Origin of the sequence: Massilia cellulosiltytica, from assembly GCF_047325105.1 — a bacterium.
GTDB classification, from domain to species: Bacteria; Pseudomonadota; Gammaproteobacteria; order Burkholderiales; family Burkholderiaceae_D; genus Telluria; species Telluria orientalis.
The window spans coordinates 7,075,891-7,132,247 of the sequence record NZ_CP168562.1 but is presented as its reverse complement, the minus strand read 5'-3'; the positions used below and the strand labels follow the sequence as shown (position 1 = coordinate 7,132,247).

The following is a 56,357-nucleotide window of genomic DNA, read 5'->3' as shown; positions in this document are numbered from 1 at the left end:
CCGCACTCGCCTGCCGCGGTCCAGTCGCCCGGGTCGCTGGCGTCGCTGTCGCGGCCGTTGCCGTCGTTCGCGATGGCGGTGTCGGAAATGAAGTCATAGCCGGCCAGGATCTGGCCCGACAGGTCGGCGTGCGGACGGTAGCCCGTATCGATCACGGCGACGCGGATGCCGGTCCCGATCGACTTGTCCCAGGCGGCCGGCGCGTTCAGGCCGCCGGTCGCTTCGAAGAAATCCCACTGCTGGCTGTACATCGAGTCGTTCGGCGTGAACAGCGGATGCATCATGCGATCCGGCTCGGCGTACTCGACCGAAGCATCGCGCGACTTCAGCTCGGCCGCCAGCTTGGCGGCATCGACCAGCGACACCTTGCGGTCCAGCTTGAAGACGCGGGCGCCGGTGGCGATCGAATGCGACGCCTTCACCAGCATGCCGAACTGCTGGCCGGCGCGGTCGACCACGGCCTTGCGCGAGGCGGACAGCGGCATTGCACGTGCGACCGATACCTGCCCGCCCTTGGAGACGACCGGTGCGCTCTCGTCCTTGTACTTGACGATGATGCGGTCGGTCTGGTCCGAGACGGCCACACGCTGCGCGGCGTGTGTGGCCGGCACGTCCGCGGGCACCCCCGCGCCCGCAACGCCGGCGCCGAGACCGAGGACGGCCGCGGCACACAGTTTCAACACTGCCGGATACTTCGATTGCTGAGACTTCATGTTTATTCCTTTTAGAAAAACACAAAAGTTGATTTTCCGCAGGCGTGATTGCCTGAGATCTAGTTGTCTCGACGCTTTTTAAGCGCCGATTTCCCGTCTGAAAAGCGGGAGTGCCAGATTAGCGCGAAAGAAATAAACGTGTAGAAATTTCACAATTAGATTCGATGTCTATACAACACTTTCACCTATTGACAGCGCTAAAACCTAGATTCTTCGGAAAACTGTGAACTCAGCAGAAGAACATATCGCCTTGGAAGAACCCATGAATTAACAATGTTTCGTGACTGTCAGGCGTTGCGCACATATGCACACTCTCAACATTGAGATATCTCAATCGTCACCAAGGAAGAAAATTCGGGGTCAGAGCACTTTTTGGTGCACGAGCTTTAAAGCAATTCGCGATCGGGGCGCCGCCCGCCTCTCCCAAGCGATATGCCGACTGAGCGTGCGGACTTGAACGATTTGGGATGCGCAAGAAAATTGATCCGAAATGTGCTCTGACCCCGAATTAAAATGTGCTCTGACCCCGAATTAAAAAAGGCCGCGATCGCTCGCGGCCTTCTGTCTGACGACTTCTTTCTACAGCTTAGAAATTGCCTTTGAACTGGACACCGTAGGTGCGCGGCTCGTTGGTGAAGCCCGTCAGGTTGTTGAAGTCGATGGCACCCGAGATGCGGCGCTGGTCGAGGATGTTGCGGCCGAAGGCAGCCACTTCATACTTGCCGTCGGCCCAGATGTAGCCCAGGCGCAGGCCGCCTTCCGTCAGCGGCTTGCCCGTGAACTCTTTCGCTTCGTACAGGAAGAAATTGATCTTCGAACGGTACGACCAGTCGGTGTAGACGTAGAACTCGCCATTGGCGACCGGCATGCTGTAGCGGGCGTTCAAGTTGACGATCCACTTCGGTGCCTGCGGCAGCGGGTTGCCATCGATGAGGACGTTGCCGGCGGCGTTCAGCGGATCGGTGATCGTGCAGGCTGCGCACTTCGTCAGCGACAGACTCGGGTCGCGGATTTCCGTGAAGTTGTACGACGCGCTGGCGCCGACGCGCAGGTCCGGCGTCACGAGGCCTTCCAGGTCGAACTCGGCGCCGCGGCCAGCCGTCTTCTTCGCGTTGATCAGCTTGGTGACGTTGGTGTTGCCGCCGACCACGGTCAGCTGCTGGTTCTTGATCTCGTAGTCGTACAGCGAGAACGCGACGCGGGCACGGCGTTCGAACAAGTCGGCCTTGATGCCGCCTTCGTACGACGTGATCGTCTCGGCGTCGGCGACGGTGATGCCCACCGGTGCGAAGGTCGAGGCCGGCGCGATGCTCGGGGCGCGGAAGCCGGTCGCGACGCGCGCGTACAGGTTCACGTCACGATTCAGCTTGTACGTGCTCGACAGGTCCCAGCTGATCTTGTCCTTGCTTTCGCCGACACTGTTCGGACCCACCGGCGTGAAGCCGATCGCGGTGACGGTGCGGAAGTCCTTCTTGTCGTCCGTGTAGCGGATACCGCCGCGCACCGACAGGGCGTCGTTGATGTTGTACGTCACGGAACCGAACGCGGCCCAGGCCTTGTTGTTCTGCTCGCTGGCCTGGCGCGAGGTGCGGGCGCCGGTGGCGCTGTTGTAGCCGTCGCTGCCGCCCGTCACGTCTTCCTTGAAGTAGTAGACACCGGCCTGCCAGTTCAGCGGGCCCGTGCTCTTCGACTCGACGCGGAATTCCTGCGAGTACTGCTTCAGGTCGTCGATGAAACCGCCCGTCTCGGACTGGAACGGAATGAAGCCCGGACCTTGCGGCGTGCCGCCGTCGATGTCGCCGCGGCTGTAGTAGCTGCCGACCGACTCGTAACCGGTGATCGAGTGGAAGATGACCGGACCCAGGTCCCACGTGATGCGGGCATTGGCGCCGTTCGTCTTGAGGCTCTGGAAGTTCTGGGCGTTCGTCACGATGCTGTCGAGGTCGTAGCCGTCGGCGATATCGTTCGTGCCCTTCTTGATCAGGTTCGCGCGGAACAGACGGGCGCTGCCGTTGGTCGTGCGCTGGTGCACGTTGAACAGGGCGCTGAACGTGGTATCCGGCTTGTACAGGAATTGCACGCGCTCGGCGTGTTCGTTGTAGCCGTCCAGTTCGCCGGTCTTGTTCGTCTTGGCGACGTCGCTGTAGTTGTCGACGAAGTCGTCGCGGTGCTGGCGCAGGGTCGACACGCGCATCGCCCACTTGTCCGACAGCGGCACGTTGATCGCGCCTTCGACGTTGGCCGTGCCGTGGGTGCCGTACGACAGGTTGTAATAACCCTCGGTCTTCTTGAGATTCGGCTTCTCGGATTCGAATTTCACGACACCGGCCGGGGTGTTGCGACCGAACAGCGTGCCCTGCGGGCCGCGCAGCACTTCCACGCCGGCCAGGTCGAAGATCGGGTAGCCCTTCAGGATCGGGTTTTCCTGGACGATGTCGTCATAGATCAGCGACACCGGCTGCGATGCGAAGGTCGAGAAGTCCGTGTTGCCGTAGCCGCGGATGTAGAAACGCGGGAACGTGCGGCCGTTCGAGGACTCAACGTTCAGGCTGGGGGTCTTGCCGGCCAGCAGGCGGATGTCTGCGCCGCCGGACACGAGCACGTCCAGCTTCTCGCCCTTGATGGCGGTGACGGACACCGGCACTTCCTTGATGTTTTCGGTACGGCGTTGTGCGGTCACGGTCACCGTCTGCAGTTCGGTCGCCTGCGCAGTCTGGGCCAGGGCCGCGCCGCCGGGTACGGCTGCGAGCGCCAGCATTGCGCCATGCGCGGCGATGACGCGCTTGTGCATCTTGGACATCTTGATCATTGAGTTTTTCCTAGCTGGGAAGAGTAAAAAAACTGCCGCGTTGTCTCCGCCTGTCTCTCCTGCCTCGGCAAACTCGCACCTGATTGTTGATGTCTAAATATTGCCGGCATGTAAACCGGCAATTGTCGATTATGTGTATATCCTTATGCAAGGAATACGAATCGGCTTACACATCCATACAACAGTTTGTTGTATATGAGAACGTGGTGCGTCACATCCCTGTTCACTTTTTTCTGAAAAACCCTTGCAGGTTTTCGAAGGGATACGCTATGATTCGGGCCTCTTCGGACGTGATGACAAACGTCGGCAAGAAAAACCCTGAAACGGGCGCTTAGCTCAGTTGGTAGAGCGGATCCCTTACAAGGATTAGGTCGGGAGTTCGAGCCTCTCAGCGCCCACCAGTCAGTTTCAGAGATCTTGCGAAGTGAAGAACCGATCAGAGTAAACGGAGCGGTAGTTCAGTTGGTTAGAATACCGGCCTGTCACGCCGGGGGTCGCGGGTTCGAGCCCCGTCCGCTCCGCCAGTATCAAGAGAAAAGGTCCGATTCGTCGGACCTTTTTTCGTTTCAGACCCTGCACTCTATCGATGGTTCATCCCTATACCCGGTTCCGGATCCGCCTTGCCCGCCACGCCGTGGCGCAACTGGCGTCGCGCCTGCGCAGCTCCGCCGAGATCGCCATGCTCGTGCTGGGTCCGATGACACTCGGCCTGCTCGCCTTCGCCGCCCTGCCCGCCATGCTCGCGGCGGCCGAACCGCTGCCGTTCGCGCTGCCCCTGCTGTGCCTGCACGGCGTCGCGATGAGCCTGCCCATCGTGCTGCTGCGGCCCCGGGTCGTGCCCGCGGACGTGGCCGCCTGGTTGCGTCCGTTGCCCGTACCGCCCGCCAGGTTGCTGCGCGCCGCCGCCGCCGTCGCCGCCTTGCTGACCGCACCGCTGGCACTGGCCTATGCGGCATCGCTGGCGATCTGGCTGGTGCAGGATCCCGGCTGGATGGCGCCGCTGCGCGCCGTCGGCGGCACCGTGTTCTCCTTCCTGCTGACGCTGGCCTGCGCCACCGGCCTGCTCGTGCGCGGTGCGGCCCTGCCGCAACGATCGCAGCAGGCGCCGGCGGATACTGCCGCCGCGACCTGTCCACCCATGCCGCGCGCGGGTTGGTTCTACCTGTGGCGTCAATTGTTCTGGCTGCCCCTGTGGCGCGGCGCTACCGCCGGCGCGCGCCAGGGCGCACTGCTGGCTGCCGCCATCGGTGCCGGTGTGTTGTGGATGCTGGGGCCGCAGGCGCTGCCGCGCGTAGCCGGCGCGATCGTGACGAGCATCCTGCTGGTACTGCTCGCGCACGAGGCCGACCAGGCACTGCGGCGCCAGCTCGCGCGCGTGCGCGGGCTCGCGGCCGGCTGGCCGGTCGACGTCGCCGCGCTGGCCTGGCATGCCCGCGCGCTGGTGCTGCTGGGCATCGCGCTCGCGCCCGCCGCCGTCACCGCGACGGGTGCGCTGGCCGGCGCCTGGCATGGTACGGCCGGCCGCTTTTATCTACTACTTGCCTGGAGCGTGCCGCCGCTGCTCGTGCTGACGCCTCCCTTCACGGCACGCGGCCGCATGGCGCTCGTCGCGCTCGCCATCATGCTGCTGTGCGCTACCGGAAGCCAACTATGGAATTGAATCCCGCCGTCGACATCAAGGATCTGGCGTTTCACTTCGCGACACGCAGCGTCTTCTACGGCCTGAACCTGCAACTCGGACCGGGCCTGACGTGGCTGCGCGGCCACAACGGCCGCGGCAAGACGACCTTGCTGAAACTGCTGGGCGGCGCGCTGGCGCCGAGCCGCGGCCACATCCGCCTGGACGGCCTGGACAGCGCAACGGATGCGCTCGCCTACCGCCGCCTGAGCTTTTATTGCGGCGGCGAAGCGCCGGCCCTGGACTGGCTAACGGCGCGCGAATGGCTCGAACTGCATCTCGCGCTCTACCTGGATGCCGACCGCGCCGTGCTGGACCGTCACCTGGACGCGTTCCACGTCGCCGACATCGGCGCGCAGCCGGTCACGGGTCTGTCGCTGGGACAATATAAAAAGCTGCAGCTGGCGTTCGCGCTCGCACTGCCCGCGCGCCTGCTGCTGGTGGACGAACCGTTCAACGGCCTGGACGTCGACGCGGTCGGCGTGCTGGAAGAAGTCCTCGCGCGGCGCGCGCGCGCGGGCACGAGCTGCATCGTGCTGACGAGCCACCTGGACCTGCGCATCGCGCCGACGGTCACGCTCGACCTCGACACGCAACCGGGCGTGCTCTGAACGCCGGCCGTTCAGGCCCGCCTGAGGAGGGGTGCACCGATCTCGACGCGGTTACGGCCACCGGTCTTGGCCGCATACAGGGCGTGATCGGCGCGCGCCAGCGCGGCCGTCAATTCCTCGTTCGGATCGATCATCACGAGGCCGATGCTGACCGTCATGCGATAGGTCGCGGCGCAGGTGAGCGCCGGTGCTTCGGCGACGGCGATGCGCAGGCGTTCGGCCGCATACTGCGCGCCTGCCAGCGACGTACCCGGCATCGCCAGCGCGAACTCTTCTCCGCCCAGCCGGCCAATCACATCGTTCTCGCGCAAGGTGGCGCGCGCCGTGTCGGCAAACAAGCGCAAGGCCTCGTCGCCGCAGGCATGGCCGAAGCCGTCGTTGAGCTGCTTGAAATGATCGAGATCGAGCATCATCAGCGCGATCGGCTTGCGCAGGCGGACCGCCGTCTGCAGGGCGCTCTCGGCACGCTCGAAGAAGGCGCGGCGGTTCAGCATGTCCGTCAGGCCGTCGATCGTGGCCAGGCGCTGCATGCGCTGGTCGTCCTTCAGCTTGCACAGCAACAGGAAGCCGAAGCCATTGACGATCATCAGCAGATAGCTGGCCAGGTAGGCGAAGCCATACACCGGATTCGTATTGAACATGCCCACGCCGCCATTGGCCACCGCCATCCAGATCCAGATCGCGATGGCGAACAAGGCATCGTTGACGCCGATGACACGCTGCAGCAGCGGCGCGTCGGCCTGCGGCCGCAGCAGGATCGCGGCGGCACCGGAAGCGAACAGGGCGACGATGACGGCCACCACTTGCGTCATCTGCTCGCGCGACGCCTGCGCCAGCGCCGCGGCCGCGACGATGATCAGCGCCGCGACGGTGGCCGGTGCGAGAATCCGGCGCCAGTTGCGGAACCCGAAGAACACACAGTACGAGGCCAGTTCCAGCGCGACACCGCCCACCCAGCCGAACGCGGCCAGCTCCTCCGCGATGGGCAGGCCGACATGCGGCGCCACCCAGCAGCAGATCTGTGCCAGACCCGACGATAGCCGCGCCCACATCCAGGTGCGCAGCCCCGGATTGGGTGCCGCACCGCGCATGTAACCCGCCATCAGCAACGCAAACGCTGTGTTGCCGACGCCAAGCGCCAGCATGAAGGTCTGGATATCGATCACTCGGTTCCTCCTGGCAGGACGTGGTGAGATGATGCCATGAATGTAATTAATATTTCCCAAAGGAATTATATTACACGTTTTCCAATTAGGTGCACGCACGATTTGCACCAATGGTCGAGCGGTATGCACGGCGGCTGGAGGTGTTGTGTCGCGTCCAATTAACTGAGCATTCGTTGCTGCGCAAGCACAAATGAATCGTTCATAATTGACAAAGCAGCCACTCGGCTGCATCGTCCTGGAGCTTTCGTGATTTTTGGTTTCCTGAAATCGTCCACGCTGTCCCCTCGCCAGCTTCGGCTGCAGAACACGCCGCTGTTCCGTTCCCTCAAACCGTTGGAAATCAAGTTTGTCGACGGCCTCATGCATGAGCGCCGCTACCTGCCGGACGAGATCGTGTTCGACGAAGGCGAGGAAGGCCAGGCGCTGTATCTCGTGATGAGCGGCCGCGTGCAAATCAGCCGCAGCCACAGTCGGGGCCGCCAGATCGTGGGCGAACTGAGCGCCGGCAGTTTCTTCGGCGACCTCGCCCTGCTGGACAATTCCCCGCGCAGCGCCCAGGTCCGCGCCCTCGACGCATGCGAACTGGCCGTCTTCTTCCGCGACGACTTTCTCGCCCTGATGGAAACGGATGCCGTGATCGGCTACAAGATCTCGCTCGCCCTGGCGCGCCACATCGGCCAGCGCCTGCGCGGCTGGCTCGACGGCAACGCCCAGGTGGAGGCGCTGTGATCCACGGCGCCCTCCGCGACGAGCGCAGCGGTCCCTTCGTCTGGACCGGCATCATCGGCGTGACATGCCTGCTGCTGGTGCTGCTCGAGCACATGCTGTGGCTGGTGCTGCCCTTCATCCTCGGCACCGTCATGTACTACATCCTGCTGGGCCCGATGCAACGCCTGCTGCGCGCCGGTTTCACCCGCAACGTCTCGGCCACGCTCGTCTGCATCGTGTTCTACGGTGCCACCGTCCTGCTGGTGATGGCGGCGATGACCTGGACCAGCACGCCCGGCGATACGGACAGTTGGCACGAGACGGGCGCCCTGTACCTGGACGGCGGCGTCGCCTTCGTGCGCAACACGATGACGCTGCTGGAAGCCAAGTTCCCGATCCTGGCCGAGATGCATTTGACGTCCATCGTCAACAAGCGCTTCAAGGCCTACACGGACAATTTCGCGCAGCGCCACCTGACGACCATCCTGCTGGGCGCCGCGGGCTGGCTGCCGTCGCTGCTGCTGGCCCCGTTCCTCGCCTTCTTCTTCCTGCGCGACGGCCTGCGCTTCAAGAAATTCCTCGCCCGCGCCGTGCCGAACGCCTATTTCGAACGGACGTTATTCCTGCTGCACCAGGTCGACCAGACCGCGCGCCGTTACTTCGAGGGTTTGTTGAAGCTGACCGTGCTGGACACCATCGTGCTCGGCTTCGGCCTGTGGGTGATCGGCGTCTCGTCACCGCTGCTGCTGGGTTTTATTTCGGCGCTGCTGGCGTGGGTGCCGTTCGTCGGGTCGGTCGTGGGCTGCATGATGGTCGTGGTCGTTGCGGCCACGGACGCGCCGAACAATCCCCTGATCGCGTACGGCGCCATCGTCGTGTTCATCCTTGCGCGGCTGCTGGACGACTTCGTGTTCATGCCGCTGACCTTGGGGCGCAGCCTGCATATCCACCCGCTCGTGACGGTGCTGATGATTTTTATCGGCGGGGCGCTGTCGGGCGTGGCCGGGCTGATGCTGGTGCTGCCGCTGTTGGGGGTCGTGATGGTCGTTGGGGAGACCATGGGGCGGCTGATGACCAATCCAAGGCTCAGGGCGCGGCATCGGTATGCGCGCAGGTTGCGCGACAAACAGGCAAGCGCCGACCTGAGCGTCTGAAACCGGGGTCAGATCCCAGTATTTGGCAATGGCTTTTGGGCTATTTCCAAAAAACGGGCTCTGACCCCGGTGTTATTTGCGGCCGGCCTTGGGCTTCGACTTGATGGTCGACAGGATGCCCGCCTTCGCCTTCGGCGGCGGCGCCATGAACGGCGCCGGCTCGCTGCGACGCTCGCCGCCGCGCCCATTACGCCGCGTCGCGACCTCGATCACGCGGCCTTTCGGCGCCTCGCTGCGCGGCGCGACCGGCGGACGGCGCTCGCCACGCTGCGGCGCAACTTCCTGTTCCGACCCGGCCGGCGGCACCAGGTGACGCTCGCCATTGCCGATCAGGTCGCCGCGGCCCATGCGCTTCAGGCCCTCGCGCAGCACCGGCCAGTTTTCCGGGTCGTAGTAGCGCAGGAATGCCTTGTGCAGTTTCCTCGTCTTGCCGCTTTTCGCAGTGAGGACCTCTTCCGAATCCTCGGTGACCTTGTGCAGCGGATTTTTACCGGAGTGGTACATCGTCGTCGCCATGGCCATCGGCGTCGGCGTGAACGTTTGCACCTGGTCGAGGTGGAAATTGTTCTTCTTCAGCCAGAGGGCCAGGTTCAGCATGTCCTCGTCCGTCGAGCCCGGGTGCGCGGCGATGAAGTACGGGATCAGGTATTGCTTCTTGCCCGCTTCGCGCGAGTACTTGTCGAACAGCGCCTTGAACTCGTCATAGGCACCGATGCCCGGCTTCATCATCTTCGAGAGCGTGCCCTCTTCCGTGTGCTCCGGCGCGATCTTGAGCAGGCCGCCGACGTGGTGGGTGACCAGTTCCTTCACGTATTCCGGCGAACGCACGGCCAGGTCGTAGCGCAGGCCCGAGCCGATCAGGATCTTCTTGATGCCCGGGATCGCGCGCGCCTTGCGGTACAGCGAGATCAGCTTGCTGTGGTCCGTGCCCAGGTTGCTGCAGATGGTCGGGTACACGCACGACAGGCGGCGGCACGTTTCCTCGATCTTCTTGTCCTTGCACGCGAGGCGGTACATGTTCGCGGTCGGGCCGCCCAGGTCCGTGATGGTGCCGGCGAAATTCTTCGTCGTGTCGCGGATCAGCTCGATCTCGCGCAGGATCGACGGTTCCGACCGGCTCTGGATGATGCGGCCCTCGTGTTCCGTGATCGAGCAGAACGTGCAGCCGCCGAAACAGCCGCGCATGATGTTCACGGAATAGCGGATCATTTCCCAGGCCGGGATGTGCGCCTTGCCGTAGCTCGGGTGCGGCGCGCGCGCGTACTGCAGGTCGTAGACGCCGTCCATCTCGTTCATCGCGAGCGGCAGCGGCGGCGGGTTCAGCCAGACGTCGCGGTCGCCGTGCTGCTGCACGAGCGCGCGCGCATTGCCCGGGTTCGATTCCAGGTGGAACACGCGCGATGCGTGCGCATACATCACCGGGTCTTCGCTCACGGTCTCGAACGACGGCAGCCGGACGACGGTCTTCTGCGCTTTCTCGCGCGCGGCCGCCTGGCGCTGTTCGCGCGTCATGATGACGATCGGTTTGACTTCCGGTTCCGGCTGCGCATTGTCCAGCGCGCACTGTTTCGGATCTTCCAGCGCCATCGCGTACGGGTTCGGCTGCGCGTCGATGCGGCCCGGCACGTCTACGCGGGTGGAATTGTGCACGGTCCACTCTTCGTCCGGCAGCCAGCCGTGCGGCACGAGGAACGCCGTGCCGCGCAGGTCGCGGATGGACTTGATGTTCTCGCCCGCCGCGATGCGGCGGGTGACGTCGACGAGGGCGCGTTCTGCGTTGCCGAAGATGACGAGGTCGGCCTTCGATTCGAACAGCACCGAGCGGCGCACCTTGTCCGACCAGTAATCGTAGTGCGCGATGCGGCGCAGCGAGGCTTCGATCGAACCAGCGATGACGGGCACGCCTGGGAACGCTTCGCGCGCGCGCTGGCAGTAGACGGTCACGGCGCGGTCCGGACGTTTATTGGGCTCGGCGTTCGGGGTGTAGGCATCGTCCGAGCGGATCTTGCGGTCGGCCGTGTAGCGGTTGACCATCGAATCCATGTTGCCGGCCGTGATGCCCCAGTACAGGTTCGGCTTGCCCAGCGCGCGGAACGGTTCCACGGAGGTCCAATCCGGCTGGCTGATGATGCCGACGCGGTACCCCTGCGCCTCCAGCAAACGGCCGACGAGGGCCATGCCGAAACTCGGATGGTCGATGTAGGCGTCGCCCGTGATCAGGATGATGTCGCACGAATCCCAGCCCAGCTTGTCCATCTCGGCACGGGACATGGGCAGGAACGGGGCCGCAGGGGCGCGACTGGAACGCTTGGCGACGTTCGCGAAAAGATTGGCAGGGGAGTTCATTGGCCGGCATTTTACCGGAAAACGCCTGTTTAAGCTGCGGACCCCTCGAAAAATGGCTTAATTTTCAATGGCTTGTCGTTAAATCCCCATGCTCGCGAGGATATTGCCGAGCTCACGGAGGGCCGGCTCCAGGTGCGGATGGCGGATGGCGAAGCGGGCTGTCAGCTCCTGCGTGCGCGAGGCCAGGCCGTACGTATTCGCGTCCGCATCCTGGGAGCGCTTGTCGAGCACGTGCTTGATGTCGCCGTCGAGCTGGCGCAGCAGCATTTCCAGTTCGTCATCGACTTCGCCGGTTTCCTCGAGGCTGCGGTGCAGCGTCTTGAGGTGCGCTTTCAGGGTATTTTCGTTTTCAGGCAGCATGGCTTTCTCACGTCATGATGTTGTGAGAAGTCTACACCCGATAAGGGCGGCCTGGCGCGCCGCCCTTGTCGTCGGGATTACTCGCCCGTCAGGCCACGGCGCTCCAGCAGCGGCTCGATCTTCGCATCACGGCCGCGGAAGTTGCGGTACATGTCCATCGCATCCATCGTACCGCCGCGCGACAGCAGCATCTGGCGGAAGCGGTCGCCGTTCGCGCGCGTCAGGCCGCCGTGTTCCTTGAACCATTCGACGGTGTCGGCGTCCAGCTTCTCGGCCCACAGGTAGCCGTAGTATCCGGCCGAATAGCCGCCCGAGAACACGTGCGAGAAGTACGTCGTGCGGTAGCGCGGCGGGACGAGCGGGAAGTCGACGCCGGCGTCGTGCAGCGCCGTGGCCTCGAAGCCCAGCACGTCGGTCGGGATCTGCCCGGCGCCCAGTTGATGCCATTTCTGGTCGAGGATAGCTGCGGCCAGGTACTCGGTCGTGCGATAACCCTCGTTGAACTTGGACGAGGCCTGGACTTTATCCAGCAACTCCTTCGGCATGGCCGCGCCCGTCTGGTAGTGCTTCGCATAATTCGCCAGCACTTCCGGCCACGCCATCCACATCTCGTTGACCTGCGACGGGAACTCGACGTAGTCGCGCGGCACGCGGGTGCCGGAGAAGCGCGGGTATTTCACGTTCGAGAACATGCCGTGCAGCGCGTGGCCGAATTCGTGGAACATCGTTCGCACTTCGTCGTACGTCAGCAGGGTCGGCTCGCCCGCGGCCGGCTTCGGGATGTTCAGGTGGTTGGCGATGACCGGATGCGTGCCCAGCAGCTTGTTCTGGCCGACATACGCATTCATCCACGCGCCGCCGCGCTTGTTCGAGCGGGCATACGGGTCGTGCAGGAAGATCGCCAGTTGCTTGCCGTCGGCATCGAACACGTCGAACACGCGCACGTCCGGGTTGTACACCGGCAGGTCGTGACGTTCCTTGAACGTGATGCCGTATTCCTTGGTGGCGGCGAAGAACACACCGTTCACGAGCACGTTGTTGAACTCAAAATAGGGACGCAGCTGGTTTTCGTCGAACGCGTAGCGTGCCTGGCGTACCTTGTCCGTGTAGTAATTCCAGTCGTAGGCGGTCGCCTGGAACTTGCCCCCGTCGGCATCGATGACCTTCTGGATCTCGGCCGCTTCCTTCTTCGCATTGCGCACGGCCGGCTTGGCGAACTCGGCCAGCAGGTTGTTGACGGCGTCCGTCGTCTTGGCGGTCTGGTCTTCCAGCATGTACGCGGCGTGGTTCGGATAGCCCAGCAGCTTCGCGCGCTCGGCGCGTGCCTTGGCCAGGTCCAGCACGACCTGGCGGTTGTCGTAATCGCCGCCGTGGCTGCCGCGGGCCAGCGACAGGGCCAGCAGTTTTTCGCGCGTCGCGCGGTTGGTCAGCACGGACAGCGGCGCCTGCTGCGTCGTGTTCACGACCGGCACCTTGAACTTGCCGTCGAGACCATCCTTCTTCGCCAGCGCGGCGGCGGCGTCGATGGCCTTGTCGGACATGCCGGCGAGTTCTTCGCGCTTGTCGACGACGAGCGCCGACGCATTCGCTTCCTTCAGCACGTTCTGGCTGAACTGGGTCTGCAGGGCGGCGATCTTGCCGTTATAGGCTTTCAGTGTTTCCTTGTCGGCGGCGGACAGTTTCGCGCCAGCACGTACGAAGTCGGTGTGATAACGCTCGAGCAGGTAGGCCGATTCCGGATCGAGGTGCAGCCTGGCGCGCTTGTCGTACAGCGTCTGGATGCGCTTGAACAGCTTGTCGTTCAGGCGGATCTTGTCGCTGTGGGCGGCCAGTTTCGGCGCGAGATCCTTGTCGAGCGCGTCGAGCGTGGGATTGGTATTGGCGCCGACGAGGCTATAGAAGATGGTCGAGACGCGGTTCAGCAGCAGTCCCGAACGCTCCATCGCGACGATCGTGTTGTCGAAGGTCGGCGCTGCCTTGTTGTTGGCGATGGCATCGATCTCCAGCGACTGCTGGCGCATGCCTTCTTCGAACGCCGGCGCGAAGTCCTCGTTCTTGATCTTGTCGAAGGCCGGGTACTGGAACTGCAGGGTGCTCGGCTTGGCGAACGGGTTGGACGCGGGCAGCAGCGAAGCGGGGGCGGCATGGGCCAGGTTGGCGACGGCTGCGGTAACAGCGACGGCCAGGATGTGCGAACGGTTCATTCTTTGGGCTCTCCGGAGGGTTGTCGGATCCGACCGTGCTTGTGCCACGGACCGATCTCTTCTTGCTCGTGCACTCCATAATGGAAACCGCCGGGACGAACCCGGCGGTGAAGTGCGCCCTAAGGATAGCAGGGATATTGCCGTAAGTTACATATTTACGGCCTAAAAAAAGGCTTTGCGGGGGACTCAGCCCCGCTCCGATTGCTCTTCCTGTGCCACTTTTTCCTCGATGCGCCGGTCCGGAATCAGCCACACGATGGCGACGGCGGCATAGACGAGGAACCCGAGCCAGGCACCAAACCACGACAGGGCGACGCCGCAGAGATACAGCACGCACGACAGCTTGCCCTTGCGATCCTTGCCGATCGCCTCGGCCAGCGCCGCGTTCTTCGGATGATTCGCCGTCAACACCTGCACCAGGATCAGATAGGCGACGGAGCACATGAACAGGACGAAGCCGTACGCCGCGGTCGGTCCGCTCTCGAAATGGTTCTCGCCCATCCACGCGGTAACGAACGGGATCAGCGACAGCCAGAACAGCAGGTGCAGATTGGCCCACAGGACGCCGCCGCTGACTTCCTTCACGGCGTGCAGCATGTGGTGGTGGTTGTTCCAGTAGATGCCCACGTAGATGAAACTGAGCACATAGCTCATGAAGACGGGCCACAGCGGCAGCAGCACGTCGAACGTGGCGCCGTGCGGGACTTTGAGTTCCAGCACCATGATGGTGATGATGATGGCGATGACGCCGTCGCTGAAGGCTTCCAGTCGAGTTTTGCCCATCTCTTTTCTCGTGAACGTTATACGTAAGAATGGCGGAGATCGATCTGATCCGCTTTTGCGTCTGCAACCGAAATAAATGGGGCGGACGTAAGGATGAACCGGCGAAAGTCCGGTGTCGCATCCTCCCAGCAGTTACTCGTTCCGAGCGCATCCAGCTCAGCGCTTGGCTGGTACTTGTATGTAAGGCTCAGCTGGCTGATCGCGTCGTCATCCTCGAGCTCTGCTTCAATGAATTGACGCGTGATATCAAGTTCGAAGTATTTTCCGTTTCCCCAGTCGTAGGTTCCCCACTGGTACAGCAACATATCATCGGAACATGCAACACATGCGGCCTGGGCACGAAACTCAAGCATTGCTTCGATACCTTCCCGTGGCGTTGACGCATTCAAATCAATGCCTTTCGATGCAGTGAAGTCCTGGAATGCTTTTAGCGATTCAGCAGGTTTCATACGACGTCCTTGTGGTTGACAGGTAATTGTTGTGGCACTAACAAAAATAAAGAGGAATATTTCTCTCTTCACACCACGCTCGCAATTGCTGGTGCAACGTGTCCCAAAGTTCCAATGCCCATGGTGGCGCAGCTTCATGCCAACACGCCTTGATTGGCAGGTACACGGACGTGACGCCCATCGGCATGTCCAACGTGAATGAACCAAGGGCGCAAGAGCAAAGCAGTTCCTCTTTCCACTGCGGCCTGAATTCGAATTGCACCATCGATACCTCTTCAGTTCACAATGACATCATGATAACCGCCGCCACGGGCGTACCGCTTGAACGCCATTTCCCTGCATAAAAAAATGGCCGCACGCGGCGGCCATGTGTGGAGCGCAGGCGCTTACTTCTCCGCCCGCTTCATGTAGGTGTCAAAGTTCTCGATGAAATCGTCGAGATTCGCTTCCATCATCTTGCGGAACTGGTCGGTGAAATACTCCAGCGCCCGCGCCTTTTCCGAGGTCATGGTCTCGGCGCTGCCGGTCGTTGCCGCGACGATGAAGGCGTTGAAGCGCGCCGAGGCGTACAGCGTCGATGCGCTGACTTCGCTCGGATGGGTCGACGTACACTGGTCGTTCGCCAGGTTGATGAGGGCGTTGGCGCGGTCGAAGAATTCCGGGCTGGGGGCGTTGTCACTCATGAGTCATCGTGGATTGAGGTAAAGGTGCCGCCACTATAACAGTCATTTCCGGAACCGCTTCACCTGGCGGATCAGCGCGCCGTTCAGCGCATCGTACCGGCCGTGGACGCTCAACAGCCAGGCCGTCCCGCTGCGCGCGCGGTGCAGCAGGACCAGGCCGCGTATCTGCAGCACATGCGTGGAGCGGAATTCCGCGTGCGGCGTGCCGTAACCGAAGTCGATGTGGTCGAACGTGAAATGGGCCAGCACGTCCTGCACGGCCAGGTGAATCGCGCTGGTGCCGGCCGACAGGTGCAGGTAATCCTGCCGGCACAGGATTTTATAGACATGCCAGACGGACGCCGAGCGCATGCCGTACACGACGGCGACGTCGTTCTCGCCGCAACGGATCACGTAGGACAGCAGCAGGCCATGGCGCGCCAGGCTCTCCAGGCGCGCCTGCTCGCCGGCACGCCCGGCGGCGCGGGAGGCGTCGGTGGCGATCATGGCGTCCAGCATGGCCCCGACCTGGCCGGGCCGGACGATGCGCAGCACGTGCAACGGACCGGCCGCTTCCGTCAGCAGGCGGACCTGGCGCGACAGGTTGTAGCGCTTCTTGGCGCTGAAATGCTTCAAATAGGCGTCGACGCTGTCCGGCAGCGGCTGCGTATGGCACGCGCGCCAGCCGTTCAGCACGTACGCCGCCACGCCCGCGATGCCTGTCCAGCCGTCTTGCGGCACGGCCTGCAGATACAGCACGTGGCAGTGCGCAAAACGGTCGAGCAGCTGCTGCGCAATGAATTCGGCGAGGCCCGGTTCCGCCGGGTCCAGCAACGGAACGCTGCCGAGGACCTGGCAGGCACGCAATGTCCGCCCGAACAACGGCACGGGGCCGGCATGGAACGCGATCCGGCACGGCAGGGTGCGCACGGGAACGAAGCCGACGATCGCGTAATCGACACTGCGGCGGACGATGAACAATTCGTGGTTCGCGTCCCGCCCTCGATCCATGTCGATCAGGTGGTTGAAGAATTGGGGCGACTGGTACAGCGTTTCCGGACCGGCCGCCGCGGCCAGCATCCGGTGCCACGCCGCAAGGATGTCCGGACGGTCGTGATAGGCGGTCGCAACGTTCAGCTCGAACCTGTCGGGGCAGCGCGCCGCGCGGGGACGCGTGCCCCATGGCGCAGGCAGCGCGAGCGGACTCGTCCCGAGACTCCGTATGGCCATCATGTCAGCCCCCGCCAAAAAAATCACAGATTAGGCAAGGACCGAGGGTGACATCTTGTAAAAATCGATATGGACTGCTGGTGATGCGTCAATAATGCGGCGGCCGCTCGTTGAGCGGGCCCTGCCCCGCGTCACGCAGCGCACGCACGTGGTCGGCCAGCTTGGCCACCATGGCTTCCAGCTGGTCGATGCGGCGTCCCTGCTCGTAGATCGTGCGGTTGAGGGTATCGACGAGGTTTTCCTGGTCGGCCAGCTTGATTTCGATGTCGATGAAACGGTTCTCGTCGCTCACGTGGATGTCCGGTGAAGTAAAAGCTGCATGATACGTGGGCGAAAAAAAGGCCGCCAGTCGCGGCGGCCTCCTGCGTGCGTCGGCGTCAGGCGCCGAAAGGCGTATAGGTAAAGCCGTTCTCGATCGAGCCGATCACCTGCAACTGGTTTTCCGGGCTTTCGCTGAAGAAGGCGAGCAGGTGTTCGCGCGTGGCGATCTTGGTGTCCAGCGCATTCAGCCAGAATGCGTAACCTTCGCCGTCCGGCCCGCGGTGCAGGACGTGGGCATACAGGTTCGTCAGGAAGTCGGCGTTGGACGGGGTCTTGCCATACATCTTGTCCCACTCGGGCTGGTTGGTCATGAACTCCTTCGCCATGTCTTCCAGTTGCAGGCCATGGTCGACCCGATCGATCCAGTAATTGATCTGGGGATCGGGTTCACGGTCGAACGCGGCCTTGTACAGCCGGTAGACCTGACCCGCGGGACCATCGATGTCCAACGCGACATTGACATCGTTGAATTGCAGACGCTCGACGTTGATGAGCGAATCGTGTCCGCCGCTGCCCACCTTGTCCGTGACCCCGTAGCCCCACGTTTCCTTGCCCACCGTGTAATCGGCAAACTTGCCGGCAATAACCGCCGTGTCGCGGCCCGCGCCGCCGTCGATCGCATGACCGCCGTTCGCGGCCGTCACCTTGATCACGTCGTCCTTGGCCGTACCGCCCTGGAAGGCGCTGTTCGCCACCGTGAACGTTGCGCTGTTGAAGCTGGCGGTGGCGTTGCCCGCCTTGTCGGACGAGACGACGTTGACCTGGTAGCCGGCATTGGGCAGCGGCGACGTGGTCACCGACCACGAGCCGTCCAGGCGGACGGTGGTGGTGGCGATGTCGATGTAGTCGTCGACGGTCGCGCCCGCGCGCACCACCTGGATCAGCGTGCCGGCTTCGCCGGTGCCGCTGAACGTGGCGATGTTGTCGCCCGACGCGTATTGCAGACCGAAGGTCGGAATGACGGGCGGGGTGGCGTCGACGTTGAACGTCGCCGTGCCGCTGTGCGTCGAGATATTGCCGGCTGTATCCGTGGCGGTCGCGTAGATCGTGTAGCCGACCCCGTCGGCGAACGGGCTCAGGTTCGTGCTCCACACGCCTTTCGCATCGGCCTGGGCGGTTCCGACCTGCACGTTGTTGGCCGTGTAGATCTTGACGACGGCATTGGCTTCCGCGGTGCCGCTCACGTACGGCTGGCTGCCCTGCGCATAGCCGTCGCCGTTGCGGGTGACCGCCATCACCGGCGCGCCGGGCGGCGTCGTGTCGCTGCTGAGAACCGTGCTGGCACTGACGGCCTTGCTGCTGCCGAACTGGATCAGTTCGATCGAATGCAATGTCGTGGTGCCGGTCTTGTCGACGGCCTGCAAGTCGCCGTTGGCAAGCTTCGTGAATGTGTAATCGATGCGCGCGCCGCTGAATACGGCGGTATCGTTTCCTGCTCCTCCGTCGATCATGTTGTTTCCTCCATTTCCAGCAAGCTTGTCATCGGCGCTCGTTCCGGTGAGGGTGTCCGTACCGCTGGTTCCCATGATGTAGCGCCCGCCACCGGTCGAGTTCATGCCCTGCGCGCCACCGAGGCCATCGTCCCCGTACAGCCAGTGCAATGCGGCGAGGTCGTAGTCGCGATACGCCGCGTACGGGCCGCCATTGGCGTCGTAGGACATCAAGGTATAGGCCGTGTTGTCCTGCGCGTCCGGCAGCACGGCTTTGTTGTCGCCCGTATAGTCCGCTTCGTAGAACGGGTGCTTGAGGCCGAGCGCATGGCCCAGTTCGTGCAGCAGCGTCTCGTAGCCGTCGCCGCCTTTGCTCAGGTTCGCATTCTGCGCGCCCCAGATCGCGTCGTTGTCGAGGTAGACATAGGCGTCCGCGTCGTAACTCACCAGCTGGCCACTCGCATACTTGAAGTACGTGCTGTGCCAGCTGCACAGGCCGGTCACGCTCGAGCCGATCAGGTTGACGTACGACAGGTGGATCTGCGCCGCGTTGCCGTTGGTCGTCTCGGCAAACTTGATGCCCGTGACTTGCGTGAGATAGTCGAGCGCGGCGCGAACAGCCTGCTGCTGCGTGGTCGTGAACGCCTGCTGCGTGCCCGTGAAATTCTGTTGTGCGTCCGCCGGGTCTTCGTTACCGGACGCGACGGAAAACGTATAAGTGAGCGTATAGACGGGTGTTCCCGCGGAGTCCGTCAAATAATTCCAGTCCGGGCCGGTATCGAGCAGGGCATCGATGTAGTTCAACCCAGACACGGGGGTAGTCGTGATGTCAGATACGGTAGCCATGAAATTAACGATGCTTGCTGCTTGAAAATTGATTCATGAAAGTATTTCCCGTGCAACAGTTGAAGTCAAATAAGAATTTCAATCGTGCGCACCCTGGGTCTGAACGTCACACTTTCGGCGTGGCCAGCAACGCCTTCAGGCTGGCAAGACGTTCCTTGGGCGTGAGGATTTCGTTTTCCTTCGGCGGCGCATCGCCCACGTCGAGTGCCATTTCCTTGATGAAGCGCGACGGGTCGCAATGCACGAGCTCGCCTGCCCGCTTGCGCTTCTTGCACCACGTGACGTGCAGGCTGCGCTGGGCGCGCGTGATGCCCACGTACATCAGCCGGCGTTCTTCCTGGATGCGGGCGGCGATCTTTTCGACGGGGTCGTCCGGATCGCCCTTGTGCGGCAGGATGCCCTCCTCGCAACCGACGAGGTAGACGTGCGGGTACTCGAGGCCCTTCGAGGCGTGCAGGGTCGACATGCGGACGGCATCCTGTTCCTCGTCCTGCCCCTCGAGCATGGACATCAGCGCCACCATCTGCGTCAATTCCAGCAGGTTCTTTTCTTCGCCGTCACGGTCGCGCCCGCCGCGGCCCCGCTCCTTCAGCCAGTTCAGGAACTCGAGCACGTTCTGCCATTTGCCCTGCGCCGCCTTGTCGTCGAAGTTCTCGTACAGGTAGTGCTCGTAATTCATTTCCTTCATCATGTCGTCGATCAGCTCGGCGGCATGGTCGCCACTGCCGGACGGCCCCGGACGCGTGGCGCGCGATTCCAGCTCGTTGATCCAGTGGCAGAACTCGCGCAGCGGATACAGCTGGCGCTCCTGCAGCAGCGCTTCGATGCCGCCCTTCAGTGCCGCCTCGAACAGCGAGCAGTTCCATTGCCCGGAAAATTCGCCCAGCTTTTCCAGCGTGGTCATGCCGACCCCGCGCTTGGGCGTGGTGATGGCGCGGATGAAGGCCGGGTCGTCGTCCTGGTTCGCGATCAGGCGCAGGTAGGCGATGATGTCCTTGATCTCGGCCTTGTCGAAGAAGCTCTGGCCGCCCGAGATCGTGTACGGGATGCGCTCCTTGCGCAGCGCCTGCTCGATCACGCGGGCCTGGTGGTTGCCGCGGTACAGGATCGCGAAGTCGGACCATTTGTTCTTGCGCTGGAAATGGTCGGCCGAGATCATGATGGCGATCTGGTCCGCTTCCGTCTCGTCGTTCGGCATGCCGAGAACCTTGATGGGCTCGCCCAGCCCGTGCTCGGACCACAGCGACTTTTCGAACAGTTTCGGGTTGTTGCCGATGACGGCGTTGGCCGCCTGCAGGATGCGCGTCGTGGAGCGGTAGTTCTGCTCCAGCTTGATCACGTTCAGGTCGGGGAAGTCCGTCTGCAGGGTGCGCAGGTTTTCCACCGACGCGCCGCGCCACGCATAGATCGCCTGGTCGTCGTCGCCCACGGCCGTGAACATCGGCTTCTTGCCCAGGCCCGTCACCATCAATTTGACCAGTTCGTACTGGCAGGTGTTGGTGTCCTGGTACTCGTCCATCAGCAGGTAGCGCAGGCGGCGCTGCCAGCGGTCGCGGATCGGCTCGTTATTGCGGAACAATTCCACCGGCAGGCGAATGAGGTCGTCGAAGTCGACGGCCTGGTAGGCCTGCAGGGTCGCGACATAGCTGCGGTAGATGCGGCCGGCCTGGGCTTCGTCCTCGTCGCGTGCGTCCCTGATCGCGTCCTCGGGGTCGACGAGGCCGTTCTTCCACAGCGAGATCGCGTTCTGGATGCGGCGGATTTCCTGCTTGTCGGTGGTGACGGCCAGGTCGGAGACGACTGTGTAGCAGTCGTCGCTGTCCATGATGGAAAACTTGTCCTTCAGGCCAACGCCGGCCGCTTCCTGGCGCAGGATTTTCACGCCCAGCGAGTGGAACGTGGACACCGTCAGCTGCTTGGCCTGCTTGGGTTGCTTGAGCAGCTTGGCGATACGCTCCTGCATCTCGAGCGCGGCCTTGTTCGTGAACGTGAGGGCGGCGATCGTGCGCGGATCGTAGCCGCGGTGCTCGATCATGTAAGCGATCTTTTGCGTAATGACGCGCGTCTTGCCCGATCCGGCGCCGGCCAGCACCAGGCACGGACCGTCGAGATAGAGCACGGCTTCGCTTTGCGGACCGTTCAGGCCGAAATTCGGGGTGTTGGACATTGGAAATATTGGAGAGGACAGCCCAGCATTGTAGCGAAGCTGGAAGCTCGTGCGTAACGTTCGTGTCGAATCCACGACGCCGCTTGAGTAAACCGCAAGCCGCCTCCACATGTGCGTTTTGCATCAGTCCCGCCAAGCATGCGCTAACATGACCGGGCAGCAGCCAACGAGGGATACAACATGAAATTTGAGCACCTGATCGAGATTAACGACCCGCTGAATCCGCTGGCGGACACGATGACACGCGAACAACTGTGGCGCGGCCTCGTGCTGCGCGCGGAAGATCCGAAGATGTTCGTGCCGCACCTGGACGAATGCACGATCAGCGAGCGCGAAAGCGGCAGCTTCATGCGCCGCCTGCGCTATGGCGACCTGGTCATCGACGACAAGGTGGTTCTGCACCCGCTGCACGAAGTCCGCTACGAAGTGCCGGCGCAGGGAGATATTGCCCAGTCGCTGCTGACGATGACCATCGAGGCGCCGTCCCAGGGCGTGATGTGGGTGCGTTTCCTGTACGACGACGGCAATCCGTCGGCGACCGACGAGACGGGCCGCATGTACGAGGATTTCAAGAAGTCGGCCTACCAGGAAGCCGACATCGATACGATCAAGATCGTGCGGCAGCTGGCGTCCGAAGGGAAGCTGGACGCCTCGCTGCTCAACTGATCACGTTCCCGGCTCGACCGAGTCGGGATCGATGTCGCTTTCTCCCTTCGCGAGATTGGCGGCGAGATCGCGCAACGCCGTGCGCACGCCCTCTTCGATCACGGGGTGGTAGAACGGCATCTCCAGCATCTGGTCCACCGTCAGGCGCGACTGCACGGCCCAGGCGAGCAGGTGGCCGATGTGTTCGCCGCGCGGCGCGACCATCTCGGCGCCGAGGAAGCGTCCCGTGCGGTATTCGCCGTACACGCGCAGCATGCCCTTGTTCTGCAACATGACGCGGCTGCGGCCCTGGTTCTCGAACGACACCTGTCCCACCGCGAACTTCGATTTGCCCGGCGCGCACAGCGCCTTGTAGCTGGCGCCCAAGGTGACGATGTTCGGTTCCGTGAACGCGGCCGTCAGCGGCGCGCGGCGCAGGCCGGGGCGGATGTCCGGGAAGCGGCCGGCATTGTCGCCCGCGATCTTGCCGTGGTCGGCCGCTTCCGGCAGCACGGGGCGTTCCTGGTTGGCGTCGCCCGCGATGAAGATGTGGCTGTTCCCGCATTGCATGGTGCGCGGATCGAAGACCGGCACGCCGCTGTCGTCCAGGGCGATGCCCGCGTGTTCCAGGCCCAGGCCGTGCACGTTCGGCGTGCGGCCGGCCGCCTGCAGCACGTATTGAAACCGTTCGGTGATGGCTTCGTCGTGGCGGCCCGTCGTCAGCACGACGTCGTCGCCGTCCTGTTCCGCTTTCAGGATGCGCGACTGGAAGTGGATGTCGAGTTCTTCGCACAGCACGCGCGATGCCGTCTTCAGCACGACCGGATCGGACAACTGCGCCACGCTGCCGCCGCGCGCGTACACGCGCGTGCGCACGCCCAGCCGCGCGAGGGCCTGGCCGAGTTCCAGTCCGATGACGCCCGTGCCGATCACGGCCACCGAGCGCGGCAGGTCGTTCCAGTAAAACACCTCGTCGCTCGTGATCACGCCGGAGCCCACATTTTCCAGCGTCGGCAGGCGCGTGGGGCTCGAACCGGTGGCGATGACGATGCGGCGGGCGTCGATCTCCGTGTGGTCGTCGACCTGCAGCGTGTGCGGATCGACGAAGCGGGCATGGCCGCGCACCTTGTCTTCATCCGGCATCGCGTCGACGCCTTCGACCACGAAGCCGACGAAGCGGTCGCGCTCGCGCCGCACGCGCTCCATCACGGCGACGCCGTCGATGCGGGTCGTCCCCGGATGGACGCCGAACTGGGGCGCAAGCTGCAGCATGTGGGCGGCCTCGGCGGCCGCGATCAGGAGTTTGCTGGGCATGCAGCCCACGCGCGCGCACGTGGTGCCGTACACGCCGCGCTCGATCAGCACCGTCCGCGCACCCTGCGCCTTCGCGGCGCGGTAGGCGACGAGGCCGGCGGTACCGGCGCCGATCACGGCGACATCGACCTTCAGTTTTTTCATCTGACCTCCGGGAAGTTCACGAGCGTGACGATACGCTGTTTTCAAGAACTCGGCTTGGACGTGAGTAATTTCAGATGTCGAGCGGATCCACTTCGAGCGACCACCGCACCCGCGACTTCATCGCCCGCAGCACGTCGACCCACTCGGTCAAGAATGCCTGCAGCGCCGGCCGCGAATTCGATTCGACGAGCAGTTGCGCGCGATCGACGTTGTGCACGCGGGTCATCGTCATCGGGATCGGCTCGTTAATGACGACCGTGTCCGACGGCACCGCGTCGCGCGCCGCCTCGAGGAATTCGATCGCCGTCGCCAGCTCGGGCGCCTCGGCACGCAGCAGCGCCTGGTACATGTAGGGCGGCAGCGCGGCCTGGTGGCGCTCTTCCAGCAGGCTGCCGGCAAAGCGGTCGTAGTCGTGCCGCATCACGGCGCCGTACAGCGGATGCTGGCAGTAGCGCGACTGGATCAGCACTTCCGACTCCAATCCCGCGCGGCCGGCGCGGCCCGCGACCTGCATCAGCTGCGCGAACAGCCGCTCGCTGGCGCGGTAGTCCTGCGAGAACAGCGCCGTGTCGGGATTCAGCACGCCGACGAGCGTCAGCCTTTTGAAATCGTGACCCTTGGCGACCATCTGCGTGCCGATCAAGATGTCGACGTCGCCCCGGTGCACCGTGTCGAACGCCTCCTGCGCGCTGCCCTTGCGGCGCGTGGAGTCGGCGTCGATGCGCAGGATGCGCGCGTCCGGGAACAGCGCCTGCAGACCTTCCTCGACGCGCTGCGTGCCGCGGCCCAGCGGCTGCAAATCGATGTTGCCGCACGTCGGGCACCCATGCGGGATGCGCAGCTCCAGTGAGCAGTGGTGGCATCGGAGCCGCCGCTCCGGCCGGTGCAGGACCATGAACGCGGTGCAGCGCGTGCAGTTGCTGATCCAGCCGCACGCCTCGCAGCACAGCACGGGCGCATAGCCGCGCCGGTTCAGGAACAGCAGCGATTGCTCTCCCCGTTCCATGCGCAGGCGCAGCGCCTGCATCAGCGTCGACGTGAGGCCTTCCTTCGGCTTGTCGCGCTCCATGTCGACCAGCTTCACGCGCGGGAGCACGGCGTCGCGCACGGCGCGCTCGCGCAGTTCGAGCCTGCGGTAGCGGCCCGTCTGCGCGTGGTGCCAGCTTTCCAGCGACGGCGTCGCGGAGCCCAGCACGATGGGGATGCCGAGCTGGCGCGCGCGCCACACGGCCAGGTCGCGCGCCGAATAGCGCAGGCCTTCCTGCTGCTTGTACGACGGATCGTGCTCCTCGTCGATGACGATCATCTTCAGGTTCGGCAGCGACGCGAGGATCGCCAGCCGCGTGCCCAGCACGATGCGCGCGCGGCCCGTATGCGCGGCCAGCCAGTGCAGCATGCGCTCGCCTTCCGAGAGGCTGCTGTGCAGCGTGGCCAGCATCACGCCCGGGAAGCGCGCGCGGATGTTCGCTTCCAGTTGCGGCGTCAGGTTGATCTCGGGGACCAGGATCAGGATCTGCGCATCGGCATCGCGCTGCAGGACTTGCGCGCAGGCCTGCAGGTAGACCTCGGTCTTGCCGCTGCCCGTGACGCCGTACAGCAGCAGCGGACTGAATCCTTGCGCGCCGCCGATCGCATCCGCCGCCTGCTGCTGGGCCGCGTTCAGGACAGGCATATCGGCCGGCGTGGGATCGTGCGCATCCGGCAGCTTGGCCAGTTTTTTCAGCGCCCGGTCCAGCGCCACCGTCGTCGACAGCCGCACATTCTTCGGCAGGCCCGGCATCGCCACCTCGCCCAGCGGCCGGTGGTAATACGCGGCGGCGAAGCGCGCCAGCGCGATCCACCGCGCCGGCAGCGGCGACAACTGGCTGCGCACGGCGAGCGCATCCTTCAGCTTGTCGGCCGGGACGTCCGTCTCGTGCTTGACGGCGACGATCAGCCCGACCGCCTCGCGCCGCCCGAAGTTCACGAGCGCCAGTTGCCCGACTTCCGGCTCGCTGCCGGGTTCGCATGCCCAGCGGTAGTCGAACAGGCTGTCGAGCGGCGTGTCGAGCGCGATTTGCAGGATGCAGTGGGACAATCCGGTACCTTGTCGAGAAGCTGTGGAAAACTGTGGAAAACTTTGTGGAAAATGGAAAAGTTGACCGTGGAGAAGGTTTACGCTAGATCAAAACGTTAGGAAATTCTCTACATAAATGCCGAAATTTTCCGTATAAATTCAATGACTTACGATTTTCGACTTTGAGCGGGTGAAATATCCCATCGCTTGCGCGCTTCTGTGCATAACTGTGCCTTTCCAGTGAAAAACTTCAGCGCAGTGCAGCATAATCTTGATACAACACTTGAAGAAAATCCGTAAACCACGGTAAACCAAGCACTTTTCCGGATTATTCACAGAACCTGTGCATAACTTTGTGAACAATAGGCTGAAAGCTTCGGTGGATAACTGGTCACTCCTCTGGGAGCACCTCGCCAGGCCGCCCTTGGCCCAGCATTAAATCCAATAAAATCAATCACTTACCATATTTTGACGGGCACTGTACATTTCTACAGTCCACGCTGATCGAATCCGATTTTTTGTGAATAAGTGTGATTGCCTGCTGACCGTGCTGCACAAAATGCAGCACGGATGCTGTGGAACGATCAGGCGGCGCGCTGGCGGCGGCTGAAGTCGTGGACCGCGTCGACCATCGCCGTCACGGATTCCGGCGGGGTGAATTGCGAGATGCCGTGGCCCAGGTTGAACACGTGGCCGTGGCCCGCGGACGGCGTGCCGTAGCTGGCCAGCGCCTTTTCCACTTCGGTGCGGATCTGGTCCGGGCCGGCGAACAGGATGGCCGGATCGAGGTTGCCCTGCAGGGCGACGCGGTCGCCCACCTGCGCGCGGGCGCGGCCCAGGTTGACGGTCCAGTCCAGGCCCAGCGCGTCGGCACCGATATCGGCCATGGCGTCCAGCCACAGGCCGCCGCCCTTCGTGAACACGATGGCCGGAATACGCGCGCCGTCCTTTTCACGCTGCAGCTTCGCGACGACCTTCTCCATGTACGCGAGCGAAAACTGTTGATAAGCGCCGTCGGCCAGCGCGCCGCCCCAGGAGTCGAAGATCATGACGGCCTGCGCGCCCGCGTCGATCTGGGCGTTCAGGTATTGCGCGACGGCTTCCGCGTTGATCTCCAGGATGCGGTGCATCAGGTCCGGACGCGAATACAGCATCTTCTTGATCGTGTGGAATTCGCGCGAGCCGCCGCCTTCCACCATATAGCAGGCCAGCGTCCACGGGCTGCCGGAAAAGCCGATCAGCGGCACGCGGCCGTTCAGCGCCGTGCGGATCGACGTCACGGCGTCGAACACGTACTGCAGCGACGCCATGTCGGGCACGCGCAGGGCGGCGACATCGCTTTCCGTGCGCACGGTGCGCTCGAATTTCGGGCCTTCGCCATCCTCGAAATACAGGCCCAGGCCCATTGCGTCCGGCACGGTCAGGATGTCGGAGAACAGGATCGACGCGTCCAGCGGATAGCGGTCGATCGGCTGCAGGGTGACTTCGGTCGCGAAATCCGGATTCTTGGCCAGGCCCAGGAACGAACCGGCTTTCGAACGCGTGGCGCGGTATTCCGGCAGGTAGCGCCCCGCCTGGCGCATCAGCCACACCGGCGTGTAGTCCGTCGGCTGGCGCAGCAGCGCACGCAGGAAGGTGTCGTTCTGGAGCGGGGCAAATTGTGGCATGGCTGACAATCCGTTCGCGGGTTGGGTGGGCAAACCTCTATTATCGCATCCCCGGGCCCCGCGCACCGCATCCACGTGGACATACGCTCGCGCGGCAGAGACTTATAATGCCTCTCTTCCCGCTGCCCGTCCCAGAACCGACCATGACCGACACCACCCGCAAGCAGGCCGCGCCCTGCGGCACCTGGACTTCCCCGATCACCGCCGCCGTCGTCGCGGCCGGCGCCACGCCGCTGTCGCAGGTACTGCTCGACGGCGGCGACGTGTTCTGGCTGGCCGGCCGCGCCAGCGAAGGCGGCCGCAACACGCTGCTGCGCCGCCGCGGCGGCCGGGTCGACGAACTGACGCCGGCCCCGTTCAACGCCCGCACCCGCGTGCACGAGTACGGCGGCGGCGCCACGCTCGTCGCGGACAGCCACATCTGGTTCTCGAACTTCGCCGACAACCGCGTCTACCGCCTCGACCGCGACGGCAGCGGCGAACCCGTTCCCGTCAGCGCGGGCGGCGACGAGCGCTGGGCCGACTTCGTGCTGGACCGCGCGCACCGGCGCCTGATCGGCGTGCGCGAAGATCACTCTGCCGGCGGCACCTACCCGGACAACACATTGAGTGCGCTCGGCGCGGACGGCACGGTCACGGTGCTCGTCGACGGCAACGATTTTTATTCGTCGCCGCGCATTTCCCCGGACGGCACCCACCTCGCGTGGCTGAGCTGGGACCATCCGCGCATGCCGTGGCAAGGCACCGAGCTGTGGCTGGCCGAGATCGGCGAAGACGGCACGCTGCTGGACGGCCGCCTGATCGCGGGCGGGGCAGACGAAGCGATCGTGCAGCCGGAATGGTCGCCGGACGGCACGCTGTACTTCGTGTCCGACCGCAGCGGCTGGTGGAACCTGTACCGCTACGAGCACGGCGTCGTGCATCCCGTGTGCCCGCGCGCGGCGGAATTCGGCGGCCCGCACTGGGTCTTCGGGAACAGCATGTACGGCTTCCGCTCGGCGCAGGAAATCGTCTGCACGTACATCGAGGATGGCGTGAGCCAGCTCGCACGGCTCGACGTGCGGAGCGGTCACCTCACGCCCATCGCCACGCCCTACGAACAGATCAGCGAACTGCGGGTCGAAGGCGACACGGTCGCGCTGCTGGGCGGCGCGCCCACGCTGGCGGCGGAAATCGCGTGCATCGATCTCGCGACCGGGCAGCGCGACGTGCTGGCGCGCTCGATCGAGCAGCTGCCCGACGTGAGCTACCTCTCCGTCCCGCAAAGCATCCGCTACCCGAGCAAGGGCGAGAAAACTGCGGACCGGACCGCGTACGCCTTCTACTACCCGCCCACGAACCGCGATTTCGTGCCGCAGCCGGGCGAGTTGCCGCCGCTGATGGTGATCGGCCACGGCGGCCCGACGAGCATGGCGGCCAGCACCCTGAAACTGGCGACGCAGTTCTGGACGAGCCGCGGCATCGCCGTGCTGGACGTGAACTATGGCGGCAGCACGGGCTTCGGCCGCGCCTACCGCGACCTGCTGAAGGGTCAATGGGGCGTGGTCGACGTCGAGGATTGCGTCGCGGGCGCCCAGTACCTCGTCGACAACGACCTCGTCGACCGCGAGCGCCTCGTGATCCGCGGCGGCAGCGCCGGCGGCCTGACGACGCTGTGCGCCCTCGCCTTCCACGACGTGTTCAAGGCCGGCGCCAGCTACTACGGCGTGTCGGATTTAAAAGGCTTGGACGCGGACTCGCACAAGTTCGAATCCCACTACAACGAATACCTGATCGCGCCGAAGGAAAGCGCCGACCGCGTCTACGCCGAGCGCTCGCCCATCAACCACACCGACAAGCTGCACCGGCCGATGATCTTCTTCCAGGGTCTCGACGACAAGGTCGTGCCGCCGCCGCAATCGGAAGTGATGGTGTCCGCGCTGCGCGCGCGCGGCGTGCCCGTCGCCTACATCACGCTGGCCGGCGAAGGCCACGGCTTCCGCAAGGCGGACAGCATCGTGCGCACGCTGGAAGCGGAGCTGTATTTCTACCTGCGCGTGTTCGGCATCCCCGTGCCCGAAAGCCTGCCGCCCATCGATATCGAGAACCTTGCCGCATGAGCGATGAGGTGTTGCATGCGGTCGTGGAAGCCTGCGACGAGCGCCGCAAGCTGATCCTGGCCTTGCTCGCGCTGGCCGGCGAGCCGATGGGACGGCGGCGCATCCACGACCATCTGGCGCCGCTGGAAGCGAGCAGCAACGAGGAAGACCTGGCCGAGCCGTTGGAGCGGTTGCGCGCCGATGGCCTGATCGGCGAGCTGCCGTCGCGCGGCTACACGATCGCCGCCGATGTCGCCTGGCCCGCCATCCAGTGGGCGCTGCGTGCGCGCCGGCTCAACGAGCTGCGCGAGGTCTACCAGCAGGTGACGCCGCTGCGCGTCGACTGGCAGGGCACGCCCATGCTGCGCAGCTACCGCCAGGGTGTCGCGCTGCTACGTTTCGCGCTGCTCGCCGGCGAAGGCCCGAAAGCCATCGCGCCGCTGCTGGCCGCGTGCCTGCGCTGCCACGAAGCGGCCTATCTGCATCCGCTCGTCGACATCTGCGCGCGCCCGTTCGAGCCCGACCTGATGGAGCGCATCAACGGGCTCGTACGCGACGACGTGCTCGCGGTGCTCGTCAACCACGTGCAGCGCGAGCCGGCCAGCGCGCCGGCGATCCGCGCGTATGCGGAAGAACACGTGGCACAGGGCGGCGCATCGATGGCGCTGCGCACGGCGCTGGCGGAACACCTGATCCTGTGCGGCCGCCTCGATGCGGCGGCCGACCTGCTCGTCGACCTCGACGAATCGGCGACACTCCATTACCGCAGCGTGCTGCAACTGCTGCGCGGCGACACGGAGCCAGCGCTGGCCGGCTTCGACAAGGCGTTGAAAGCGCTGCGGCGCGAGACGGGCAAGAGAAAAGCCGTCTTCGAAGGGATCGGCGGCCACCTGTACGTGACGGCGCTGCTGAGGAGCGCCGACCCGAAACATGCGAAGGCCGTGGAGTCCTACCTGGACAGCGCCACGCGCGCCGTGCAAAGCCACGATACGGCCGTATACCAGCAACTGTCGATGCTGCGCCAGATCCGCGGCGGCACGGTCGACGCGGAGGTGCTCCCGTCGCGCAACTGGGAGACGAGCCTGCAGCCCGTGATGTTCCGCGCCCTGCTGCACTGGTGGCTCGGCATGCCGCAGCTGGCGGACAAGCGCGCCATGCTGGAGCAGCAGTTCGACGTCGCGCGGGAAGCCGGGTTCGACTTCATCGCGGCGCAGATCGCCTCGGTGCTGGGGCAGCTGGGCATGGTCGGCATCGACCAGCAGGCGATCGCGCTGCGCCAGCAGCACCGCTTCGTCGACCTCGCGCTGTGGTTCGAGCGCGAGCAGCCGTGGGAACGCCAGCTGAACGCGCTCATCAACCTGCAGCCCGCCGTGAACGTGGAGGTGGTCAAGGAATCGCGTCTCGCGTGGCTCGTGAGCTGGGACGCGCACCTCGGCATCCGCGCCATCGAACCGAGGGAACAGAAGCGCGACGTGCAGGGCGGCTGGACGCGCGGCCGTCCGCTGGGCCTCAAGCGCCTCGCGGAAGAGGCGGCGGAGCTGGACTTCCTGACCGCGCAGGACGTGCAGGTCGCAAGCAGCATCGGCGCCTACCGCTACTACAGCGGCACCGGCACGCGCTACGAATTCGACCTGGACAAGGCCGTCGCCGCGCTGGCCGGCCATCCGCTGCTGTTCTGGATGGATGCGCCGGGCACGCGCGTCGAACTGCTGCCGGGCGAGCCGCAACTCGTCGTGCGCGCCGGTGGCGGCAAGGTCATGATCACGCTGGTGCCGCCCCTGCGCGAGCAGCAGGGCGAAGTCGTCGTCACGAAGGAGACGCCGACGCGATTGCGCATCGTGCGGGTAAAAGACGAGCACCGGCGCATCGGCGCCATCGTCGGCGACGGGCTCGACGTGCCGCTCGAAGCGGAGAAGCGCGTGCTGCAGGCGATCAGCGCCATCTCGTCCATCGTCACCGTGCAGTCGGACATCGGCGGCAGCGCGGCGGACATCGAGCAAGTGACGGCCGATCCGCGCCTCCACATCAACCTGCTGCCTTACCAGCAGGGCCTGCGCATCCAGGTGATGGTGCGGCCGTTGCCGGATGCGGGCCCTTACTTCCGCCCGGGCGACGGCACGGAAAGCGTGATCGCGGACGTGGGCGGCGTGCGTACGGAAGCGCGCCGCGACCTGAATGCGGAACGCGAGGCCGAGCGCCAGCTGCTGGCCGACCTGCCGGCGCTGGAGCACGCGGAAGACGAACATGGCGAATGGCTGCTCGCGGCGCCGATCCACTGCCTGGAACTCGTCGTGCAGCTGCAGGACCTGGATGCGGCGAAGGTCGTCGTCGCGTGGCCGGAAGGCGAATCGTTCCGCGTATCGAAGAAGATCACGTCGAAGTCCGTGCGCCTGCAGATCCGGCGCGACAAGGACTGGTTCGCCGCGAACGGCGAAGTGCAGGTCGACGAGAACAAGGTGATGGACTTGCGCGAACTGCTCGCGCGCGTGCGCGAAGACCGCTTCATCGCGCTCGGCGACAACCAGTTTTTGGCACTGACGCACGAGCTGCACCGCCGCCTGATGGACCTCTCCGCCTACAGCGATGCGGACCAGGAAGCGCTGCGCTTCCACCCGCTCGCCAGCTTCGCGCTGGAAGAGATGGCGCTGGAAGCGGGCGGCGTCGATGCCGATAAGGCGTGGCGCGCGCACCTGAAGCACATGCAGGCGAATGCGGAGTACCGGCCGCAGTTGCCGAACACCCTGCAGGCGGAGCTGCGCGATTACCAGGTCGAGGGCTTCGAATGGCTGTCCCGCCTCGCGCACTGGGGCGTCGGCGCCTGCCTCGCGGACGACATGGGACTCGGCAAGACCTTGCAGGCGCTCGCGCTGATCCTGTCGCGCGCACCGGGCGGGCCGACGCTCGTCGTGGCGCCGACGTCCGTCGCGACCAACTGGCTGGCGGAAGCGGAACGCTTCGCGCCCACGCTCAACGTGAAGCTGTTCGGGCCCGGCGACCGCGCCGCGATGCTGAAGGACGCGGGACCGTTCGACGTGATCGTTGCCAGCTACGGCCTGCTGCAGCTGGAGTCCGCGCTGTTCGACGGCATCCGCTGGCACACCATCGTGCTGGACGAGGCGCAGGCCATCAAGAATGCGTACACGCGCCGCTCGGCCGCCGTGATGGCGCTGACGGGCGATTTCAAAATGGTGGCCACCGGCACGCCGCTGGAAAATCACCTGGGCGAGTTGTGGAACCTGTTCCGCTTCATCAATCCGGGGCTGCTTGGCACTGCCGACCAGTTCCAATTGCGCTTCGCGGGACCGATCGAAAAGGCCTCCGACAAACGCGCGGAACTGGCGGCGCGCACGCGCCTGCGCCGCCTCACGCAGCCGTTCATCCTGCGCCGCACGAAAGCGCAGGTGCTGTCCGAACTGCCGCCGCGCACGGAGATCGTGCTGCCGGTGCAGCTGTCGGAAGAAGAGATGGCGCTGTACGAATCGCTGCGGCGCGAAGCGCTGGAACGCATCGCGGCGCTGGAGGCACCGCAGTCGCAAAAACAGATCCAGATCCTCGCGGAGATGATGAAGCTGCGCCGCGCGTGCTGCAATCCCGCCCTCGTCGCGCCGGAGAGCGGCATCCGCAGCAGCAAGCTGGAGACGTTCGCGCGCCTCGCGGATGAACTGCTGGAGAACCGCCACAAGGCGCTCGTGTTCAGCCAGTTCGTCGATCACCTCACCTTGATCCGCAAGCATCTCGACGAACGCGGCATCCGCTACCAGTACCTCGACGGATCGACGCCCATGCAGGAGCGGAAGCGCCGCGTGGACGCGTTCCAGGCGGGCGACGGCGACCTGTTCCTGATCTCGCTGAAGGCGGGCGGCGTCGGCATCAACCTGACGGCGGCCGACTACGTGATCCACATGGACCCGTGGTGGAATCCGGCCGTGGAAGACCAGGCCAGCGACCGCGCCCACCGCATGGGCCAGCAGCGGCCCGTCACGATCTACCGGCTCGTTGCGCGCCACACGATCGAAGAAGGCATCGTCGACCTGCACCGCCACAAGCGCGACCTCGCCGACAGCCTGCTGGAAGGGACGGACGTCGCCGCGCGCCTGTCGCCGGCGGACATGCTGGCCATGCTGCAGGCGGGGCTCGCCGGGTCGTCGGGCGCGCGTCCGGCGTCCGTCGAAGAGTGGCAAACCGGGTGAGGATGCATGCCGTTGCGGGCGCGTTGGCGGCGGATCACGTCACGACGCGTGCGTGACGTATTGTTTCAGATGCCCGCAAAAGCGCCAAATGATGCTAATCTGGCGCCCCCCATCTGGCCCATCCATAAACCAGGCAGATAGAACATGATGAAATCGAAAATCGCACTGGCCGTCCTGCTGACCAGTGTCGCACTGGCGCCGGCGAGTGCGCGTCCCAAGACGCATCACAAGGCGGCCAGCACGGCCAAAGCCAAGAGCAAACCGAAGGCCAAGGCCGCCGCCAAGCCGGTACAGAAGGCCGCCGCGCACGTCGCCGCCGCCACGCCGCAGAACCGCAACGACCGCTACATGGACTCGCTGTCCATGCAATTCGTGACCGCGCTGTGGCGCATCGATCCGGAAGACGGCATCTACGTCGGCAAGTTCGACGCCGCCGCGAAGCTGACGATTCCCGACGCCGCCACGCGCGCGAAAAAGCTCGCGTTCATCGACGAGTGGCTCGACAAGTTCGGCAAGCTGAACGCCGACAAACTGTCGCCGAACCAGCGCACCGACCTCGCCGTCCTCCTCAACAAGCTGAAATACGAGCGCTGGCAGCTGACCACGTTCCGCGAGTTCGAATGGAACCCGGCCGAGTACAACGTCGCGCAGACGTTCGACCTGATCCTGACGACGGAATACGCCGCGAAGGCCCAGCGCCTGCGCACGATCCTGAAACGCCTGGCCGACGTGCCGGCGTACTACCAGGCCGCGCAAGCGTCCATCGTCAACCCGACGCACGAACACACGCAGCTCGCGATCCAGCAGGCGCCGGGCACGCTCGTCGTGCTGGCGGACCTCGGCAAGGCCGCGCAGGAATCGATCCTGACGCCGCAGGAGAAGGCGATCTTCGCGCAGCGCATCGCGAACGCCGGCACGGCGGTGGTGGCGTGGGTCGACTTCCTGACGGACCTCGACAAGTCGCAGTCGCAGATGCAGCGCGCGCGCTCGTTCCGCATCGGTAAGGACCTGTACGAGCAAAAATTCGCGTTCGAGATCCAGTCCGCCAGCACGGGCGAGCAGACCTACCGCAAAGCCCTGGCCGCGCGCGACGAACTCCTCACGCGCATGGACGGCCTCGCCGACCAGCTGTGGGACAAGACGATGGGCGCCGCTGCCAAGCCGGCGGACCGTTATCAAAAAATCGGCATGGTGATCGACAAGCTCTCGCTGCAGCACACGACGGCCGCCGATTTCCTGCCCGAGATCCGCCGCCAGATCCCGCAGCTGCAGGACTACGTCATCAAGAACAACCTCGTGACGATCGATCCGAGCAAGCCGCTCGTCGTGCGCGAGACGCCGCTGTACCAGCGCGGCGTGGCCGGCGCCAGCATCGACGCGCCGGGGCCGTACCGTCCGAAGGATAAAACCTATTACAACGTGACGCCGCTGGATGGCCTCACGCCCGAGCAGGCCGAAAGCAGCCTGCGCGAGTACAACAACTGGATGCTGCAAATCCTGAACATCCACGAGGCGATCCCCGGCCACTACACGCAGCTGATGAACGCGAACCGTTCGCCGTCGCTGGTGAAGGCGTTGTTCGGCAACGGCGCGATGGTCGAAGGCTGGGCCGTGTACGGCGAGCGCATGATGCTGGAATCGGGCTATGGCGACAACGCGCCGGAGCTGTGGCTGATGTGGTGCAAGTGGAATTTGCGCAGCGTCTCCAACACGATCCTCGACTACAGCGTGCACGTGCTGGGCATGACGCGCGAACAGGCGATCGACCTGCTCGTGCGCCAGGCGTTCCAGACCCCGCAGGAAGCGGCCGAGAAGTGGAAACGCGCGCAGCTGTCGTCCGTGCAGCTCTCCAGTTATTTCAGCGGCTACAGCGACATCATGGAACTGCGCGAGCGCCGCAAGGAACAGCTGGGCGAGCGCTTCAACCTCAAGCAATTCCACGACCAGTTCCTCGGTTACGGAAATGCGCCGGTGAAGATCATCGGCCAGCTGATGCAGTAACGCGTGAAGCGCATCACGATCGTCGCGGCGCTCGCGGGCGCCGCCGTGCTGGCTGGCGGCGCGGCCCTGTACGTCTTCAACGCGCGCCAGGACGCGACGCCGGGACGCGCGTTCTGGCGTCCCGCCGACGCGCCGACCAGACCTGCATGGTCCGCACGCGTGACGCCGCTGCCGGACCGCTTCGGCGATCCGTTCGGGACCGTCGTCGATGGCCACGGCAACGTGTTCGTCGCGGACGGCGGCGACTGCAGCTGCATCCGCCGCATCGCACCCGACGGACAGGTGACCATCTTCGCCGGTGGGCACGCGGGCTACGCGGACGGTGTCGGCGCCGCCGCGGCTTTCGACACGCCGTCGGCGCTGGCGATCGACCGCCTCGGCAATCTGTACGTCGCCGACACGCACAACAACGCGATCCGCAAGGTGGCGCCCGACGGCAGCGTGAGCACGCTGGCGGGCAGCGCCGCCGGCTTCGATGGGCCGGTCGGCGTGGCCGTCGACCGCGACGGCAACGTGTATGTCGCCGACACCTACAACGACCGCATCGGCCGCATCGGCAAGGACGGCGCGGTGACGACGGTGGCCGGCAGCGGCACGCCCGATTACCTCGACGGCACCGGCACCGCGGCCGCCTTCGATACGCCGAGCGCCCTCGCCGTCGACAAGCACGGCGTGCTGTTCGTCGCCGACACGGGCAACAACGCGATCCGGCGCATCGACAGGAATGGCGCAGTGACGACGCTCGCGCGCGCGCCCGAGGACGAGCGGCGTCCGCTGCTGCGCCGTCCCGTCGCGCTGGCGCTGACGCATGACGGCTACCTGTACGCGAGCGGCGCGGGTGGGCGCATCCTCCAGTTCGACCCGAGCGGGCAGTATCACGCCCTGCCGGACGCCGACCACCCCGAAGGCGCGAGCTATGCCAGCGACGGCAGCGTGCGGCTGTATGCGCCGCGCGGCATCGCCGTGAAACGCGACGGTGCGCTGGTGGTGGCCGATGGCCAGGCGCAGCAGATGTTCGTGCTGGCCCCACCCCGACCCGGCACGCCGCCCCCGCAGGCGCGGCCGCAGGTACTGCCCGCGGTGGCATCGATGCCCTGGCCCGTGGGCCCGCAAACGGAACCGCACGAAGTCGTCGGCGTGCTGGGCGAAGTGCGCGGCAGCTACGATGGCGAAAACCGCGACCACTTCCATGCGGGCCTGGACATCCGCGCCGACGTCGGCGCGCGCGTGCTGGCGGTGCTGCCGGCAACGGTGAGCGATCCGTATCCCAACTGGACGTTCGGCCAGCTGGGCGAAGGCATGAGCATCGGGCCGCTGTCGTACATCCACATGCGCGTGGGCCGCGACGCCTCGGGCAAGCCGCTCGATCCGCGCTTCCAGGTACTGGCCGGCCCGAACGGCAAGCCGGCACGCGTGCGCGTGCGGCGCGGCACGCGGTTCGCCGTCGGCGACCCGCTCGGCACCATCAATCCGATGGCGCACGTGCACATGGAATACTACCCCGGCGGCGTCGCCGTCAACGCGCTGGCCCTGCCGTTCACGGGCCTGCGCGACACGGTGCCGCCCCGCATCCAGAGCATCGCGCTGTACGACGCGAGCGGCCAACGCCTCCCGCGCAAGAAGGGCCAGCGCCTGCACGTGGCGCGCACGCTCGGCGCGTTGACGATCGTCGCCGCCGCCTACGACCAGATGGACGACAACCTGGCGCGCCGCCGCCTCGGCCTGTACAAGCTGGGCTACCAGCTGCTCCATGCGGACGGCAGCCCCGTCGCCGGATTCGAGACGCCGCGCATCACGCAGGTCTACAACCGCCTGCCGCGCGAGCGCGAAGCGGTGAAGCTGCTGTATGCGGAAAACAGCGGCATCACGGTCTACGGCAGCAAGGCCACGGTGTTCGCCTATGCCGTCAATAACACGCTGCACGATGGCGTCGCGCTGCCCGGCACGTGGAACGTCGATGGACTCGCGCCGGGCGATTACGTGCTGCGGATCTACGCGGCGGATTTCGCCGGACAGGTGGCGCTGGAGGGGCGCGACCTGCCGATCACGGTGGAATAAGCGCTTATTCGAACGCGACGCGCGCCAGGAAGTCGTTGTCGACGACGGTGCGCTCGATCTTCGTATCGGGCCCGATATAGACGTCGAAACGGCTGAACGGCTGCCTGATCTCCACGCCGTCGCGGCTGGCGAGCGGCAGGCTCACGTCGATGAAGTAGTTGGCATGGAGACGGCGCGCGGTACGGAACTCGATGCTTGCGCCCGGCGCCAGGTGATCCTTGACGATGTCGTTGTCTTCGTTAAAAAAGTAGGTCACGGGCGCGACGGCGTCGGCGGAGTAATGCAGGAAGACGACCGGTGACGTAACGGCATTCACGAGGAGCGCAAGCCACGACATTACGATCGCCCCGCCGATGGCCAGCAGTTTCTTGCGCATCGATTTGATATCACGGGACGGCGAACCACGACGATATTCGCGCTTGGTCATGACGAAAACGGCGCCTCGCGGGCGCCGTTTGTTCGGATCAGGACTGTTCCTGCGGCGCCTGCGTCGCCTTGACGAAGATCGGCGCCATCAGCAGCCCGAGCTCGAACAGCAGGCACATCGGAATGGCCAGCGCCAGCTGGCTGACGGCGTCCGGCGGCGTGACGATGGCGGCGATGACGAACGCTCCGACGATGGCGTACGGACGGATCGAACGCAGCTTCTCGACGCTGACGATGCCCATCCGGACGAGGATCACGACGACGACCGGCACCTCGAACGTGGCGCCGAACGCGAGGCACATGGACATCACGAAATCAAGGTAGTTCTCGATGTCCGGCATCACGGCGATGGACGTGGGCGAGAAGTTGCCGATGAAGTGGAACACGCGGCCGAACACGAAGAAGTAGCAGAACGCGACGCCGGCGATGAACAGGAACGACGACGAGATCACGAGCGGCAGCACGAGCCGCTTTTCGTGCGCGTACAGGCCCGGCGCGACGAACGCCCATACCTGATAAAAGACCCACGGCAGCGCGAGGATGAAGGCGATCAGGAGGGTCACCTTCATCGGCACGAGGAACGGCGAAACGACGCCGGTGGCGATCATCTTGGAGCCGGCCGGCAGCGCGGCCAGCATCGGGGCGGCGAGGAAATCGTAGATCTGTGCCGGGCCCGGCCACAGCATCAGCACGATGCACGCGAGGACGATGCCGTACGTTGCCTTGATCAGGCGGTCGCGCAGCTCGACCAGGTGGGAGATGAAGGTTTCTTCGCCCGCGGTTTCTTCAGTCATCTGGCGCTAGGAGGCGGCGCCCAACGGCGGCCGTCATCAGAAAAATTTGGTGTTGGAAGTGGCGCCGGGACGGAACTTGCGCACGCGGGCGGCGCCGGACAGCACATGCTGGCGCGTGCCCTGGCGGTTCTTGTACCAGGCCGGCATGCTCGACGTCTTCGCCAGCTTCTTGCGGCGGAAGTCGCGCGCCTTGCGCTCGATGTCGTCCGTCGAGGCCGTCGTGGGCATCACGGCCGTGTCGCCGCGCCAGGCGGACTCGACCTCGTCCATGTGGGTCGAGACGGTGTTCTCGACCTCGGACTTGAACGTCTCGACCTCGGACTTGAAGCTTTGCGCGCTGTCCTGGATATCCTTGTGCAGATTGCGCAATTCTTCCATTTCGATCTCGCGCGAAACCTCCGACTTCACGTCGTGCAGGTAGCGCTGGGCGCGGCCGTACAGGGTGCCGGCCATGCGCGCCACCTTAGGCAGTTTCTCGGGGCCAATCACGACCAGCGCCACCGCGCCGATGATGGCGAGTTTGGTAAGACCGAGATCGATCATGCGGGATCAAGCACCGGTTTAATGGCGGGTCTTTTCGCGCGCGTCGACGTCGATGGTCGACTTGTCGGCCACCTGTTGCGCGGTCTGTTGCGCCGTCTGGCTGGCGGGCGTCTTGCCGTCTTCATCGCCCTTCATGCCATCCTTGAAACCCTTGACGGCCTTGCCCAGGTCCGAGCCCGCATTGCGCAGCTTGCCCGTACCGAACACCACCACCACCACGACCAGCACGATCAACCAGTGCCAGAGACTCATCGAACCCATTGTTTTCTCCTTGCCGGGCGATAACCCGATCAGCGTAAGCTAAAGCTACGCCAGTATAAGCGGTTTAGGGCCGGAATGCCCTTTTTCCTTAGGGAATTACGTTCCCAGGCCACGCCACGGACGCGGGCCGCCGTACACGTGCAGGTGCAGGTGATACACCTCCTGCCCGCCGTCCGGACCGACATTGAACAGCGTCTTGTAGCCGCCGCTGCGTTCGCCGTCCGGGCCGGTCTTGACCGCGATGCCGTGTTCGGCCGCCAGCTTCGGCGCCAGCGCCAGCATCTTGCCCAGCACGGGCGCGTGCGCATCGGTGCAGTCGGACAGGCTGGCCACGTGCTGCTTCGGGATCACCAGCAGGTGGACGGGCGCGGCCGGGTTGATGTCCTTGAACGCGAGCAGCTCGTCGTCCTCGTACACCACGCTGGCCGGGATCTGCTTGGCGATGATCTTGCAAAAGATGCAGTTGTCCATGTTGTCTCACATTCTACGGATACGGGATGACGCCGGCGTGACAGCCGGGCTCAGTCTTTCGGACGCGACGCTTTTTCCTCGATGCCGGAAATGCCTTCGCGCCGTGCCAGTTCGTCCAGCACCTGCTGCGGCGTGAGGCCGAACTGCGCCAGCAGGACGATCGAATGGAACCACAGGTCGGCCGTCTCGTACAGCAGCTTCGACACATCCGCGCCGGCGCGCACGTCCTTCGCGGCCATCACGGTCTCGACGGCTTCCTCGCCGATCTTTTTCAGGATGGCGTCGTCGCCCTTGGCGAACAGCTTCGCGACGTACGAGGCCGTCGGGTCGCCGCCGTTGGCCGGCTTGCGGGATTCGATGACGGCCGCGAGGCGTTCCAGTTGCGTGCTCATTATTTCTTCTTTGCGTTGGTATAGATGGTGTCCGGATCCTGCAGCACGGGCTCGACGCTGTTCCAGTCGCCGTCCTCGAACTTCTGGAAGAAGCAGGAATGGCGGCCGGTATGGCAGGCGATGCCGCCGGCCTGCTCGACCTTCAGCAGCACCACGTCTTCGTCGCAGTCGAGGCGGATTTCCAGCACTTTCTGCACGTGGCCGGACTCTTCGCCCTTGTGCCACAGTTTCTTGCGCGAGCGGCTCCAGTACACGGCTTCGCCAAGCTCCACGGTCTTGGCCAGGGCTTCGCGGTTCATCCAGGCGAACATCAGGATGTCGCCGGTGGCGGCTTCCTGGGCGATCACCGGCACGAGGCCGTGCTCGTCCCATTGGACTTTCTTGAGCCAGGGCTGGGCCGGGATCGTCGGGGGTGGGCGGGGTCACCATGGTCGTCGGTTCCATCAATCAGTCGAGGCGCATCGGGATGCCGCGGTCCGCCATGAAGCGCTTCGCTTCGCCGACCGTGTGCTGCCCGTAGTGGAAGATGCTCGCGGCCAGCACGGCGTCGGCATGCCCTTCCTGCACGCCATCGGCGAGGTCCTTCAGGCCGCCCACGCCGCCCGAGGCGATCACGGGGATGCCGACGGCGTCCGACACGGCGCGCGTCAGGCCCAGGTCGAAGCCGGACTTGGTGCCGTCGCGGTCCATGCTGGTCAGCAACAGTTCACCGGCGCCCAGGCTTTCCATCTTGCGGGCCCATTCGACGGCATCGATGCCGGTCGCGTTGCGGCCGCCGTGGGTAAAGACTTCCCACTTGCCGGGCGCGACCTGCTTGGCGTCGATGGCGACGACGATGCACTGGGCGCCGTGTTTCTGCGACGCGTCGTACACGAGTTGCGGGTTGGTGACGGCCGAGGTGTTCATCGACACCTTGTCCGCGCCGGCGTTCAGCAGGCGGCGCACGTCCTCGACCTTGCGCACGCCGCCGCCCACGGTCAGCGGAATGAACACGGACGACGCGACCGCTTCGATGATCGGCAGGATCAGGTCGCGGCCGTCGCTCGAGGCGGTGATGTCGAGGAAGGTGATCTCGTCGGCGCCCTGCTCGTTGTAGCGGCGCGCGATCTCGACCGGGTCGCCGGCATCGCGCAGTTCGGTGAAGTTGACGCCCTTGACGACGCGGCCGCCGGTGACGTCCAGGCAGGGGATGATGCGTTTTGCGAGCATAAAATCTTTGCGTTAGCGTTCGTACGTCATCCCCGCGCAGGCGGGGATCCATGCTGACGTAGCGTTATCGCACTCGGCATGGGTTCCCGCTTTCGCGGGAACGACGGGTTGAGGGGCGAATTACGCCTGCGCGCCCTCGGTGAGTTCATCCGCGCGCTCCTGCGCGCTGGTCAGGTCGAGCGTGCCTTCGTAGATCGAGCGGCCGCAGATCACGCCTTCGATGCCCTCGTCCTGCACGGCGCACAGGGCTTCCACGTCGGCCAGGTTGTGCAGGCCGCCCGAGGCGATGATCGGGATCTTGACGGCCTGCGCCAGGCGCACGGTCGCTTCGATGTTCACGCCGCCCATCATGCCGTCGCGGCCGATGTCGGTGTAGATGATCGATTCCACGCCGTAGCCTTCGAATTTCTGGGCCAGGTCGATGACTTCGTGGCCGGACATCTTGCTCCAGCCGTCGGTCGCGACCTTGCCGTCCTTGGCGTCCAGGCCGACGATGATGCTGCCCGGGAAGGCGCCGCAGGCGTCGTGCAGGAAGCCCGGGTTCTTGACGGCGGCAGTGCCCACGATGATGTAGGTGATGCCGTCGTCCAGGTAGCGCTCGATGGTGTCCAGGTCGCGGATGCCGCCACCCAGCTGGACCGGGATCTCGTCCAGGTCGTTGTCTTCGGCGTACTCCTGCACGACTTGCAGGATCGATTTGATCGCCTCTTCGTTCTTCGGTTTGCCCGCGAACGCACCGTTCAGGTCGACCAGGTGCAGACGGCGCGCACCCTTCTTGAGCCAGTGCAGCGCCATCTCGGCGGGATCTTCGGAGAACACGGTGGCGAGGTCCATGTCGCCCTGTTTCAGGCGAACGCAGTGACCGTCTTTCAGGTCGATGGCGGGGATCAGCAGCATGGTCGTAGTCGGTTGATTAGGTAACTCAGGGATTCCAGTGGACGAAATTGCGATACAGGCGCAGGCCGGCGGCCGCGCTTTTCTCGGGGTGGAACTGGGTGGCGACGATGTTGTCGCGCGCGACCGCGCAGCAGAATTGTCCGCCGTAGTCGGTCTCGCCGATGGCGTCCTGCGCCTCGGCGGGCTTCGCGTAATAGCTGTGCACGAAATAGAAATAGCTGTCCGGGGCGACGCCTTCCCACAGCGGGTGGGCGCGCTTCTGGTGCACGCGGTTCCAGCCCATCTGCGGCACCTTGAAGCGCGAGCCGTCGGCCTGCAGCTTGCCATCGAGTTCGAAGCGCACGACTTTACCGGGCAGCAGGCCCAGGCCGGGCACGCCGCCGTTCTCGTCGCTCGAATCGAACAGCATCTGCTCGCCCACGCACACGCCCATCATCGGCCGGGTTTTCGCCGCGCGCAGCAGGGCGTCCTCGACGCCGGATTCGCGCAGGCTGCGCATGCAGTCGCGCATGGCGCCCTGGCCGGGCAGGACGATGCGGTCGGCCGCGTCGATGGCGGCCGCGTCGCCGGAAATCTGGACGTCGGCTTCGGGCGCGACGGCGCGCAGGGCCTGCGCAACCGAACGCAGGTTGCCCATGCCGTAGTCGACAACAACAATCTTGTTCATGATTCTCTTTACAGGCTGCCCTTGGTGGACGGGATCGTGCCCGCGGCGCGGTCATCCAGCTCGGACGCCATGCGCAGCGCGCGGCCGAACGCTTTGAAGACGGTCTCGCACTGGTGGTGCGCGTTCACGCCGCGCAGGTTATCCACGTGCAGCGTCACGCCGGCGTGGTTGACGAAGCCGCGGAAGAACTCGATGGTCAGATCGACGTCGAAGCGGCCGATGGTCGCGCGGGTGAACGGCACGTGCCATTCCAGGCCCGGACGGCCGGAAAAGTCGATCACGACGCGCGACAGCGCCTCGTCCAGCGGCACGTAGGCATGGCCGTAGCGCCGGATACCTTTTTTATCGCCGATGGCCTTGGCGACCGCCATGCCCAGCGTGATGCCCGTGTCCTCGACGGTGTGGTGGTCGTCGATGTGCAGGTCGCCGACGGCCTCGACTTCCAGGTCGATCAGGCCGTGGCGCGCGATCTGGTCCAGCATGTGGTCGAGGAACGGCACCCCGGTATTGAGTTTCTGGCGGCCGGTGCCGTCCAGGTTGAGCGCGACGCGGATCTGCGTTTCGCTCGTGTTGCGCGTGATTTCTGCGGTGCGGGTCATTGCTAGGTGCTCGGCGGTGTTCAGGCTTGCAGCGAAGCCTTCAGGGCATTCAGGAATACGGAGTTTTCTTCCGGGGTGCTGACCGTAACACGGATGCAATTGGCCAGCAATTCATGCATTCTACTCAAATTTTTAATCAGTACCCGTTCTGCGAACAGTTTAGCGCAGGTCTTTTCTGCGTCCGGCACGCGCAAGGTGATGAAATTGGCGCTCGACGGGAACACCGTCACGCCCGGCAGCGCGGCCATGGCGGCGGCCAGTTCCGTGCGCGCCTCGTTCAAACGGGCGGCCTGCTCGTCCAGCACCTCGACGTGGTCGAGCGCGAATTCGGCCACCACCTGCGTCAATACGTTGACGTTGTACGGCGGCCGCACCTTGTCGAACTGTTCCAGCAGCGCCGGTGCGGCAGCGAGGTAGCCCAGGCGGATGCCGGCCAGGCCCAGCTTCGACAGCGTGCGCATCACGACGAGGTTCGGATACTGCGGCAGCTTGTCCATGAAGCTCGTGCGGGCGAACGGGTGATACGCCTCGTCGGCCACGACGATGCCATTCTCGCCCAGCGCTTCGATGATGGCGACCATGTCGGCCTCGTCGTACAGGTTGCCGGTCGGGTTGTTCGGGTAGGCGAGGAACACGAGGCTCGGCTTGTGCTCGACGATCGCGGCCAGCATGGCGGCGCGGTCCAGCGAGAAGTCGGCCTTCAGCGGCACGCCGACGAAGTCCATGCCCGCGAACTGGGCGGAGCGCTGGAACATCACGAACGCGGGGATCGGGGCCAGCACGACCGCGCGTTTGTCTTGACGCGCGGTGGCGGTGCACAGGATCGAGATGATCTCGTCGGAGCCGTTGCCGAGGATGACGTCGAACCCGGCCGGCACGCCCAGCTTGGCACGGATGCGTTCCTTGATGCCGGCATACGACGGCACCGGATAGCGGTTCAGGACGGCGTCCGCCAGGCGCTGGGCCAGCTCGGCACGCAGCGCATCCGGCAGCTGGTACGGGTTTTCCATCGCGTCCAGCTTGATGTAGCCGCTCGAATCCGGCACGTTGTAGATATGGCCGGCACGGACGTCCTCGCGGATCGTGTTGGCGATGAGCTTGTCGATGCTGGTCATGCTTGGTCTACTCCTTCGGTGGCGGCGTCCACGCGGACGCCCTTGCGTTTCTTGGTGGCCGGCTGCGCGGGAGCGGACAAGCGTTCCGCGATGGTCGCGCAGTAGGCGGGGTTCAGCTCGAAACCGGTGAAATGCCGGCCGAGGCGTTTTGCAGCCAGAGCCGTCGTGCCGCTGCCCATGAACGGGTCGAGCACGACGCCGCCCGGCGGGCACGACGCCTTGACCATGCGCTCGATGATCTCGAGCGGCTTCTGGGTCGGATGGTCGACCCGTTCCGCATGTTCGCGATGCAGGCGCGACACGCTCCACAGGTCCTTCGGGTTGTAACCCACTTCCAGCCACTTGGCGCCCACGAAGATCGAGCGCGATCGCGCCTTCTTCGTCTCGGCGTCGTACGGGATACGCACGGAGTCCAAGTCGAAATAATAATCCTTGCGCTTCACGAAGAAGCCGATGGTGTCGTGCACCGAGGAAAAGCTCCTGGTGCTGCCCCCCATCGAGGGGACGCGGCGGTCCCAGATGATCTCGTTCATCATCGTCATGCGCCGCTTGAGCATGACGAAGATCTCGGGCGCGAAGCGCCACGTGAGAAAGATGTACAGGCTGCCGTTGTCCTTCAGTTTCGGCAGCGCACAATCAATCCAGCGCTCGGTCCACGCGAGGTAATCCTCCACGCTCTGCTGGTCCGAGCCGTTGCCGTAATCCTTGCCGAGATTGTACGGCGGGTCCGTCAGGATCAGGTCGATGCTGCGATCGGGAATGCGCGCCATGCCTTCGAGCGCATCCTCGCAGAAGACCTGATCGAGCCAGGCCGTCATGATCCCGATTCGATCCGTAATTCTGCGCTGCGCGCGTGCGCCTGCAGGCCCTCGCCGTATGCGAGTTCGGCCGCGACCTTGCCCAGCGTTTGCGCGCCGGCCTGCGACACGAACAGGATCGACGAGCGCTTCTGGAAATCGTACACGCCCAGCGGCGACGAGAAGCGCGCCGTGCGCGACGTCGGCAGCACGTGGTTCGGGCCGCAGCAATAGTCGCCCAGCGATTCGGACGAGAAGCGACCCAGGAACATCGCGCCCGCGTGACGGATTTTATCGGCCCACTGCTGCGGCTCCTCGGCGGAGATCTCCAGGTGCTCGGCCGCGATGGCGTTCGCGATGGCGCACGCTTCATCCATGTCGCGCACGCGGATCAATGCGCCGCGGTCCGTCATCGACGTGGCGATGGTGTCCTTGCGCGGCATCGTCGGCAGCAGCTTGTGGATGCTCGCTTCCACTTTGGCGATGTAGTCCGCGTCGGGGCACAGCAGGATCGCCTGCGCCAGCTCGTCGTGCTCGGCCTGCGAGAACAGGTCCATCGCGACCCAGTCCGGATCCGTGGTGCCGTCGCACAGCACGAGGATTTCCGACGGGCCCGCGATCATGTCGATGCCCACCGTGCCGAACACGCGGCGCTTCGCGGCGGCGACATAGGCATTGCCGGGGCCGACGATTTTATCGACCGGCGGGATGGTCGCCGTGCCGTACGCGAGCGCGCCGACGGCCTGTGCGCCGCCGATCGTGATCACGCGCGTGACGCCGGCGATCGCCGCGGCGGCCAGCACCATGCGGTTCTTGACGCCGTCCGGCGTCGGCACGACCATCACGATTTCCTTCACGCCCGCGACCCTGGCAGGGATCGCGTTCATCAGCACGGACGACGGATACGCGGCCTTGCCGCCCGGGACGTAGATGCCCACGCGGTCCAGCGGCGTGACGCGCTGGCCCAGCACCGTGCCGTCCGGCTCCGTGTACGTAAAGCCGTTCAGTTCCTGCTTCTGGCGCTCGTGGAAGACGCGGATGCGCTCTGCCGCCGTGCGCAACGCGGCGCGTTGCGACTCCGGCAGCGCATTCAACGCTTCCTGCAGCTCTTCCTGCGTGACGTCGAGCGCGGCCATGCTGGTGGCGCCGCCGTTCGGGAGCCGGTCGAACTTGTTCGTGTATTCCAGCACGGCGGCATCGCCGCGCGCCTTCACGTCGGCGAGGATGTTCGCCACGGCGGTTTCGATGGCGTCGTCGGTCTCCGCTTCGAACGCGAGCAGCGTGTTCAGGGTCTGCTGGAAATCGGCGGCGGTGGAATCGAGTTTGCGGATCGTGATGGACATGGTCGTTAGCATTGCTGCTGCTTGGACGCGCGTTCGAACGCGTCGATGATCGGTTGCAGGCGCTCGCGCTTGAGTTTCAGCGCGGCCTGGTTGACGACGAGGCGCGACGAGATCTCCATGATCTTCTCCACTTCGACCAGGTTGTTGGCGCGCAGCGTGCCGCCCGTCGACACGACGTCGACGATGGCGTCGGACAGGCCGACCAGCGGCGCCAGCTCCATCGAGCCATACAGTTTGATCAGGTCGACGTGCACGCCCTTCTTGGCGAAGTGCTCGCGCGCCGTGTGCACGAACTTGGTGGCCACGCGCAGGCGCGCGCCCTGGCGCACGGCGTTGTCGTAGTCGAAGCCGGCGTTGGCGGCCACGGACATGCGGCAGCAGGCAATGCGCAGGTCGATCGGTTGATACAGCCCTTCGCCGCCATGCTCGAGCAGCACGTCCTTGCCGGCCACGCCGAAGTCGGCGGCGCCATGCTGGACATAGGTCGGCACGTCGCTGGCGCGCACGATCAGCACACGGATGCCGGGATCGTTGGTGGCGAGGATCAGCTTGCGCGAGGTTTCCGGATTTTCCAGTACCTCGATGCCGGCCGCGGACAGCAGCGGCAGCGTATCTTCGAAGATGCGGCCCTTCGAGAGGGCGAGGATCAGCTGCGAGCTGTCCCGAGTGGTGTCGTTCATGTGACTAGTTTTGGTTTGTGCCGTCGTTCCCGCGAAAGCGGGAACCCATACTGAAGCTCCGGCAGCTGATTCGGTAAATCTTCGTTGGCTTCCATCGGAAGCTCAGCATGGATTCCCGCCTGCGCGGGAATGACGCTTTGTCTTTATTTGATCCGTACGATATCCGCGCCCACCGCCGACAACTTCGCCTCCATCCGGTCATACCCGCGATCGAGGTGATAGATGCGGTCGACGAGGGTCGTGCCCTCGGCGGCCAGGCCGGCGATCACGAGGGATGCCGATGCGCGCAGGTCGGTCGCCATCACGGGCGCGCCGACGAGGCGGTCGACGCCCTTGATGAAGGCCATGTTGCCCTCGGTGGAGATCTGCGCGCCCAGGCGGTTCATTTCCTGCACGTGCATGAAGCGGTTTTCGAAGATGGTTTCGGTGACACGGCTCGAGCCGTTCGCGATCGTGTTCACGGCCATGAACTGGGCCTGCATGTCGGTCGGGAAGCCCGGGTATTCCGTGGTACGGAACGACACCGGCTGCGGACGGCCGTCCATGCGCGCGCGGATGCTGTCGCCTTCCACGGTCAGCTGGACACCCATCTCGCGCAGTTTGTCGATGGCCACGTCGAAGATGTCGGTACGGGTGCGGGTGATGCGGATGTCGCCGCCCGTCGCCGCGACGGCGCACAGGAACGTGGCCGCTTCGATGCGGTCGGAAATGACGCCATGTTCGGTGCCGTGCAGGCTGTCGACGCCCTGGATCACGAGGCGGTCGGTGCCGATGCCGTCGATCTTCGCGCCCATCGCCACGAGCATGTTCGCGAGGTCCGTCACTTCCGGTTCGCGCGCGGCGTTTTCCAGGATCGTCTCGCCGTCGGCCAGCGTGGCGGCCATCAGCAGGTTCTCGGTGCCCGTCACGGTGATCATGTCCGTGTGGATGCGGGCGCCCTTCAGGCGCGATGCCTTCGCGTGGATGTAGCCGCCCTCGATCGTGATGTCGGCGCCCATCTGGCGCAGGCCCTTGATGTGCTGGTCGACGGGACGCGAACCGATCGCGCAACCGCCCGGCAGCGACACCTTGGCTTCGCCGAAGCGCGCCAGCATCGGGCCCAGCACGAGGATAGCTGCGCGCATCGTCTTCACCAGCTCGTACGGTGCGACGAGGGTGTTGATGGCGGAACCGTTCAGCACGACGTTCTCGTCGTCCTGCGTGACCTTCAGGCCGGTCTGTTCGAGCAGGCGCAGCATCGTGCGCACGTCGTGCAGGCGCGGCACGTTCGACAGGGCGAGGTCGCCGGCCGTCAGCAGGCCCGCGCACAGGATCGGGAGCGCCGCGTTCTTGGCGCCCGAGATGGGGATGTCACCGTTCAGGCGCTTGCCGCCGACGATCTGGAGCTTGTCCATTGATTATCCTTGATACTCGTCCGGGGTCAGCGTCTTCATCGACAGCGCGTGGATTTCCTCACGCATGCGGTCGCCCAGGGCGGCATAGACGATCTGGTGGCGCTGGATGCGGCTCTTGCCGGCGAATGCAGGCGAGACGATGACGGCGCTGAAATGCTGGCCATCGCCCTCCACTTCCAGGTGGGTGCATTCCAGGCCCTTTTGGATGTAGCCGTGGATGAGTTCGGGTGTAGTAACCATGTTTTTTCAGTGACGCAGCTTGTAGCCGCGGCGAAGCAGATTGATTGCGATAGCGGCCAGGGCCACGAAGAAGACGGCGACGATTGCCAGGCTGGTCCACGGCGACACGTCGGACTGGCCAAAGAAACCATAGCGGAACCCGTCAATCATATAAAAGAACGGGTTGAAATGCGAGACTGCGAGCCAGAACGGCGGAAGTTTCTTAATGGAATAGAACACACCGGCCAAAAATGTTGCAGGCGTGATCAAAAAGTTCTGGAAAGCGGCCAGCTGGTCGAATTTTTCCGCCCAGATGCCGGCGATGACGCCCAGCGTGCCCAGGATGCCGGCGCCCAGCAGCGCGAACACGATGATCCACAGCGGCGCCACGAACGACAGGTGCGCGAACCACGCCGTGATGACGAACACGCCCAGGCCGACGGCCAGCCCGCGCACGACGGACGCCGTCACGTATGCGGACAGGATCTCCACGTGCGACAGCGGCGGCAGCAGGATGAACACGAGGTTGCCCGTGATTTTCGACTGGATCAGCGACGACGAGGAGTTGGCGAACGCGTTCTGCAGCACGCTCATCATCACGAGGCCGGGCACGAGGAACGACGTGTAGCTGACGCCATCGAGCATCTCGACGCGGCCGTCGAGCACGTGGCCGAAGATCAGCAGATACAGCATCGCGCTGACGACGGGCGCGGCGATGGTTTGCGTGGCAACCTTCCAGAAGCGCAGGATTTCTTTATAAAACAGGGTGCGGAAACCCACGGAAAACGCGTTCATCGTACCGGGCTCCCTTCCATGATCTGGATAAAAATGTCTTCCAGGTCGGCCTGCTGCAACTGCATCTCGTCGATCTCGGCACCCGCTTCGCGCAGGCGCGCGAGGATGCCTTCCACCTCGCTGTACTCGTTGACGCGCAGGGTGTAGGTGTTGCCGCCATTGTGTTCGTCGTGCGCGACGAGGTGGCGCAGGCCTTCCGGCAAGGCGCCGTGCTTCAGGTGCACGACGAGCGACGAGCCGGACACGCGGCGCAGCAGCTGCGCCATGGTGTCCAGCGCGACGACGTTGCCCGTCTTGAGCATGGCCACGCGCTGGCACATGGCCTGCGCTTCTTCGAGGTAGTGCGTCGTCAGGACGACCGTATGCCCCTCGCGGTTCAGGCGCGCGATGAACTTCCACAGCGTCTGGCGCAGTTCGACGTCGACGCCGGCCGTCGGTTCGTCCAGCACGATCACGGGCGGTTTATGGACGAGGGCCTGGGCGACGAGCACGCGGCGCTTCATGCCGCCGGACAGCGCGCGCATGTTGACGTCCGCCTTGGGCGTGAGGTCGAGGTTTTCCATGACCTCGTCGATCCACGGATCGTTGTTCTTCAGGCCGAAATAGCCCGATTGCAGGCGCAAGGTCTCGCGCACGGTGAAGAACGGGTCGAACACGAGTTCCTGCGGCACGACGCCCAGCTTCATGCGCGCCTCGCGGAAATCCTTCACGACGTCGTGGCCATGGATGCGCACGCTGCCGACGTCCGGACGAATGAGGCCGGCGATGGTCGAAATCAGGGTCGTCTTGCCGGCGCCGTTCGGGCCGAGGAGGCCGAAGAATTCGCCTTGTTCGATGTTCAGTGAAACGCCCTTGAGGGCCTTGAAGCCCTTGTAGCTTTTCTCGACGCTGTCGATCTGGATGGCTGCTGTCATGCGTTGGGGATCCGAAGGACCGGAACCGTGCGGGTGAAACGAGCCATTATAGAAGAAAACGCCACGGCGTTCCGGGCCGTGGCGTTTTCGAGAATGCGGTTACGCGCGGCCCAACAACCCGTCGACGCCGTATAACTTTGCCAACGCATCGACGTTGGCCGGCACATTGATGAATTTCAGACTGCGCCCCTGTCCCTGCGCGCGGCGCTGCCAGGCCAGCATCAGGGCCAGGGCCGAGGAGTCGGCGGCCTTGACGCCGCCGAGGTCGAACTCGGTTTCGCCGGCGGACACGGCCGCGCAGCCCTGCGCCAACGCCGCTTGCGCGTTGTCGAACGTCAGGGCTTCCAGCGAGAGCATGGGGTTCGCTTCCGCCATGCTTACTTCTGCGCGGACTTGGCCAGCGGCTTGTTGGCCAGCTGCTCGTTGCGGTCGTGCAGCTTCTTGATCAGGCCGTCGATGCCGTTCTTGCCGATTTCCGACGCGAAGGTGCTCTTGTAGGTTTCCACCAGCCACGCGCCCAGCACGTTCAGGTCGAAGATCTTCCAGCCCTGCGGGCCCTTGGCCAGGCGGTAGTTCAGGGTGATCGGCTCGCCGCGGGTCAGGTTGACCTGCGATTTCACCTCGACTTCCGTGTCGGCCGGGTCGGCGCGGAACGGCTTGAATTCGATCGTTTCGTTCTTGATCTGCGACAGCGCACCGGCATAGGTGTACACGAGCAGCGTGCGGAACTCGGCCGCCAGCTGCTTTTGCTGCTCCGGCGTCGCCTGGCGCCAGAAGCGGCCGGCGGCCTGGGCCGTCATCTTGTCGGAATCGACGTACGGCAGGATCTTGCTGTTGACCAGGTCCATGATTTTCCTGCTGTTGCCGGCCTGGATGTCCTTGTCGGCCTTGACGCTATCGATGACGTCGGTGGAGACGCGTTTCACGAGGGCATCCGGTGCCTCGACGGCGGCACGGGCCGGCGCGACGAGAACGGCGGTGGACATGGCCACGGCGGCGGCGGTCACGATCAGTTTTGCGATGGGCTTCATACGCTTCCTTTAATTTGGTTGGGTCTGGCCAAGCGGTCCCGCGTGCTGCGCGGACGGCCTGGCTGTACCGTCGTTAACTATTTGCTGGCCGGTTCGGATGACACGGGCGCCGCTGCGGGCTCTTCCGCGCCATCTTCGGGCACCGGTTTCGGGCCCAGTTTCACGCCCAGCTTCGATTCGACCTTTTCCTGGACCTTTTCCAGTTTTTCGTGGACCTTGTCGGCGCGTTCCTGCGCCTTGTCCGTGTCGAGCACCTTGCTGTTGCGACGCTGCATGTAGCCGTCACGGATGAATTCGTAACGGTCGAGGGCGGCGTCTTCCAGCAGGTTCGACGCGTCCAGCACGCTGGCACGCTGGTCGACCGCGCGCAGGACGATGCCACTGGTGCGCCACGGCACATCGTTCACGTGGGTCCACGCATCGCCCCACCAGTCGGCGGGCAAGGTCGCGGTGTCACGGATCGTAGATGGGCCCAGCAGCGGCAACATCAAGTAGGGACCGCTCGGCACGCCCCAATAGCCGAGGGTCTGGCCGAAGTCCTCGTTATGCTTGCGCATGCCGGCCGGGGTGGCAATGTCCAGCACGCCGGCGAGACCCAGCGTGGAGTTCACGGCAAAACGCATGAAATCGTTCAAGCCGTCTTGCCCTTTCAGCTGGGCAAAATTGTTCAGCGAGCTCCACAAATCGGTCAAGTTACCGAAGAAATTGTTCACGCCCGTTTGCACGAAGGTCGGCGTGACGTTCTTGTAGGCAGTTGCGGCCGGCTTCAGGGCGACGCGGTCGACCGTGTCGTTGAAGCTGAACATGGCCCGGTTGAACTTCTCGAACGGGTCTTTCGGGTTGGCGGTCGTCGCACAGCCACTCAGCAATACGGCTGCACCGAGTGTCAGCGCCAGGCCAGTGCGGGTACGCGGCGAGGCGGAGTCATTGCGGTTCGTCATTTGCTACTGTCCTTTCCTTCGGCTGCCTTGCTATAGATAAATTGATTAATCAAGTCTTCGAGCACTGCGGCCGATTGCGTACGGGTGATGCGGTCGCCTTCGACGAGATTGTTCATGTCGCCACCGGCCTCGATGCCGATGTATTGCTCACCGAGCAGGCCCGAAGTCAGGATCTTCAGAGAGCTGTCCTTCGGGAACTTGTAAGCAGGATTCAGATCGAGGCGGACGATCGCCTGGAAACTTTTGTCGTCGAACGCAATGTCGCCCACGCGGCCCACGACCACGCCCGCGCTCTTGACGGCCGACTGCGGCTTCAGGCCGCCGATGTTGTCGAACTTGCCCGTGATCGAATAGGTCTTGCTGAACGAGATCGTGCTCATGTTACCGGCCTTGAGGGCCAGGAAAAGGAGCGATAACGCACCCAACAGGACAAAAAGGCCGACCCAGACGTCAATGGATTTACGATGCATAAGTTTTTCCCAACTCTTCAGATTACTTGTTGAACATCAAGGCAGTCATGACGAAGTCCAGCGCCAGCACCATCAGCGACGCGATCACGACGGTGCGCGTGGTGGCGCGCGACACGCCTTCCGGCGTCGGCTGCGCTTCATAGCCCTGGAACAGGGCCGTGAACGTCACGGCCATGCCGAATACAAAGCTCTTGATGACACCATTCATGATGTCGCGGCGCACGTCGATGTTCGCCTGCATCTGCGACCAGAACGCGCCTTCGTCCACGCCGATCAGCTGCACGCCGACCAGATAGCCGCCGACCACGCCGATGGCGGAGAACACGGCCGCCAGCACCGGCATGGCGATCAGGCCCGCCCAGAACCGGGGCGCCAGCACACGCTGGATCGGGTTGACGGCCATCATTTCCATCGCGGTCAGCTGCTCGCCGGCCTTCATGAGGCCGATTTCCGCCGTGAGGGACGTACCGGCACGGCCCGCGAACAGCAGCGCCGTCACGACCGGGCCCAGCTCGCGCAGCAGCGACAGCGCCACCAGCTGGCCCAACTTTTCCTCGGCGCCGAACTGGCTCAGCGTGTAATAGCCCTGCAGGCCCAGCACCATGCCGACGAACAGGCCGGACACGGTGATGATCAGCAGCGAATAATTGCCGATGAAGTGGACCTGTTCCGAGATCAGGGTCGGACGGCGCAGCGCGCCCGGTGCCTTGCCGAGCAGGCCGCCGAACGAGCGGGTGACGAAGCCGACGCGGGCGAAGGTGTCGAGGACGAAGCCGCCAAGGAGTGCGAGAGGATTGGTCATCGCTTGCCTCCCAGGCCCAGGTCCTCGGCCAGCGATTTGCCGGGATAGTGGAACGGCACGGGGCCGTCCGGCTCGGCGTTCACGAATTGTTTGACGTACGGATCGGTCGAGCGGCGCATCTCGTCCGGCGTGCCCGAGGCGACGATCCGGCCCGCGGACAGGAAATACACGTAATCGGCGATCAAGAAGGTTTCGTTCACGTCGTGCGAGACGAGGATCGACGTCGAGCCGAGCGCATCGTTCAGGTTGCGGATCAGGTTGGCGGTCACGCCCATCGAGATCGGATCGAGGCCGGCGAACGGTTCGTCGTACATGATCAGCGCCGGGTCGAGCGCGACGGCGCGGGCGAGCGCCACGCGACGCGCCATGCCGCCCGAGATCTCGTTCGGCTTCAGGTCCGCGGCATTGCGCAGGCCGACGGCATTCAGGCGCATCAGCACCAGGTCGCGAATGAGTTCTTCCGGCAGTTCCGTGTGCTCGCGCAGCGGAAAGGCCACGTTCTCGAACACGGTCAGGTCGGTGAACAGCGCGCCGAACTGGAACAGCATGCCCATCTTGCGCCGCAACCTGTACAGGCCTTCGGTGTCGAGCTGGCTCACCACCTCGCCATTCACGGCGACGGTGCCGCGCTGCGGCTTGATCTGGCCGCCGATCAGGCGCAGGACCGTCGTCTTGCCCGAGCCGGAGCCGCCCATCACGGCAATCAGCTTGCCGCGCGGGAAGTCCATGCTCAGGTTCTGCAGGATCGGGCGATCGCCATACGAAAAATGCAGATCGCGAATTTCGACGAGGTTGGACACAGTGGATATTGGTATTTGGAGAATCTCGTATTGTAGTGCAGAAACGGCAAGGCCTGCAGGACACGGCCCAATTCCTGGCATGTTATCGACGTGATATTACAACATTACTAAATCACGAGTCAGCTATTTTTGAACCTAAGTGCTTGTTTTTAATAACTTATGCATACAACACATTGTTTCACATCAGTAAACAATCTTTACAAATGCCTGAAGGAAACCCTTTTATGAGGGCCTGCTGAAGATCCGCGACATCGCGATTCGGCGTCCTGTCCCGGACGTCGGGAACGGGCGAATACCGGACTTTCGGTCACTTCCCAATTTAACAATCGGATGCCGAATCTTTGCCCCTGCCAGACGGTCTAACGATCATGACAAAAGCCCTGGTCCACATCGACAGCGGCGCGGCGACGATGGAAGGCATGCTCGAGCTGCCCGACACTCCCTCCGGCGTCGTGCTGTTCGCGCACGGCAGCGGAAGCAGCCGTTTGAGCCCGCGCAACAACCACGTCGCGCACGTGCTGCGCGACGCCGGCATCGGTACGCTGTTGCTGGACCTGCTCACGCCGCACGAAGACCGTCAATACCATAACCGATTCGACATTTCCCTGCTGACGGGCCGCCTGCGCGCGGCTACAACGTGGCTGGGCGCGCAGGACGCAACGGCCCCGTTGCCGCTCGGCCTGTTCGGCGCCAGCACGGGCGCGGCCGCCGCGTTGCAGTTGGCGGCCGATCCGGCGGTGCCCGTCGCGGCCGTCGTGGCGCGCGGCGGGCGCCCGGACCTTGCCGGCGACGACGCCTTGCGCGCCGTCGAGGCGCCGACACTCCTCATCGTGGGTGGCGCCGACGAACCCGTCATCACCCTGAACCTGCAAGCCTATGCCGAGCTGGGTTGCGTAAAACGGTTGGCGATCGTGCCCGGTGCAACGCATTTGTTCGAGGAACCTGGCACATTGGAAGAGGTGGCGCGGCTGGCGTCCGAATGGTTCACGACTTGGTTCACCCATGAG

General features: G+C 64.5%; 52 protein-coding genes and 2 tRNA genes (3 of these 54 cut by a window edge). 13 read left to right on the top strand and 41 right to left on the bottom strand.

Annotated features, from left to right (window positions below):
- Both ACEN9H_RS31410 and ACEN9H_RS31405 read right to left on the bottom strand, forming a co-directional pair.
- Window positions 1–713, bottom strand: partial view of a S8 family peptidase gene (locus ACEN9H_RS31410; RefSeq protein WP_413673267.1) — the beginning only. It extends 1,123 nt beyond the left edge of the window; the window shows 713 of its 1,836 coding nt (coding positions 1–713); its start codon is at window positions 711–713; its stop codon lies beyond the left edge, outside the window.
- Window positions 714–1,299: 586 nt separating this feature from the next.
- Window positions 1,300–3,522: a TonB-dependent receptor gene (locus ACEN9H_RS31405; protein ID WP_413673266.1), complete on the bottom strand. Its 2,223-nt coding sequence runs from the start codon at window positions 3,520–3,522 to the stop codon at window positions 1,300–1,302.
- Window positions 3,523–3,847: 325 nt separating this feature from the next.
- On the opposite strand from ACEN9H_RS31405, the gene ACEN9H_RS31400 reads away from it, so the two are divergent.
- The 4 genes from ACEN9H_RS31400 (at window position 3,848) to ACEN9H_RS31385 (ending at window position 5,811) form a co-directional block, all read left to right on the top strand.
- Window positions 3,848–3,923 (top strand) — tRNA-Val (locus ACEN9H_RS31400).
- Between the two features lie 46 nt (window positions 3,924–3,969).
- A tRNA-Asp gene (locus ACEN9H_RS31395) sits at window positions 3,970–4,046 on the top strand.
- A gap of 62 nt (window positions 4,047–4,108) precedes the next feature.
- The gene (locus ACEN9H_RS31390) at window positions 4,109–5,182 is read left to right on the top strand and encodes a hypothetical protein (RefSeq protein WP_413673265.1); all 1,074 of its coding nucleotides are present in this window, start codon (window positions 4,109–4,111) and stop codon (window positions 5,180–5,182) included.
- Entirely contained in the window at window positions 5,173–5,811 is a 639-nt protein-coding gene (locus ACEN9H_RS31385; protein WP_413673264.1) for an ATP-binding cassette domain-containing protein, read from the top strand. The genes ACEN9H_RS31390 and ACEN9H_RS31385 overlap by 10 nt, the downstream gene beginning before the upstream one ends.
- A gap of 11 nt (window positions 5,812–5,822) precedes the next feature.
- On the opposite strand, the gene ACEN9H_RS31380 is transcribed toward ACEN9H_RS31385, so the two are convergent.
- The gene (locus tag ACEN9H_RS31380) at window positions 5,823–6,977 is read right to left on the bottom strand and encodes a sensor domain-containing diguanylate cyclase (RefSeq protein ID WP_056126191.1); all 1,155 of its coding nucleotides are present in this window, start codon (window positions 6,975–6,977) and stop codon (window positions 5,823–5,825) included.
- 246 nt (window positions 6,978–7,223) lie between these two features.
- Here ACEN9H_RS31380 and ACEN9H_RS31375 point away from each other — a divergent pair, with 246 nt between their 5' ends.
- Complete coding sequence (locus ACEN9H_RS31375; RefSeq protein WP_056126189.1) at window positions 7,224–7,706, top strand: cyclic nucleotide-binding domain-containing protein; 483 nt, start codon at window positions 7,224–7,226, stop codon at window positions 7,704–7,706.
- Window positions 7,703–8,839, top strand: coding sequence for an AI-2E family transporter (locus ACEN9H_RS31370; protein WP_229412236.1), 1,137 nt, complete (start codon window positions 7,703–7,705; stop codon window positions 8,837–8,839). Before ACEN9H_RS31375 ends, ACEN9H_RS31370 begins: the two co-directional genes overlap by 4 nt.
- Window positions 8,840–8,911: 72 nt before the next feature.
- Here ACEN9H_RS31370 and ACEN9H_RS31365 read toward each other — a convergent pair whose 3' ends face one another.
- The 10 genes from ACEN9H_RS31365 to ACEN9H_RS31320 form a co-directional block, all read right to left on the bottom strand.
- Window positions 8,912–11,110, bottom strand: a complete 2,199-nt coding sequence (locus ACEN9H_RS31365) for a YgiQ family radical SAM protein (protein WP_413673263.1) — start codon at window positions 11,108–11,110, stop codon at window positions 8,912–8,914.
- 153 nt (window positions 11,111–11,263) lie between these two features.
- Window positions 11,264–11,545 (bottom strand): DUF4404 family protein, encoded by a 282-nt coding sequence (locus ACEN9H_RS31360; protein ID WP_371761900.1) that lies wholly within the window; start codon window positions 11,543–11,545, stop codon window positions 11,264–11,266.
- A 77-nt stretch (window positions 11,546–11,622) separates the two neighbouring features.
- Window positions 11,623–13,749, bottom strand: coding sequence for a M3 family metallopeptidase (locus tag ACEN9H_RS31355; RefSeq protein ID WP_413673262.1), 2,127 nt, complete (start codon window positions 13,747–13,749; stop codon window positions 11,623–11,625).
- Window positions 13,750–13,935: 186 nt separating this feature from the next.
- Window positions 13,936–14,532: a TMEM175 family protein gene (locus ACEN9H_RS31350; RefSeq protein ID WP_371763203.1), complete on the bottom strand. Its 597-nt coding sequence runs from the start codon at window positions 14,530–14,532 to the stop codon at window positions 13,936–13,938.
- A 17-nt stretch (window positions 14,533–14,549) separates the two neighbouring features.
- Window positions 14,550–15,119 carry a hypothetical protein gene (locus ACEN9H_RS31345; protein WP_413673261.1) on the bottom strand — a complete coding sequence of 190 codons (570 nt, stop codon included), beginning with the start codon at window positions 15,117–15,119 and terminating at the stop codon, window positions 14,550–14,552.
- Window positions 15,120–15,367: 248 nt separating this feature from the next.
- Entirely contained in the window at window positions 15,368–15,664 is a 297-nt protein-coding gene (locus ACEN9H_RS31340; RefSeq protein ID WP_056126179.1) for a DUF3144 domain-containing protein, read from the bottom strand.
- 42 nt (window positions 15,665–15,706) lie between these two features.
- Window positions 15,707–16,876: a GNAT family N-acetyltransferase gene (locus ACEN9H_RS31335; RefSeq protein WP_413673260.1), complete on the bottom strand. Its 1,170-nt coding sequence runs from the start codon at window positions 16,874–16,876 to the stop codon at window positions 15,707–15,709.
- Window positions 16,877–16,961: 85 nt separating this feature from the next.
- A complete protein-coding gene (locus ACEN9H_RS31330) occupies window positions 16,962–17,165 on the bottom strand; it encodes a SlyX family protein (RefSeq protein ID WP_056126175.1) in 204 nt (67 codons plus the stop codon).
- Between the two features lie 85 nt (window positions 17,166–17,250).
- Window positions 17,251–19,470 (bottom strand): DUF4214 domain-containing protein, encoded by a 2,220-nt coding sequence (locus tag ACEN9H_RS31325; RefSeq protein WP_413673259.1) that lies wholly within the window; start codon window positions 19,468–19,470, stop codon window positions 17,251–17,253.
- A gap of 106 nt (window positions 19,471–19,576) precedes the next feature.
- Window positions 19,577–21,637, bottom strand: a complete 2,061-nt coding sequence (locus ACEN9H_RS31320; protein ID WP_056126171.1) for a UvrD-helicase domain-containing protein — start codon at window positions 21,635–21,637, stop codon at window positions 19,577–19,579.
- A gap of 180 nt (window positions 21,638–21,817) precedes the next feature.
- Between ACEN9H_RS31320 and ACEN9H_RS31315 the strand changes: the two genes are divergently transcribed.
- On the top strand, window positions 21,818–22,303 hold the full coding sequence (locus tag ACEN9H_RS31315; protein ID WP_413673258.1) for an SRPBCC family protein: 486 nt from the start codon (window positions 21,818–21,820) through the stop codon (window positions 22,301–22,303).
- On the opposite strand, the gene ACEN9H_RS31310 is transcribed toward ACEN9H_RS31315, so the two are convergent.
- From ACEN9H_RS31310 to hemE, 3 genes are all read right to left on the bottom strand, one after another.
- The gene (locus tag ACEN9H_RS31310; RefSeq protein WP_413673257.1) at window positions 22,304–23,740 is read right to left on the bottom strand and encodes a dihydrolipoyl dehydrogenase; all 1,437 of its coding nucleotides are present in this window, start codon (window positions 23,738–23,740) and stop codon (window positions 22,304–22,306) included. It abuts the gene before it with no gap.
- A 70-nt stretch (window positions 23,741–23,810) separates the two neighbouring features.
- Window positions 23,811–25,817, bottom strand: coding sequence for a primosomal protein N' (locus ACEN9H_RS31305; RefSeq protein WP_413673256.1), 2,007 nt, complete (start codon window positions 25,815–25,817; stop codon window positions 23,811–23,813).
- 563 nt (window positions 25,818–26,380) lie between these two features.
- On the bottom strand, window positions 26,381–27,463 hold the full coding sequence (gene hemE / locus ACEN9H_RS31300; protein WP_413673255.1) for a uroporphyrinogen decarboxylase: 1,083 nt from the start codon (window positions 27,461–27,463) through the stop codon (window positions 26,381–26,383).
- A 143-nt stretch (window positions 27,464–27,606) separates the two neighbouring features.
- Between hemE and ACEN9H_RS31295 the strand changes: the two genes are divergently transcribed.
- The 4 genes from ACEN9H_RS31295 (at window position 27,607) to ACEN9H_RS31280 (ending at window position 37,790) form a co-directional block, all read left to right on the top strand.
- Entirely contained in the window at window positions 27,607–29,562 is a 1,956-nt protein-coding gene (locus ACEN9H_RS31295) for a prolyl oligopeptidase family serine peptidase (RefSeq protein WP_413673254.1), read from the top strand.
- Window positions 29,559–33,731, top strand: coding sequence for an SNF2-related protein (locus ACEN9H_RS31290; RefSeq protein WP_413673253.1), 4,173 nt, complete (start codon window positions 29,559–29,561; stop codon window positions 33,729–33,731). Before ACEN9H_RS31295 ends, ACEN9H_RS31290 begins: the two co-directional genes overlap by 4 nt.
- 144 nt (window positions 33,732–33,875) lie before the next feature.
- Window positions 33,876–35,732 carry a DUF885 domain-containing protein gene (locus ACEN9H_RS31285; RefSeq protein WP_413673252.1) on the top strand — a complete coding sequence of 619 codons (1,857 nt, stop codon included), beginning with the start codon at window positions 33,876–33,878 and terminating at the stop codon, window positions 35,730–35,732.
- Between the two features lie 3 nt (window positions 35,733–35,735).
- Entirely contained in the window at window positions 35,736–37,790 is a 2,055-nt protein-coding gene (locus ACEN9H_RS31280; RefSeq protein WP_413673251.1) for a gluconolaconase, read from the top strand.
- Between the two features lie 4 nt (window positions 37,791–37,794).
- Here ACEN9H_RS31280 and ACEN9H_RS31275 read toward each other — a convergent pair whose 3' ends face one another.
- The 25 genes from ACEN9H_RS31275 to ACEN9H_RS31155 all read right to left on the bottom strand — a co-directional run bounded on the left by ACEN9H_RS31275 (window position 37,795) and on the right by ACEN9H_RS31155 (window position 55,350).
- Window positions 37,795–38,217 (bottom strand): hypothetical protein, encoded by a 423-nt coding sequence (locus ACEN9H_RS31275; RefSeq protein WP_413673250.1) that lies wholly within the window; start codon window positions 38,215–38,217, stop codon window positions 37,795–37,797.
- Between the two features lie 37 nt (window positions 38,218–38,254).
- Entirely contained in the window at window positions 38,255–39,010 is a 756-nt protein-coding gene (tatC, locus tag ACEN9H_RS31270; protein WP_371763190.1) for a twin-arginine translocase subunit TatC, read from the bottom strand.
- 36 nt (window positions 39,011–39,046) lie between these two features.
- On the bottom strand, window positions 39,047–39,553 hold the full coding sequence (gene tatB, locus ACEN9H_RS31265; protein ID WP_056126151.1) for a Sec-independent protein translocase protein TatB: 507 nt from the start codon (window positions 39,551–39,553) through the stop codon (window positions 39,047–39,049).
- A gap of 18 nt (window positions 39,554–39,571) precedes the next feature.
- Complete coding sequence (tatA, locus tag ACEN9H_RS31260; protein WP_056126149.1) at window positions 39,572–39,814, bottom strand: Sec-independent protein translocase subunit TatA; 243 nt, start codon at window positions 39,812–39,814, stop codon at window positions 39,572–39,574.
- 96 nt (window positions 39,815–39,910) lie between these two features.
- Window positions 39,911–40,285: a histidine triad nucleotide-binding protein gene (locus ACEN9H_RS31255; RefSeq protein ID WP_056126146.1), complete on the bottom strand. Its 375-nt coding sequence runs from the start codon at window positions 40,283–40,285 to the stop codon at window positions 39,911–39,913.
- 50 nt (window positions 40,286–40,335) lie between these two features.
- Entirely contained in the window at window positions 40,336–40,677 is a 342-nt protein-coding gene (locus ACEN9H_RS31250) for a phosphoribosyl-ATP diphosphatase (protein ID WP_056126145.1), read from the bottom strand.
- Window positions 40,677–41,081, bottom strand: a complete 405-nt coding sequence (gene hisI / locus ACEN9H_RS31245) for a phosphoribosyl-AMP cyclohydrolase (RefSeq protein WP_413675653.1) — start codon at window positions 41,079–41,081, stop codon at window positions 40,677–40,679. The genes ACEN9H_RS31250 and hisI overlap by 1 nt, the downstream gene beginning before the upstream one ends.
- A 43-nt stretch (window positions 41,082–41,124) precedes the next feature.
- Complete coding sequence (gene hisF / locus ACEN9H_RS31240) at window positions 41,125–41,886, bottom strand: imidazole glycerol phosphate synthase subunit HisF (RefSeq protein WP_371770707.1); 762 nt, start codon at window positions 41,884–41,886, stop codon at window positions 41,125–41,127.
- A gap of 120 nt (window positions 41,887–42,006) precedes the next feature.
- Window positions 42,007–42,783: a 1-(5-phosphoribosyl)-5-[(5-phosphoribosylamino)methylideneamino]imidazole-4-carboxamide isomerase gene (gene hisA / locus ACEN9H_RS31235; protein WP_056126140.1), complete on the bottom strand. Its 777-nt coding sequence runs from the start codon at window positions 42,781–42,783 to the stop codon at window positions 42,007–42,009.
- 25 nt (window positions 42,784–42,808) lie between these two features.
- Complete coding sequence (gene hisH / locus ACEN9H_RS31230) at window positions 42,809–43,450, bottom strand: imidazole glycerol phosphate synthase subunit HisH (protein ID WP_082577525.1); 642 nt, start codon at window positions 43,448–43,450, stop codon at window positions 42,809–42,811.
- 8 nt (window positions 43,451–43,458) lie between these two features.
- Window positions 43,459–44,049: an imidazoleglycerol-phosphate dehydratase HisB gene (gene hisB, locus ACEN9H_RS31225; protein ID WP_160407275.1), complete on the bottom strand. Its 591-nt coding sequence runs from the start codon at window positions 44,047–44,049 to the stop codon at window positions 43,459–43,461.
- A 20-nt stretch (window positions 44,050–44,069) separates the two neighbouring features.
- The gene (gene hisC / locus ACEN9H_RS31220) at window positions 44,070–45,164 is read right to left on the bottom strand and encodes a histidinol-phosphate transaminase (protein ID WP_413673249.1); all 1,095 of its coding nucleotides are present in this window, start codon (window positions 45,162–45,164) and stop codon (window positions 44,070–44,072) included.
- Window positions 45,161–45,982: a DNA-methyltransferase gene (locus ACEN9H_RS31215; RefSeq protein WP_056126133.1), complete on the bottom strand. Its 822-nt coding sequence runs from the start codon at window positions 45,980–45,982 to the stop codon at window positions 45,161–45,163. Before ACEN9H_RS31215 ends, hisC begins: the two co-directional genes overlap by 4 nt.
- The gene (gene hisD / locus ACEN9H_RS31210) at window positions 45,979–47,304 is read right to left on the bottom strand and encodes a histidinol dehydrogenase (protein WP_413673248.1); all 1,326 of its coding nucleotides are present in this window, start codon (window positions 47,302–47,304) and stop codon (window positions 45,979–45,981) included. The genes ACEN9H_RS31215 and hisD overlap by 4 nt, the downstream gene beginning before the upstream one ends.
- A gap of 5 nt (window positions 47,305–47,309) precedes the next feature.
- Window positions 47,310–47,984, bottom strand: a complete 675-nt coding sequence (gene hisG / locus ACEN9H_RS31205; RefSeq protein ID WP_056126129.1) for an ATP phosphoribosyltransferase — start codon at window positions 47,982–47,984, stop codon at window positions 47,310–47,312.
- 143 nt (window positions 47,985–48,127) lie between these two features.
- Window positions 48,128–49,378, bottom strand: coding sequence for a UDP-N-acetylglucosamine 1-carboxyvinyltransferase (gene murA / locus ACEN9H_RS31200; protein WP_413673247.1), 1,251 nt, complete (start codon window positions 49,376–49,378; stop codon window positions 48,128–48,130).
- A gap of 3 nt (window positions 49,379–49,381) precedes the next feature.
- Window positions 49,382–49,618, bottom strand: coding sequence for a BolA family protein (locus ACEN9H_RS31195; RefSeq protein WP_056126126.1), 237 nt, complete (start codon window positions 49,616–49,618; stop codon window positions 49,382–49,384).
- Window positions 49,619–49,624: 6 nt separating this feature from the next.
- Window positions 49,625–50,392 (bottom strand): ABC transporter permease, encoded by a 768-nt coding sequence (locus tag ACEN9H_RS31190; protein WP_056126124.1) that lies wholly within the window; start codon window positions 50,390–50,392, stop codon window positions 49,625–49,627.
- Window positions 50,389–51,306 carry an ABC transporter ATP-binding protein gene (locus tag ACEN9H_RS31185; protein ID WP_413673246.1) on the bottom strand — a complete coding sequence of 306 codons (918 nt, stop codon included), beginning with the start codon at window positions 51,304–51,306 and terminating at the stop codon, window positions 50,389–50,391. The genes ACEN9H_RS31190 and ACEN9H_RS31185 overlap by 4 nt, the downstream gene beginning before the upstream one ends.
- A 99-nt stretch (window positions 51,307–51,405) precedes the next feature.
- Window positions 51,406–51,681 (bottom strand): lipid asymmetry maintenance protein MlaB, encoded by a 276-nt coding sequence (locus tag ACEN9H_RS31180; RefSeq protein ID WP_371760708.1) that lies wholly within the window; start codon window positions 51,679–51,681, stop codon window positions 51,406–51,408.
- A gap of 2 nt (window positions 51,682–51,683) precedes the next feature.
- Window positions 51,684–52,337 (bottom strand): phospholipid-binding protein MlaC, encoded by a 654-nt coding sequence (locus tag ACEN9H_RS31175; RefSeq protein WP_371770711.1) that lies wholly within the window; start codon window positions 52,335–52,337, stop codon window positions 51,684–51,686.
- 77 nt (window positions 52,338–52,414) lie between these two features.
- Window positions 52,415–53,278 (bottom strand): VacJ family lipoprotein, encoded by an 864-nt coding sequence (locus ACEN9H_RS31170; protein ID WP_082577524.1) that lies wholly within the window; start codon window positions 53,276–53,278, stop codon window positions 52,415–52,417.
- A complete protein-coding gene (mlaD, locus tag ACEN9H_RS31165) occupies window positions 53,275–53,748 on the bottom strand; it encodes an outer membrane lipid asymmetry maintenance protein MlaD (RefSeq protein ID WP_371763179.1) in 474 nt (157 codons plus the stop codon). The genes ACEN9H_RS31170 and mlaD overlap by 4 nt, the downstream gene beginning before the upstream one ends.
- A 22-nt stretch (window positions 53,749–53,770) precedes the next feature.
- Entirely contained in the window at window positions 53,771–54,550 is a 780-nt protein-coding gene (gene mlaE / locus ACEN9H_RS31160; protein WP_371763178.1) for a lipid asymmetry maintenance ABC transporter permease subunit MlaE, read from the bottom strand.
- Window positions 54,547–55,350: an ABC transporter ATP-binding protein gene (locus ACEN9H_RS31155; protein WP_371770713.1), complete on the bottom strand. Its 804-nt coding sequence runs from the start codon at window positions 55,348–55,350 to the stop codon at window positions 54,547–54,549. Before ACEN9H_RS31155 ends, mlaE begins: the two co-directional genes overlap by 4 nt.
- 368 nt (window positions 55,351–55,718) lie before the next feature.
- Between ACEN9H_RS31155 and ACEN9H_RS31150 the strand changes: the two genes are divergently transcribed.
- Window positions 55,719–56,357, top strand: the 5' portion of a protein-coding gene (locus ACEN9H_RS31150) for a dienelactone hydrolase family protein (protein WP_413673245.1). Its footprint extends 6 nt past the window's final position; only the first 639 of its 645 coding nucleotides appear in the window; the start codon lies at window positions 55,719–55,721; its stop codon lies off the right edge, out of view.
- Window positions 56,353–56,357 carry the 5' end (the start) of a CapA family protein gene (locus ACEN9H_RS31145; RefSeq protein ID WP_413673244.1) on the top strand. 1,003 nt of this gene lie beyond the right edge of the window, so 5 of the gene's 1,008 nt are visible here — the first part of the coding sequence; the start codon lies at window positions 56,353–56,355; the stop codon falls past the right edge of the window. The genes ACEN9H_RS31150 and ACEN9H_RS31145 overlap by 11 nt, the downstream gene beginning before the upstream one ends.

What these genes read in the sequence shown, in the direction of transcription:
- ACEN9H_RS31215 (WP_056126133.1), bottom strand. Translation starts at nt 45,982, where the DNA reads ATGACGGCCTGGCTCGATCAGGTCTTCTGCGAGGATGCGCTCGAAGGC.
- hisB (WP_160407275.1), bottom strand. Translation starts at nt 44,049, where the DNA reads ATGACCCGCACCGCAGAAATCACGCGCAACACGAGCGAAACGCAGATC.
- ACEN9H_RS31290 (WP_413673253.1), top strand. Translation starts at nt 29,559, where the DNA reads ATGAGCGATGAGGTGTTGCATGCGGTCGTGGAAGCCTGCGACGAGCGC.
- hisC (WP_413673249.1), bottom strand. Translation starts at nt 45,164, where the DNA reads ATGACCAGCATCGACAAGCTCATCGCCAACACGATCCGCGAGGACGTC.
- ACEN9H_RS31350 (WP_371763203.1), bottom strand. Translation starts at nt 14,532, where the DNA reads ATGGGCAAAACTCGACTGGAAGCCTTCAGCGACGGCGTCATCGCCATC.
- mlaE (WP_371763178.1), bottom strand. Translation starts at nt 54,550, where the DNA reads ATGACCAATCCTCTCGCACTCCTTGGCGGCTTCGTCCTCGACACCTTC.
- ACEN9H_RS31365 (WP_413673263.1), bottom strand. Translation starts at nt 11,110, where the DNA reads ATGTCCCGTGCCGAGATGGACAAGCTGGGCTGGGATTCGTGCGACATC.
- ACEN9H_RS31345 (WP_413673261.1), bottom strand. Translation starts at nt 15,119, where the DNA reads ATGAAGCTGCGCCACCATGGGCATTGGAACTTTGGGACACGTTGCACC.
- ACEN9H_RS31170 (WP_082577524.1), bottom strand. Translation starts at nt 53,278, where the DNA reads ATGACGAACCGCAATGACTCCGCCTCGCCGCGTACCCGCACTGGCCTG.
- ACEN9H_RS31295 (WP_413673254.1), top strand. Translation starts at nt 27,607, where the DNA reads ATGACCGACACCACCCGCAAGCAGGCCGCGCCCTGCGGCACCTGGACT.
- ACEN9H_RS31325 (WP_413673259.1), bottom strand. Translation starts at nt 19,470, where the DNA reads ATGGCTACCGTATCTGACATCACGACTACCCCCGTGTCTGGGTTGAAC.
- ACEN9H_RS31320 (WP_056126171.1), bottom strand. Translation starts at nt 21,637, where the DNA reads ATGTCCAACACCCCGAATTTCGGCCTGAACGGTCCGCAAAGCGAAGCC.
- ACEN9H_RS31285 (WP_413673252.1), top strand. Translation starts at nt 33,876, where the DNA reads ATGATGAAATCGAAAATCGCACTGGCCGTCCTGCTGACCAGTGTCGCA.
- ACEN9H_RS31190 (WP_056126124.1), bottom strand. Translation starts at nt 50,392, where the DNA reads ATGAACGCGTTTTCCGTGGGTTTCCGCACCCTGTTTTATAAAGAAATC.
- ACEN9H_RS31390 (WP_413673265.1), top strand. Translation starts at nt 4,109, where the DNA reads ATGGTTCATCCCTATACCCGGTTCCGGATCCGCCTTGCCCGCCACGCC.
- ACEN9H_RS31385 (WP_413673264.1), top strand. Translation starts at nt 5,173, where the DNA reads ATGGAATTGAATCCCGCCGTCGACATCAAGGATCTGGCGTTTCACTTC.
- hisD (WP_413673248.1), bottom strand. Translation starts at nt 47,304, where the DNA reads ATGTCCATCACGATCCGCAAACTCGATTCCACCGCCGCCGATTTCCAG.
- tatB (WP_056126151.1), bottom strand. Translation starts at nt 39,553, where the DNA reads ATGATCGATCTCGGTCTTACCAAACTCGCCATCATCGGCGCGGTGGCG.
- ACEN9H_RS31250 (WP_056126145.1), bottom strand. Translation starts at nt 40,677, where the DNA reads ATGAGCACGCAACTGGAACGCCTCGCGGCCGTCATCGAATCCCGCAAG.
- mlaD (WP_371763179.1), bottom strand. Translation starts at nt 53,748, where the DNA reads ATGCATCGTAAATCCATTGACGTCTGGGTCGGCCTTTTTGTCCTGTTG.
- ACEN9H_RS31195 (WP_056126126.1), bottom strand. Translation starts at nt 49,618, where the DNA reads ATGGTTACTACACCCGAACTCATCCACGGCTACATCCAAAAGGGCCTG.
- ACEN9H_RS31180 (WP_371760708.1), bottom strand. Translation starts at nt 51,681, where the DNA reads ATGGCGGAAGCGAACCCCATGCTCTCGCTGGAAGCCCTGACGTTCGAC.
- ACEN9H_RS31310 (WP_413673257.1), bottom strand. Translation starts at nt 23,740, where the DNA reads ATGAAAAAACTGAAGGTCGATGTCGCCGTGATCGGCGCCGGTACCGCC.
- hisA (WP_056126140.1), bottom strand. Translation starts at nt 42,783, where the DNA reads ATGCTGCTGATCCCCGCCATCGACCTGAAAGACGGTCACTGCGTTCGC.
- ACEN9H_RS31175 (WP_371770711.1), bottom strand. Translation starts at nt 52,337, where the DNA reads ATGAAGCCCATCGCAAAACTGATCGTGACCGCCGCCGCCGTGGCCATG.
- ACEN9H_RS31355 (WP_413673262.1), bottom strand. Translation starts at nt 13,749, where the DNA reads ATGAACCGTTCGCACATCCTGGCCGTCGCTGTTACCGCAGCCGTCGCC.
- hisF (WP_371770707.1), bottom strand. Translation starts at nt 41,886, where the DNA reads ATGCTCGCAAAACGCATCATCCCCTGCCTGGACGTCACCGGCGGCCGC.
- ACEN9H_RS31275 (WP_413673250.1), bottom strand. Translation starts at nt 38,217, where the DNA reads ATGACCAAGCGCGAATATCGTCGTGGTTCGCCGTCCCGTGATATCAAA.
- ACEN9H_RS31185 (WP_413673246.1), bottom strand. Translation starts at nt 51,306, where the DNA reads ATGACAGCAGCCATCCAGATCGACAGCGTCGAGAAAAGCTACAAGGGC.
- ACEN9H_RS31405 (WP_413673266.1), bottom strand. Translation starts at nt 3,522, where the DNA reads ATGATCAAGATGTCCAAGATGCACAAGCGCGTCATCGCCGCGCATGGC.
- hisG (WP_056126129.1), bottom strand. Translation starts at nt 47,984, where the DNA reads ATGAACGACACCACTCGGGACAGCTCGCAGCTGATCCTCGCCCTCTCG.
- ACEN9H_RS31360 (WP_371761900.1), bottom strand. Translation starts at nt 11,545, where the DNA reads ATGCTGCCTGAAAACGAAAATACCCTGAAAGCGCACCTCAAGACGCTG.
- murA (WP_413673247.1), bottom strand. Translation starts at nt 49,378, where the DNA reads ATGGACAAGCTCCAGATCGTCGGCGGCAAGCGCCTGAACGGTGACATC.
- ACEN9H_RS31315 (WP_413673258.1), top strand. Translation starts at nt 21,818, where the DNA reads ATGAAATTTGAGCACCTGATCGAGATTAACGACCCGCTGAATCCGCTG.
- hisH (WP_082577525.1), bottom strand. Translation starts at nt 43,450, where the DNA reads ATGAACAAGATTGTTGTTGTCGACTACGGCATGGGCAACCTGCGTTCG.
- ACEN9H_RS31335 (WP_413673260.1), bottom strand. Translation starts at nt 16,876, where the DNA reads ATGATGGCCATACGGAGTCTCGGGACGAGTCCGCTCGCGCTGCCTGCG.
- hemE (WP_413673255.1), bottom strand. Translation starts at nt 27,463, where the DNA reads ATGCCACAATTTGCCCCGCTCCAGAACGACACCTTCCTGCGTGCGCTG.
- tatC (WP_371763190.1), bottom strand. Translation starts at nt 39,010, where the DNA reads ATGACTGAAGAAACCGCGGGCGAAGAAACCTTCATCTCCCACCTGGTC.
- tatA (WP_056126149.1), bottom strand. Translation starts at nt 39,814, where the DNA reads ATGGGTTCGATGAGTCTCTGGCACTGGTTGATCGTGCTGGTCGTGGTG.
- ACEN9H_RS31255 (WP_056126146.1), bottom strand. Translation starts at nt 40,285, where the DNA reads ATGGACAACTGCATCTTTTGCAAGATCATCGCCAAGCAGATCCCGGCC.
- ACEN9H_RS31340 (WP_056126179.1), bottom strand. Translation starts at nt 15,664, where the DNA reads ATGAGTGACAACGCCCCCAGCCCGGAATTCTTCGACCGCGCCAACGCC.